The organism is Amycolatopsis sp. NPDC114503 (assembly GCF_055633655.1).
Map to the genome: position 1 here is coordinate 284,924 of NZ_JBVKDT010000009.1, position 57,413 is coordinate 342,336.

General features: G+C 70.6%; 53 protein-coding genes and 1 pseudogene (2 of these 54 running past the window's edge). 9 read left to right on the forward strand and 45 right to left on the reverse strand.

Going from position 1 to position 57,413, the window contains the following annotated elements:
- Window positions 1–1,372, reverse strand: the 5' portion of a protein-coding gene (locus tag ACZ7OI_RS34645) for a hypothetical protein (protein ID WP_470268374.1). Its footprint begins 92 nt before the window's first position; the window shows 1,372 of its 1,464 coding nt (coding positions 1–1,372); it begins with the start codon at window positions 1,370–1,372; its stop codon lies off the left edge, out of view.
- Window positions 1,373–1,449: 77 nt separating this feature from the next.
- On the opposite strand from ACZ7OI_RS34645, the gene ACZ7OI_RS34650 reads away from it, so the two are divergent.
- Both ACZ7OI_RS34650 and ACZ7OI_RS34655 read left to right on the forward strand, forming a co-directional pair.
- Window positions 1,450–1,890, forward strand: coding sequence for a PPOX class F420-dependent oxidoreductase (locus tag ACZ7OI_RS34650; protein WP_470268299.1), 441 nt, complete (start codon window positions 1,450–1,452; stop codon window positions 1,888–1,890).
- A 204-nt stretch (window positions 1,891–2,094) separates the two neighbouring features.
- Window positions 2,095–4,140: pseudogene (locus ACZ7OI_RS34655) on the forward strand (PQQ-dependent sugar dehydrogenase); the annotation flags it as partial.
- Between the two features lie 54 nt (window positions 4,141–4,194).
- Here ACZ7OI_RS34655 and ACZ7OI_RS34660 read toward each other — a convergent pair.
- From ACZ7OI_RS34660 to ACZ7OI_RS34685, 6 genes are all read right to left on the reverse strand, one after another.
- Complete coding sequence (locus ACZ7OI_RS34660) at window positions 4,195–5,172, reverse strand: LLM class flavin-dependent oxidoreductase (RefSeq protein ID WP_470268300.1); 978 nt, start codon at window positions 5,170–5,172, stop codon at window positions 4,195–4,197.
- 548 nt (window positions 5,173–5,720) lie between these two features.
- Entirely contained in the window at window positions 5,721–6,710 is a 990-nt protein-coding gene (gene whiA / locus ACZ7OI_RS34665; RefSeq protein ID WP_470268301.1) for a DNA-binding protein WhiA, read from the reverse strand.
- 36 nt (window positions 6,711–6,746) lie between these two features.
- Window positions 6,747–7,709, reverse strand: coding sequence for a gluconeogenesis factor YvcK family protein (locus ACZ7OI_RS34670; RefSeq protein WP_470234092.1), 963 nt, complete (start codon window positions 7,707–7,709; stop codon window positions 6,747–6,749).
- Window position 7,710: 1 nt separating this feature from the next.
- The gene (gene rapZ, locus ACZ7OI_RS34675) at window positions 7,711–8,568 is read right to left on the reverse strand and encodes an RNase adapter RapZ (protein WP_020658140.1); all 858 of its coding nucleotides are present in this window, start codon (window positions 8,566–8,568) and stop codon (window positions 7,711–7,713) included.
- Window positions 8,569–8,620: 52 nt separating this feature from the next.
- Complete coding sequence (uvrC, locus tag ACZ7OI_RS34680) at window positions 8,621–10,663, reverse strand: excinuclease ABC subunit UvrC (protein ID WP_470268303.1); 2,043 nt, start codon at window positions 10,661–10,663, stop codon at window positions 8,621–8,623.
- 81 nt (window positions 10,664–10,744) lie between these two features.
- Window positions 10,745–10,984, reverse strand: a complete 240-nt coding sequence (locus ACZ7OI_RS34685; RefSeq protein ID WP_470268304.1) for a DUF2283 domain-containing protein — start codon at window positions 10,982–10,984, stop codon at window positions 10,745–10,747.
- A gap of 83 nt (window positions 10,985–11,067) precedes the next feature.
- On the opposite strand from ACZ7OI_RS34685, the gene ACZ7OI_RS34690 reads away from it, so the two are divergent.
- On the forward strand, window positions 11,068–11,853 hold the full coding sequence (locus ACZ7OI_RS34690; RefSeq protein WP_470268305.1) for an exodeoxyribonuclease III: 786 nt from the start codon (window positions 11,068–11,070) through the stop codon (window positions 11,851–11,853).
- 4 nt (window positions 11,854–11,857) lie between these two features.
- On the opposite strand, the gene ACZ7OI_RS34695 is transcribed toward ACZ7OI_RS34690, so the two are convergent.
- The 5 genes from ACZ7OI_RS34695 to rpe form a co-directional block, all read right to left on the reverse strand.
- Window positions 11,858–12,304, reverse strand: coding sequence for a PH domain-containing protein (locus ACZ7OI_RS34695; protein ID WP_470268306.1), 447 nt, complete (start codon window positions 12,302–12,304; stop codon window positions 11,858–11,860).
- A 5-nt stretch (window positions 12,305–12,309) separates the two neighbouring features.
- The gene (gene ribH / locus ACZ7OI_RS34700) at window positions 12,310–12,816 is read right to left on the reverse strand and encodes a 6,7-dimethyl-8-ribityllumazine synthase (protein WP_067579223.1); all 507 of its coding nucleotides are present in this window, start codon (window positions 12,814–12,816) and stop codon (window positions 12,310–12,312) included.
- Entirely contained in the window at window positions 12,813–14,084 is a 1,272-nt protein-coding gene (locus ACZ7OI_RS34705; RefSeq protein ID WP_470268375.1) for a bifunctional 3,4-dihydroxy-2-butanone-4-phosphate synthase/GTP cyclohydrolase II, read from the reverse strand. Before ACZ7OI_RS34705 ends, ribH begins: the two co-directional genes overlap by 4 nt.
- A gap of 93 nt (window positions 14,085–14,177) precedes the next feature.
- Window positions 14,178–14,783 carry a riboflavin synthase gene (locus ACZ7OI_RS34710; protein ID WP_470268307.1) on the reverse strand — a complete coding sequence of 202 codons (606 nt, stop codon included), beginning with the start codon at window positions 14,781–14,783 and terminating at the stop codon, window positions 14,178–14,180.
- 84 nt (window positions 14,784–14,867) lie between these two features.
- Window positions 14,868–15,551: a ribulose-phosphate 3-epimerase gene (rpe, locus tag ACZ7OI_RS34715; protein WP_470268308.1), complete on the reverse strand. Its 684-nt coding sequence runs from the start codon at window positions 15,549–15,551 to the stop codon at window positions 14,868–14,870.
- A gap of 169 nt (window positions 15,552–15,720) precedes the next feature.
- Between rpe and phoA the strand changes: the two genes are divergently transcribed.
- Entirely contained in the window at window positions 15,721–17,124 is a 1,404-nt protein-coding gene (phoA, locus tag ACZ7OI_RS34720; RefSeq protein WP_470268309.1) for an alkaline phosphatase, read from the forward strand.
- Between the two features lie 28 nt (window positions 17,125–17,152).
- On the opposite strand, the gene ACZ7OI_RS34725 is transcribed toward phoA, so the two are convergent.
- From ACZ7OI_RS34725 to fmt, 4 genes are all read right to left on the reverse strand, one after another.
- A complete protein-coding gene (locus ACZ7OI_RS34725) occupies window positions 17,153–18,352 on the reverse strand; it encodes an IS30 family transposase (protein WP_470268310.1) in 1,200 nt (399 codons plus the stop codon).
- A gap of 96 nt (window positions 18,353–18,448) precedes the next feature.
- Window positions 18,449–18,955, reverse strand: a complete 507-nt coding sequence (locus ACZ7OI_RS34730; RefSeq protein ID WP_116205172.1) for a flavoprotein — start codon at window positions 18,953–18,955, stop codon at window positions 18,449–18,451.
- Window positions 18,952–20,376 (reverse strand): RsmB/NOP family class I SAM-dependent RNA methyltransferase, encoded by a 1,425-nt coding sequence (locus ACZ7OI_RS34735; protein ID WP_470268311.1) that lies wholly within the window; start codon window positions 20,374–20,376, stop codon window positions 18,952–18,954. Before ACZ7OI_RS34735 ends, ACZ7OI_RS34730 begins: the two co-directional genes overlap by 4 nt.
- Window positions 20,373–21,299 carry a methionyl-tRNA formyltransferase gene (gene fmt, locus ACZ7OI_RS34740; RefSeq protein WP_344267292.1) on the reverse strand — a complete coding sequence of 309 codons (927 nt, stop codon included), beginning with the start codon at window positions 21,297–21,299 and terminating at the stop codon, window positions 20,373–20,375. Before fmt ends, ACZ7OI_RS34735 begins: the two co-directional genes overlap by 4 nt.
- A 125-nt stretch (window positions 21,300–21,424) precedes the next feature.
- On the opposite strand from fmt, the gene ACZ7OI_RS34745 reads away from it, so the two are divergent.
- Window positions 21,425–21,883 (forward strand): GatB/YqeY domain-containing protein, encoded by a 459-nt coding sequence (locus ACZ7OI_RS34745; RefSeq protein ID WP_470268312.1) that lies wholly within the window; start codon window positions 21,425–21,427, stop codon window positions 21,881–21,883.
- 654 nt (window positions 21,884–22,537) lie between these two features.
- Here ACZ7OI_RS34745 and ggt read toward each other — a convergent pair.
- From ggt to ACZ7OI_RS34770, 5 genes are all read right to left on the reverse strand, one after another.
- Window positions 22,538–24,409 (reverse strand): gamma-glutamyltransferase, encoded by a 1,872-nt coding sequence (gene ggt, locus ACZ7OI_RS34750; protein ID WP_470268313.1) that lies wholly within the window; start codon window positions 24,407–24,409, stop codon window positions 22,538–22,540.
- Between the two features lie 39 nt (window positions 24,410–24,448).
- Complete coding sequence (locus tag ACZ7OI_RS34755; protein ID WP_470268314.1) at window positions 24,449–24,676, reverse strand: hypothetical protein; 228 nt, start codon at window positions 24,674–24,676, stop codon at window positions 24,449–24,451.
- Window positions 24,673–25,005: a hypothetical protein gene (locus ACZ7OI_RS34760; protein ID WP_470268316.1), complete on the reverse strand. Its 333-nt coding sequence runs from the start codon at window positions 25,003–25,005 to the stop codon at window positions 24,673–24,675. The genes ACZ7OI_RS34755 and ACZ7OI_RS34760 overlap by 4 nt, the downstream gene beginning before the upstream one ends.
- Before the next feature lie 71 nt (window positions 25,006–25,076).
- On the reverse strand, window positions 25,077–25,739 hold the full coding sequence (locus ACZ7OI_RS34765; protein ID WP_470268317.1) for a Crp/Fnr family transcriptional regulator: 663 nt from the start codon (window positions 25,737–25,739) through the stop codon (window positions 25,077–25,079).
- 34 nt (window positions 25,740–25,773) lie between these two features.
- Window positions 25,774–26,394, reverse strand: a complete 621-nt coding sequence (locus ACZ7OI_RS34770; RefSeq protein ID WP_470268318.1) for a hypothetical protein — start codon at window positions 26,392–26,394, stop codon at window positions 25,774–25,776.
- Between the two features lie 254 nt (window positions 26,395–26,648).
- On the opposite strand from ACZ7OI_RS34770, the gene ACZ7OI_RS34775 reads away from it, so the two are divergent.
- Together ACZ7OI_RS34775 and ACZ7OI_RS34780 are read left to right on the forward strand one after the other, a co-directional pair.
- Window positions 26,649–27,716, forward strand: a complete 1,068-nt coding sequence (locus tag ACZ7OI_RS34775; RefSeq protein WP_470268319.1) for a helix-turn-helix domain-containing protein — start codon at window positions 26,649–26,651, stop codon at window positions 27,714–27,716.
- A complete protein-coding gene (locus ACZ7OI_RS34780) occupies window positions 27,713–28,846 on the forward strand; it encodes a hypothetical protein (RefSeq protein ID WP_470268320.1) in 1,134 nt (377 codons plus the stop codon). Before ACZ7OI_RS34775 ends, ACZ7OI_RS34780 begins: the two co-directional genes overlap by 4 nt.
- 4 nt (window positions 28,847–28,850) lie before the next feature.
- Here ACZ7OI_RS34780 and ACZ7OI_RS34785 read toward each other — a convergent pair whose 3' ends face one another.
- The 14 genes from ACZ7OI_RS34785 to pyrR form a co-directional block, all read right to left on the reverse strand.
- Window positions 28,851–29,396: a GNAT family N-acetyltransferase gene (locus ACZ7OI_RS34785; RefSeq protein WP_470268321.1), complete on the reverse strand. Its 546-nt coding sequence runs from the start codon at window positions 29,394–29,396 to the stop codon at window positions 28,851–28,853.
- Window positions 29,397–30,336: 940 nt separating this feature from the next.
- The gene (locus ACZ7OI_RS34790) at window positions 30,337–32,439 is read right to left on the reverse strand and encodes a primosomal protein N' (protein ID WP_470268322.1); all 2,103 of its coding nucleotides are present in this window, start codon (window positions 32,437–32,439) and stop codon (window positions 30,337–30,339) included.
- Between the two features lie 171 nt (window positions 32,440–32,610).
- Window positions 32,611–33,813, reverse strand: coding sequence for a methionine adenosyltransferase (gene metK / locus ACZ7OI_RS34795; protein WP_451998196.1), 1,203 nt, complete (start codon window positions 33,811–33,813; stop codon window positions 32,611–32,613).
- A 90-nt stretch (window positions 33,814–33,903) separates the two neighbouring features.
- Window positions 33,904–35,136 carry a bifunctional phosphopantothenoylcysteine decarboxylase/phosphopantothenate--cysteine ligase CoaBC gene (gene coaBC / locus ACZ7OI_RS34800; protein ID WP_470268323.1) on the reverse strand — a complete coding sequence of 411 codons (1,233 nt, stop codon included), beginning with the start codon at window positions 35,134–35,136 and terminating at the stop codon, window positions 33,904–33,906.
- Window positions 35,129–35,398 carry a DNA-directed RNA polymerase subunit omega gene (rpoZ, locus tag ACZ7OI_RS34805; RefSeq protein WP_020658117.1) on the reverse strand — a complete coding sequence of 90 codons (270 nt, stop codon included), beginning with the start codon at window positions 35,396–35,398 and terminating at the stop codon, window positions 35,129–35,131. Before rpoZ ends, coaBC begins: the two co-directional genes overlap by 8 nt.
- Window positions 35,395–36,066, reverse strand: coding sequence for a guanylate kinase (gene gmk / locus ACZ7OI_RS34810; protein WP_470268324.1), 672 nt, complete (start codon window positions 36,064–36,066; stop codon window positions 35,395–35,397). Before gmk ends, rpoZ begins: the two co-directional genes overlap by 4 nt.
- Window positions 36,063–36,380, reverse strand: a complete 318-nt coding sequence (gene mihF, locus ACZ7OI_RS34815) for an integration host factor, actinobacterial type (RefSeq protein WP_003096398.1) — start codon at window positions 36,378–36,380, stop codon at window positions 36,063–36,065. The genes gmk and mihF overlap by 4 nt, the downstream gene beginning before the upstream one ends.
- A 107-nt stretch (window positions 36,381–36,487) precedes the next feature.
- On the reverse strand, window positions 36,488–37,330 hold the full coding sequence (pyrF, locus tag ACZ7OI_RS34820; RefSeq protein ID WP_470268325.1) for an orotidine-5'-phosphate decarboxylase: 843 nt from the start codon (window positions 37,328–37,330) through the stop codon (window positions 36,488–36,490).
- Entirely contained in the window at window positions 37,327–40,644 is a 3,318-nt protein-coding gene (carB, locus tag ACZ7OI_RS34825; protein WP_470268326.1) for a carbamoyl-phosphate synthase large subunit, read from the reverse strand. Before carB ends, pyrF begins: the two co-directional genes overlap by 4 nt.
- A complete protein-coding gene (gene carA, locus ACZ7OI_RS34830; RefSeq protein WP_470268327.1) occupies window positions 40,644–41,771 on the reverse strand; it encodes a glutamine-hydrolyzing carbamoyl-phosphate synthase small subunit in 1,128 nt (375 codons plus the stop codon). The genes carB and carA overlap by 1 nt, the downstream gene beginning before the upstream one ends.
- Window positions 41,768–42,271, reverse strand: coding sequence for a PH-like domain-containing protein (locus ACZ7OI_RS34835; RefSeq protein WP_470268328.1), 504 nt, complete (start codon window positions 42,269–42,271; stop codon window positions 41,768–41,770). Before ACZ7OI_RS34835 ends, carA begins: the two co-directional genes overlap by 4 nt.
- Complete coding sequence (locus ACZ7OI_RS34840; protein WP_470268329.1) at window positions 42,271–43,557, reverse strand: dihydroorotase; 1,287 nt, start codon at window positions 43,555–43,557, stop codon at window positions 42,271–42,273. The genes ACZ7OI_RS34835 and ACZ7OI_RS34840 overlap by 1 nt, the downstream gene beginning before the upstream one ends.
- Window positions 43,554–44,486: an aspartate carbamoyltransferase catalytic subunit gene (locus ACZ7OI_RS34845; RefSeq protein WP_470268330.1), complete on the reverse strand. Its 933-nt coding sequence runs from the start codon at window positions 44,484–44,486 to the stop codon at window positions 43,554–43,556. The genes ACZ7OI_RS34840 and ACZ7OI_RS34845 overlap by 4 nt, the downstream gene beginning before the upstream one ends.
- Complete coding sequence (gene pyrR, locus ACZ7OI_RS34850; RefSeq protein ID WP_470268331.1) at window positions 44,483–45,079, reverse strand: bifunctional pyr operon transcriptional regulator/uracil phosphoribosyltransferase PyrR; 597 nt, start codon at window positions 45,077–45,079, stop codon at window positions 44,483–44,485. Before pyrR ends, ACZ7OI_RS34845 begins: the two co-directional genes overlap by 4 nt.
- A gap of 260 nt (window positions 45,080–45,339) precedes the next feature.
- Between pyrR and bldD the strand changes: the two genes are divergently transcribed.
- Window positions 45,340–45,828, forward strand: a complete 489-nt coding sequence (bldD, locus tag ACZ7OI_RS34855) for a transcriptional regulator BldD (protein ID WP_003096372.1) — start codon at window positions 45,340–45,342, stop codon at window positions 45,826–45,828.
- Between the two features lie 1,116 nt (window positions 45,829–46,944).
- On the opposite strand, the gene nusB is transcribed toward bldD, so the two are convergent.
- The 3 genes from nusB to ACZ7OI_RS34870 are packed head-to-tail and all read right to left on the reverse strand — an operon-like array spanning window position 46,945 to window position 49,107.
- Window positions 46,945–47,403 carry a transcription antitermination factor NusB gene (gene nusB / locus ACZ7OI_RS34860; protein WP_470268332.1) on the reverse strand — a complete coding sequence of 153 codons (459 nt, stop codon included), beginning with the start codon at window positions 47,401–47,403 and terminating at the stop codon, window positions 46,945–46,947.
- Window positions 47,403–47,966 (reverse strand): elongation factor P, encoded by a 564-nt coding sequence (gene efp, locus ACZ7OI_RS34865; RefSeq protein WP_370938777.1) that lies wholly within the window; start codon window positions 47,964–47,966, stop codon window positions 47,403–47,405. The genes nusB and efp overlap by 1 nt, the downstream gene beginning before the upstream one ends.
- 43 nt (window positions 47,967–48,009) lie before the next feature.
- Window positions 48,010–49,107, reverse strand: coding sequence for a M24 family metallopeptidase (locus ACZ7OI_RS34870; protein WP_470268333.1), 1,098 nt, complete (start codon window positions 49,105–49,107; stop codon window positions 48,010–48,012).
- Between the two features lie 95 nt (window positions 49,108–49,202).
- On the opposite strand from ACZ7OI_RS34870, the gene ACZ7OI_RS34875 reads away from it, so the two are divergent.
- Window positions 49,203–49,808: a B-4DMT family transporter gene (locus tag ACZ7OI_RS34875; protein WP_470268334.1), complete on the forward strand. Its 606-nt coding sequence runs from the start codon at window positions 49,203–49,205 to the stop codon at window positions 49,806–49,808.
- On the opposite strand, the gene ACZ7OI_RS34880 is transcribed toward ACZ7OI_RS34875, so the two are convergent.
- From ACZ7OI_RS34880 to ACZ7OI_RS34910, 7 genes are all read right to left on the reverse strand, one after another.
- Window positions 49,732–51,222, reverse strand: coding sequence for a glycoside hydrolase family protein (locus ACZ7OI_RS34880; protein WP_470268376.1), 1,491 nt, complete (start codon window positions 51,220–51,222; stop codon window positions 49,732–49,734). The genes ACZ7OI_RS34875 and ACZ7OI_RS34880 overlap by 77 nt on opposite strands.
- Before the next feature lie 417 nt (window positions 51,223–51,639).
- Window positions 51,640–52,071 carry a type II 3-dehydroquinate dehydratase gene (gene aroQ / locus ACZ7OI_RS34885; protein ID WP_470268335.1) on the reverse strand — a complete coding sequence of 144 codons (432 nt, stop codon included), beginning with the start codon at window positions 52,069–52,071 and terminating at the stop codon, window positions 51,640–51,642.
- Complete coding sequence (gene aroB, locus ACZ7OI_RS34890; RefSeq protein ID WP_470268336.1) at window positions 52,068–53,183, reverse strand: 3-dehydroquinate synthase; 1,116 nt, start codon at window positions 53,181–53,183, stop codon at window positions 52,068–52,070. Before aroB ends, aroQ begins: the two co-directional genes overlap by 4 nt.
- A 74-nt stretch (window positions 53,184–53,257) precedes the next feature.
- Window positions 53,258–53,815 (reverse strand): shikimate kinase, encoded by a 558-nt coding sequence (locus tag ACZ7OI_RS34895; RefSeq protein ID WP_470268337.1) that lies wholly within the window; start codon window positions 53,813–53,815, stop codon window positions 53,258–53,260.
- Window positions 53,812–54,999, reverse strand: a complete 1,188-nt coding sequence (gene aroC / locus ACZ7OI_RS34900) for a chorismate synthase (protein ID WP_452079421.1) — start codon at window positions 54,997–54,999, stop codon at window positions 53,812–53,814. Before aroC ends, ACZ7OI_RS34895 begins: the two co-directional genes overlap by 4 nt.
- A 49-nt stretch (window positions 55,000–55,048) precedes the next feature.
- A complete protein-coding gene (locus ACZ7OI_RS34905) occupies window positions 55,049–56,332 on the reverse strand; it encodes a prepilin peptidase (RefSeq protein WP_470268338.1) in 1,284 nt (427 codons plus the stop codon).
- A 160-nt stretch (window positions 56,333–56,492) separates the two neighbouring features.
- A protein-coding gene (locus tag ACZ7OI_RS34910) for an AraC family transcriptional regulator (RefSeq protein WP_470268339.1) crosses the window boundary here: on the reverse strand, window positions 56,493–57,413 show its 3' portion. It continues 42 nt past the right edge of the window; the window shows 921 of its 963 coding nt (coding positions 43–963); the start codon falls outside the window, past its right edge; the stop codon is at window positions 56,493–56,495.

Genomic DNA, 57,413 nt, shown 5'->3' on the forward strand with positions numbered 1-57,413 from the left:
GGGTGCCGTCGTCGACGGCGAGCAGCACGTGGCGTTCCCCCTGCCGGCGCGCCGCGCCGACCTCGGGACTGTAAGCGTGCAGCGCACGCAGCGCGACCAGGGACGCCAGGTTCGGCTGCCCGGAGCGGCGCGCGTCGTCCAGCAGCCCGGACAGCCGGCGCGGCACGTCGGGCAGGTCCAGCAGTTCGTCGGCGAGGCGCCACACGTCGTCGCCGAACCGGTCGGTCACCTCGGCGGGCGCCAGCTCCGGTTCGGGCACCTCGCCGACGAGCTGATCGCGTTCCGGGGCGGGCCGCAGCAGCAGCGACACCAGCGAGGACAGCGACGGCACGACCGGCGTCGTGATGCCGGCGACGGCGTGGAAGAAGTGCTCGGCGGGCGCGGTGGCGTCGGCGAGCGGCAACCCGAGCGTCGGCATCAGCAGCTGGCCGAACAGGTCGATCGTGGCCCGCTGCGGCGGTCCGGAGAACTGCTGGCGGTCCTGTTCGGCGCGGAAGACCGCGCCGGCGTCGGCCAGCCGCGACTGGAGCCGGGTGTGCCGCCGGATGCAGTCGGCGACGATGTCGACCAGTTCGGCGGCGCGGCGCTTGTGGTCGGCGTCCTCGGATTCGTCCCGCGCGGTGGTGATGTTCTTCAGGATCGCGTTCTCCGCGCGGAAGCGGGACTCGATGTGCCCGAGCGCCGATTCGATCAGCTCCGGCACCTCGCTCTCCCAGTCGACCGCGCGCACGTCGCGGCGGGTGGCGTCGAGCTTCGCGCGCAGCGTCTCGCCGTACTGCACGGTGCGGTAGCGCGCCTGCTCGGCGGCGAGCTTCGCGTCGGCGAGCCGGCCGCGGTTGATCAAGTTCTCCAGCTTCACCTCGGCCGCGATCTGCGCCGACTCGACGTCCGTGTCCAGCGCGCCGACCAGCACGTTGATCGCTTCGTCGGTGGCGCGCAGGTACACCTCTCCGTCCGGCGCGGCCAGCTCGACCAGGAGCTTGAAGTCGAACTGGCGGCGCTGGTAGCCGCCGGGGCCGAGCGAGCCGTAGACGCGCCGGAAGCCGCGGTCGGTGGTGCCGACGTTGATCAGATTGTCCAGCACCCACTTCGCGACGCGCACGTGCTCGTCCGGCATCCGCGAGGGCGCCTGCAGCGAGATGAACGGCAGCAGCCGGTCGATGACCTGGTCGTGGCCGGCCCCGGTGTCGAAGTCCATCGCGATGGTGACCTGGTCGATCGTGTGCAGCGCGATCTCGGCCATCTGGTAGACGGTGGCGTCGGCCCAGTCGAGCTTCGCCTTGCGCGCGTCGAGGTCGTGCAACGGCGCGGTGCAGGCGAGCGCCTTCAGCCGACGGGTCAGCCCCTCGTCGGCGAGCCCAGCGGCGCCCATCTCGTCGTATCGCACAGCAGGTCAGGCTAGTCGGCCTGCCCGAGCGCCCGCACACGCGGACGGCTAGCGTGGCGGGTATGCGGGAGATGACCAGGGCGGAGTGGTGGAAGTTCGCGAGCGAGGGCACGCGGACCGGGATGCTGGGGATCGTGCGGGCCAACGGGGCTCCGGTCGTCACGCCGGTGTGGTTCCTGCTGAACGAGGGACCCAACGGCGACGAATTGATCTTCACCACCGGCACTGACACGCTGAAAGGCAAGGCCCTGCGCCGCGACGCGAGGCTCTCGCTGGCAGTGGACGACCAGCGGCCGCCGTACTCGTACGTGCAGTTCACCGCCGAGGCGGAGCTGCACCACGACCTGGACGAAATGCGGGAGTGGGCCACCCGGCTCGGCGCGCGGTACATGGGCGAGGAGAACGGCCCGGCCTACGGCGAGCGCAACGCCGTCCCGGAAGAATCCCTCGTCCGGGCGAGGATCACGAAGGTGATCGCGCGGGCGGACATCGCCGGGTTCTGACCCCGGCTTTTTCGGCAGCACGCTCCGCGGCACTCGCTGCGGAGCGTAATGCCGCGATCGCACTATTGACACCGCACCTGCCGAGGGTGTGTGATCTGTCCCGATAAATAGGAAACTTTCCTAACGAAGACGCATTTCCCCGCCGCCGCCCCGATCCCCCTCAAGCAGGAGGCCCCCGTGGCACGACGCTCGACGTTGAGCGCGCTGTTCGCCGGTACCGCGGCGACCGCGCTCGGCTGCGCACTGCTGACCCCCGTGACCGCGACCGCGGCGACCGGGGACTACGAGTCCGAGGACGCGACGCTCTCCCAGGCCAAGATCGCCACGAACCACTCCGGCTACTCCGGCAAGGGATTCGTGGACTTCGACAATCTCGTCGGCAGCTACGCCGACTACTCGGTCAACGCGGCGCAGGCCGGAACGCACACGCTGACTTTCCGCTACGCCAACGGAACCGCCGACGACCGGCCGATGAAGCTCGTGGTCGACGGCGGCGACAAGGGCACGGTTTCCTTCCCCGGCACGGGTTCCTGGACGACGTGGAAGACCGTCACTGCGACGGTGCAGCTCACCGCGGGCGTCAACCACGTCCGCACCGTTTCGGCGTCCGCGAACGGCGGGCCCAACATGGACAAGATCACCGACAGCTTCAGCGCACCGGCCGACACCGAGCCGCCGACGCCGCCGAAGAACTTCCAGGCGTCGAACATCCGGCCCACCGCGGCCGATTTCCGCTGGGACCCGGCGACGGACAACGTCGGCGTCACGCGGTACGAGATCAACCGCGGCGGCAACACGCTGAAGGTCGTGGACGGCAAAACCACCTCGGCGACGGTCGACCAGCTGACGCCGAACACGTCGTACGACATCTCGGTGATCGCCTACGACGCGGCGGGCAACCCGTCCCAGCCGAGCAACGTCGTCGGCGTGAAAACCCCGCCCAGCGACGACAAAACCCCGCCGAGCGTGCCCGGCTCGCTCAAGACCACCGGCAGCACCTCGGACAGCATTTCGTTGTCCTGGAAGGCTTCCACCGACGACAGCGGCTCTATCGCGGGCTACGACGTGTACCAGGGCGGCACCGTCGTCTCGACCACGACGCAGACTTCGGCCACGGTCACCGACCTCAAACCGAACACGTCCTACACGTTCACCGTGAAGGCGCGTGATCCCAACGGAAACGCCTCCGCGGCGAGCAACGCGGTCACCGCGAAGACCACCAGCAACACCGGTGCCGGCGGCAGAATCCCTTCGTACGACAAGGACATCGCGAAGGTCGACCTCGGCTGGGCAGTCGGTTTCCTGCCGAACGGCAACGCGCTGGTGACCGAACGGGACCGGTTCGAACTGCTGCAGATCACCCCGGACGGCAAGAAGACGACGCTCGGCAAGATCCCCGGCGTGGTCACCACGAACGGCGAGGGCGGCCTGCTCGGGCTGGCGATTTCGCCGCAGTGGAACACCGACCACGCGGTGTACCTTTACCACACGTCGTCCAGCGACAACCGGATCGTGAAGGTCACCTACGACGGCACGACGCTGTCGAAGACCACCACTCCGGTGCTGACCGGGATGTCCAAGAACCAGTACCACAACGGCGGCCGGATCGCGTTCGGCCCGGACGGCAAGCTGTACGCCACCGTCGGCGACGCGAAGGTCAAGGCCAACGCGCAGAACAAGAGCTCGCTCAACGGCAAGATCCTGCGGCTCAACCCCGACGGGTCCGCGCCGAGCGACAACCCGTTCTACGCCACCGGCGGCAACGCGCGGTACGTCTGGAGCTACGGGCACCGCAATCCGCAGGGCCTCGCCTGGGATTCGCACGGGCGGCTGTGGTCGTCGGAGTTCGGCGAGAACAGCCAGGACGAGCTGAACCTGATCCAGAAGGGCGGCAACTACGGCTGGTCGGGCTGCGAGGGCACGATCGGCGACTGCAGCGGGACGATCGCGCCGAAGAAGACGTGGCCGACCTCGCAGGCCGGGCCGTCCGGGATCGAGATCGTGAACGACTGGATCTACATCGCGGCGGTGACCGGCAAGCAGATGTTCGTGACGCAGATCAAGGGCGACAGCATCGGCGACGTGTCGGCGGTGTTCTCCGGCCGCTGGGGCCGGCTGCGCTCGGTGACCAAGACGCCGGACGGGCATCTGTGGGTGACCTCGACGAACAACGACAAGCTCGGCGGCACGCCGGACACCATCGACAACGTGGTGGTGCAGCTGAAGTTCCCCGGCGCGGCGTTCGCCGGATAAGCCGCGGCAGGGGGTGACCGGAGCGGCGCCGGTCACCCCCTGCCGCACCTTTTATTGCCCGGCGACCAGTTCGTAACAGCGGATGCGCGCCTTCGCGTCGAAGACCGGCACCGTGACCATGATTTCGTTCGCGCCGGTCTGCTTCGCCAGCTCCGCCAGCCGCGCTTTGACCTGCTCCGGCTCGCCATACGCCTGCGCGGCGCGGAAGTGCTCGAGCTGCGGAACCATCTCCGGCGCGAACTCGTACCCGGCGGCCTGCTCCGGCGTCAGCATCGGCTGGTCTCCCCCGCCGCCGGTGAGCAGGTGGGATTTGAGGACGTTCATCGGCCCGGACAGGTATTCGGCCTCGGCATCGGTGTCCGCGCAGATCGTCTCGACGCACAGCAGCACGTACGGCTCGGACCGCCACTTCGAGGGCCGGAACTTCTCCCGGTACCGCTCCAGCGAGGGCGCGGTGTTGTCCGGCCGGATGTGATGCGCGAACGCGATCGGGAGCCCGCGCTCGGCGGCGACCTCCGCGCCCGCCGGGCTGGAGCTGAGCAGCCACGGCTCCGGCACAGTCACTCCGCCCGGAAGCACCTTTTCGCTGCCGAGGTAGCCGAGAAGTTCGTCGACGTCAGCGTGATAGTCGGCTTCCCCCGCCGGTTCGGCTCCTCGGCGCAGCGCCCGGATGATGTCCGGATCGAGCGCGCCGGGCCCGCGCCCGACGCCGAGATCGACCCGGCCGCCGCTGAGCGCGGAAAGCGTGCCGAACTGCTCAGCCAGCGCGAACGGCGCGTGATTCGGCGCGAGGACGCCGCCGGACCCGACCCGCACCTGAGACGTCACCGCCGCCGCATACGACGCGAGCACCTGCGGGGACGCGCTGGCGATCGCCGGGGAGCCGTGGTGCTCGGCGAACCAGAGACGGTGGTAGCCGAGGTCGTCGAGCCGCCGAGCGACCGTGGAGAGCGGCCCGAGCGCCGCCGTGGCCGACTGCCCGGCTTCGACGAGCGCGAGTTCAAGTGCGGAAAGCGGCACATCGATCATGGCCCCTACGGTAGCGAACCCGGTGGTGTGGCGGGGGTGATTTGTCCACTGTGGACGGAATCTTGGCGGTGGGGCGGGGTGTTCGTGCGGGTGAGAACCGGCGCGAACACCCAGGAGACTTGCGCCCGCACTCGACCAGCGCTCACGCGAGCCCTCGCCCCAACGCCCTGCCCGTCTAGGCAGGCCGCCTTTCCAGGCAGACTGCCGCAAAAAGGGCTAGGCGAGTCGCCCGCCCGAGCCAGCGCAAGCGGGGTAGACAGGTCGCCTCTCCCTCGCCTAAGCCACCGCGAATGGGCCAGGCAGGTCGCCCCTCCCCCGCCCGAGCCAGGCGCGAATGGGGGCCAGGCAGGTCGCCTCTCCCCCGCCCAAGCCACCGCGAATGGGCCAGGCAGGTTGCCCCTCCCCCGCCCAAGCCACCACGAATGAGCCCAGACAGCTTGCCCAAGCCACCGCGGCGGCCTAGGCAAGCCCCGGGCAGAGCCCCGCCACGGCTCGGGAGCTTCGCGGCTTCAGCCGCCTCTCCTCCAGCCCGGCCCCGGCAGCCGCCGTCAGGCCTCTTCTTCGAGCATTTCCGGCGTCACCGCCGATTCGGTGTCCGGGATGCTCAGCTCCTTCGCCCGCTTGTCCGCCATCGCGAGCAGCCGCCGGATCCGCCCGGCCACCGCGTCTTTCGTCATCTGCGGGTCGGACAGCTGGCCCAGTTCCTCGAGCGACGCCTGCCGGTTCGACAGGCGCAGGCGGCCCGCGGCGAGGAGGTGGTCCGGGGCGGTGTCGCCCAGGATCTCCAGCGCACGTTCCACCCGGGCAGCCGCCGCGACCGCCGCGCGAGCCGAGCGGCGCAGGTTCGCGTCGTCGAAGTTGGCGAGGCGGTTGGCGGTCGCGCGGACCTCTCGGCGCATCCGGCGTTCTTCCCACTGCAGCACGCTCGTGTGCGCGCCAAGGCGGGTCAGCAGGGCTCCGATGGCGTCACCGTCGCGGACCACGACCCGGTCCGCGCCCCGTACCTCGCGGGACTTCGCCTGGATGCCCATCCGGCGGGCCGCGCCCACCAGAGCCAAGGCCGCTTCCGGGCCGGGGCAGGTCACTTCCAGGGACGACGAACGACCCGGTTCGGTCAGCGAGCCGTGTGCCAGGAAGGCGCCGCGCCAGGCTGCTTCGGCGTCGGCCACTCCGCCGGACACCACGGCGGCGGGCAGGCCGCGCACGGGGCGTCCGCGCTGGTCGATCAGGCCGGTCTGCCGGGCGAGGCCCTCGCCGTCCTTCACCACGCGCACGACGTACCGCGTCCCCTTGCGCAGACCGCCGCTCGCGGTGATCACGTGCACGTCCGAATGATGTCCGTACAGCTCGTGGATCTCCTTGCGCAGCCGCCGCGCGACCGAACCCGTGTCCAGCTCCGCCTCGACCACCACCCGGCCGGCCACGATGTGCAGCCCGCCCGCGAAGCGAAGCAGCGACGCGACCTCCGCCCGGCGCGGCCCGATCTTCGTGATCTCGAGCCGGCTCAGTTCGTCCTTCACCGTGGCGGTCATCGCCATGTACTGCCCCTCCTGCCTTTCGCTGCGCGCCCGCCGTCACCCACAGTGCTCCCCGCCGAGGCCTAGTGCCTCTCGCATGCACTGGGCGAGCGCACCAGGATCATGCCGTCCCGCCACGTTCGGGTCGGCCACCGCCCCCAGGCAGGCCCTTCCGCCGAGGCGTTCGGCCGCCCGGCGCAGGCTTGCCGGGTCAGGGACGGAATCACGGTCCGCGACGACAGCGTCGACCCGCAGCGCGGGCGCGTGCTCGAAGAGTACGTCCAGATGCCGCTCCGGAGAGAATCCGCCGGTTTCCCCCGGTTGGGGGACCAAGTTCAGCACCACGACCTTGGTGGCGCTCGTGCGCACGAGCGCGTCGTGCAGGTCCGGGACCAGAAGATGCGGCAGCACGCTGGTGAACCACGAGCCGGGGCCGAGGAACACGACGTCCGCCTCCAGCACCGCCTCGATCGCCTCCGCGCAGCCGCGCGGCGGGCGTTCCTGGCGGCCGGCCGGGTGCAGCGAGATCCGGTGCACCTGGCCGGGCGTGCTGGCGACCGCGACCTGGCCGCGGATCCGCCGGATCGCGTCCGGGTCCTCGCTGTCCAGGCCGCTGACCTCGCCCTCGATCTCCAGCGGCTCCGGCGACATCGGCAGCACCCGGCCGGAGATGCCCATCAGCCTGCTGGCCTCGTCGAGCGCGGCCACCGGGTCGCCCAGCACCTCGAACAGCCCGGCGAGCAGCAGGTTGCCCACCGCGTGCCCGGCGAGCGCGCCGTCGCCGCCGAAGCGGTGCTGGAACACCTCCGCCCACAGCCGCCCGCCGTCCTCCGCGGCGAAGGCGGCGAACGCCTGGCGCAGGTCGCCCGGCGGCAGCAGCCCCAATTCGCGCCGCAGCCTGCCGGACGACCCGCCGTCGTCGGCCACCGTCACCACCGCCGTGACGGCGCGGGTGATCCGCCGGAGCGCGGTCAGCGTCGCGTGCAGCCCGTGTCCTCCGCCCAGCGCCACCGCGCGCACGTCACTCCCGGCCAAGATCCCGGTGCACCACCTTTACTGCCATGCCGTCCTCATTGGACAGTCGCTGGGCGAGTTCCTCGGAGATCGCGACGCTGCGGTGCTTGCCGCCGGTGCAGCCGACCGCGAGCGTCAGGTACCGCTTGCCCTCGCGCTTGTAGCCCGCGCCGATGAGCCGCAGCAGCTGGTGGTAGCGGTCGAGGAATTCCTCGGCGCCTTCCTGCGACAGCACGTAATTGCGCACCTCGCCGTCGAGGCCGGTGTGCTCGCGCAGCTCCGGGATCCAGAACGGGTTCGGCAGGAACCGCACGTCCATCACCAGGTCGGCGTCCATCGGCAAACCGTACTTGTAGCCGAAGGACAGCACGGTGACGCGGGTCTGCGTGCTGGCCTCGGAACCGAACGCGTCCTCGATTTTCGCGCGCAGGTCGTGCACCGACAGCGCGGACGTGTCGAGCACCAGGTCGGCCTCCTCGCGCAGCGGCGAGAGCAGCTTGCGCTCGGCGGTGATGCCGTCGGCGAGCCTGCCGTCGCCCTGCATCGGGTGGCCGCGGCGGACCGATTCGAAGCGTCGCACCAGCACCGCGTCGGTGGCCTCGAGGAACAGCACGCGCGGCTTGTACCCGCGCGCGTCCAGGTCCTTGATCACCGAGGCCAGGTCGTCGGTGAACGCGCGCGACCGCACGTCCATCACCACCGCCACCTTCGTGATCGCCCCCCGCGCCTGCGCGCCGAGCTCGACCATGGTGGCGATCAGCTCCGGCGGCAGGTTGTCGACCACGAACCAGCCGAGGTCCTCCAGGCATTTGGCCGCCGTGGAGCGGCCCGCGCCGGACAGGCCGGACACGACCGCGACCTCCATCCCGCTGCCCCGTTTTTCCTCTTCCGCACTCACGTCTGTGCTTCCTTCCCGATCACGACCCCTGGTCCCCTCCCGGTACTGCCTGCGGTGCGGCGCCGGTCTCCCCGGCCAGTGCCGCCACCACGGCCTCGGCGGTGCGCCTGCCGAAACCGGGCACCGCTTCGATTTCCTCGACCCGGGCCTGCTTGAGCTTCTTCACCGAGCCGAAGTGCTTGATCAGCGCGGTGCGCCGAGCCTGCCCGAGTCCGGGCACACTGTCCAATTCGGACGCCTGCATGCGCTTGGCGCGCTTTTCGCGGTGGTAGCGAATGGCGAACCGGTGCGCCTCGTCGCGCAGCCGCTGCAGCAGAAACAGCGCGTCGGACGTGCGCGGCAGGATCATCGGATCCGGTTCTCCCGGCAGCCACACCTCTTCGAGCCGCTTCGCGAGCCCGACGACGGCGATATCGGTGATGCCCAGTTCGGCGAGCACGTCCGCGGCCGCGGTCGCCTGCGGGCCCGCGCCGTCGACGACCAGCAGGTTCGGCGGATAGGCGAACTTGCGCGGACGGCCGGTTTCCGGGTCGATCCCGGCGCGCACCGGCTGCACCGCCTCGTCCCCTGGTTCCCCGACGGTCTCGTCGGCGGTTTCCGCGCCGGTTTCCGTTGCCTCAGCCGCGTTTTCGGCGGTTTCCTTGAGATAGCGGTAGAACCGCCGCCGCACGACCTCGGCGATGGACGCGACGTCGCCCTCGGTCGCCGCCTCGCGCAGCGCGAACTTGCGGTACTCGGACTTGCGCGGCAGCCCGTCCTCGAACACCACCAGCGACGCCACGACGTCGCTGCCCTGGATGTGGCTGATGTCGACGCATTCGATCCGCAGCGGCGCACTGTCGAGCGCGAGGTAGTCCTGGAGTTCCTGCAGCGCCGCGGACCGCGCGGTGAGATCGCCCGCACGGCGCAGTTTGTGCTGGGTGAACGCTTCCTTCGCGTTGCGCTCCACCGTTTCCGCGAGCGCCTTCTTGTCGCCGCGCTGCGCAACCCGCAGCCGCACCCGCGAGCCGCGCAGGCCGGACAGCCACTCAGCGACCGCGTCGGCGTCCGCGGGCAGCTCCGGCACCAGCACCTCGCGCGGGACGACCGGACCGACCTCGACGTCGTCGCGGCCCACGCGGTCGGATTCCTCGCCGTAGAACTGGGTGAGGAAGTGGTCGACCAGGGCCGGAACGTCCATCTCCTCGGCCTTGTCGATCACCCAGCCGCGCTGTCCGCGCACGCGCCCGCCGCGCACGTGGAACACCTGGACGGCGGCCTCGAGTTCGTCGTGCGCGAAGGCGACGACGTCCGCGTCCGTGCCGTCGCCAAACACCACGGCTTGCTTTTCCATCGCGCGACGCAACGCGCCCAGGTCGTCCCGCAGCCGCGCGGCGCGCTCGAACTCCAGCTCCTCGGAAGCCGCGGCCATCTCGCGTTCGAGCCGCTTCACCATCGCGTCCGTGCGGCCGGCGAGGAAATCGCAGAAGTCCTCGACGATCGCCCGGTGCTCGTCCGCCGACACCCGGCCGACGCACGGCGCCGAGCACTTGTCGATGTAGCCGAGCAGGCACGGCCGCCCGATCTGCCCGTGGCGGCGGAAGACGCCGGTGGAACAGGTGCGAGCGGGGAAAACGCGCAGGAGAAGGTCGAGCGTCTCGCGGATCGCCCACGCGTGCGAGTACGGCCCGAAGTAGCGGACGCCCTTCTTGCGCGCGCCGCGGTAGACGTGCAGCCGGGGGAATTCCTCGTTCAGCGTGACGGCGAGGACCGGGTAGCTCTTGTCGTCGCGGTAGCGGACGTTGAACCGCGGGTCGAATTCCTTGATCCAGTTGTACTCCAGCTGGAGCGCCTCGACCTCGGTGCCGACGACGGTCCACTCGACGCTCGCCGCGGTGGTGACCATCTGCCGCGTGCGCGGATGAAGGCCGGACAGGTCGGCGAAGTACGAGTTGAGCCTGCTGCGGAGGCTCTTCGCTTTGCCGACGTAGATGACTCGCTTGGCGGCGTCGCGGAACTTGTACACGCCAGGCGAGTCCGGGATGCTCCCCGGCTGAGGTCGGTAGGTGGTCGGATCAGCCACGTGCCCCACTGTATGGCGAGGGTCCGACAGTTTCCGTGAGACCCCTTGTGCGAGGCGGGAGAAGACGGCTGCTTCCGGCTCTCAGGAGAGCTGCTCCGCCGAGTCCAGCAGGTACTGCGGCAGCTTGCTGCTCGCGGCCAGGACTTCGACGCCCAGCAGCTGCCCGCCCTCGCCGAAGTCGAGGTTGATCATCCCGTCGACCGCGACCGGGTCGCAGGGGTACATGTGCGCCACCCTCGTGGAATCGGAATCGCCCGGGGCCACGAAATAGATGTAAGCCGCATTGGCTACCCGGTCGTAGGTGACTCTGACTTCCGCCACTGCTTCCCCCCGCCTTCGCGGCGCGAAACCGCCGTGGGCGTACCGTAGCGTCGCCGATCCGCCGAACGATCAGGAGCGCAGCCATGACCGTCCGCGTCGCCACCTGGAACGTGAACTCCATCGTTCCCCGGCTGCCCCGCGTGCTCGACTGGCTCGACAACACCGCTCCGGACGTCCTGTGCCTTCAGGAACTCAAGAACACCACCGAAGCCTTCCCCGCCGACGAGATCACCGCGCGCGGGTACGAGGTCGCCGCGTACGGGCTGGGGCGGTGGAACGGCGTCGCGATCCTCTCGAAGATCGGCCTCGGCGACGTCGTCCGCGGGCTGCCGGGCGAACCGGGGTTCGACGGGCAGGCCGAGGCGCGCGCGATCGGCGCGACGTGCGGCGGGATCCGCATCTGGTCGGTGTACGTGCCGAACGGGCGCGAGCCGGAAAACCCGCACTACGCCTACAAACTCGAGTGGTTCGAGAGGCTCGGCGACCTCGTCGGCGAGGAACTGAACCACTCCCGCCCGTTCGCCGTGCTCGGCGATTTCAACGTCGCGCCCACGGACCAGGACGTCTGGGACATCTCGGTTTTCGCCGAATCCACGCACGTCACCGAGCCCGAGCGAGCCGCGCTCAAGAAGCTCCGCGACGCGGGACTGTCCGACGTTTTCCCGCGGCCGCTGAAGTACGACCACCCGTTCACGTACTGGGACTACCGCGGCGGGAACTTCCCCAACAACAAGGGAATGCGCATCGACCTCGTCTACGGCAACGAGGTTTTCGCCAAGGCGGTCACCGATTCCTACGTGGACCGCGAAGCCCGCAAGGGCAAGGGACCGTCCGACCACGCGCCGGTCGTCGTGGATCTGGACCTCTAGAAACTCAAGCCCCGGTGGCGGCCCGGTGCAGCTTCCGCAGCGCGCGCACCGCCGCCACCGCGCGATCGCGGTCCACCGCCTGCACGGCCATCACCGAGAAGTACTCGTCGTCCGGCAGTTCCAGCCGGGCCCACGACGCGCCGTCCGGGAAGCTGATCGACAGCACCTGGTCCCAGGTGAACACCCGCCGCGCCAGCACGTTGCGGACCTCGATGCCGGTGGCGTCCGCGCGGACGCGGGCATTGCCGAACAGCAGCGTGCCCGCCGACAGCGCGACGCCGATGCCGATCATCGCGATCTGGTCCGACGCCTCGAACACGACGCCGGTGTGCGAACTGCGCAGCAGGACCGCGACCACCACGAACGCCGCGAGCAGCGCCACCGCCAGCACGCTGCACATGACGAGCGCCCGGCGCGGCCGGATGACGAGGGTGGCCTGCTGCTCGGTCATCACGCTCACACGAATCCCCGCTCGGTCCACGGCTTGCCCAGGCCGCGCAGCACGTGCGCGGTGTCGAGCGCCGCCACGGCCGCTTCGTAGCCCTTGTCCTCCACCGAGCCGGGCATGCCGGAACGGTCGAGCGCCTGCTGCTCGGTGTCGCAGGTCAGGACGCCGTTGCCGACCGGGGTGCTCTCGTCGAGCGCGACCCGGGTGAGGCCTGCGGTGACCGCGTCGCACACGTACTCGAAGTGCGGGGTGCCGCCGCGGATCACGACGCCCAGCGCGACGACCGCGTCGTGATTGCGCGCCAGCGCCTGCGCCGCGACCGGAAGCTCCACCGCGCCCGCGACGCGGACGACCGTGGGCTCTTCCTCCAGTTCGGCGTCCTTCGCCGCGGCGAGCGCGCGTTCCAGCAGCACGTCGGTGATCTTCGCGTTCCACCGCGTCGCGACGACCGCCAGCCGCAGGGACTTGCAGTCGCGCAGGTCGAGCGCGGCTTCCGGCCGCCCCTCGCCGCTCATCGCGTGGTGTCCTCCTCGGTGCCCGGGTCGGTCGCGCCGACCTGGTCGTAGTGCTCGAGCTGGCTGAGGTCGTGCCCCATCCGGTCGCGCTTCGTGCGCAGGTACCGCAAGTTTTCCGGGTTCGGCGAGATCGGCAGCGCCTCGCGGCCGGTGACGCGCAGGCCGTAGCCCTCGAGACCGACCCGCTTCGCCGGGTTGTTCGTGAGCAGCCGCATCGACCGGACGCCGAGGTCGCACAGGATCTGCGCGCCGGTGCCGTAGTCGCGCGCGTCCGCGGGCACGCCCAGAGCCAGGTTCGCGTCGACGGTGTCCGCGCCCGCGTCCTGCAGCTGGTACGCCTGCAGTTTGTGCAGCAGGCCGATGCCGCGGCCCTCGTGCCCGCGGATGTAGAGCACGACCCCGCGGCCCTCGTCGGCCACCTTCTGCAGCGCGGCGTCCAGCTGCGGGCCGCAGTCGCAGCGCAGCGAGCCGAAAACGTCGCCGGTGAGGCATTCGGAGTGCACCCGGACCAGGATGTCCTCGCCGTCGCCGACCTCGCCGTAGACGAAGGCGACGTGCTCGATCCCGTCGAGCAGGCTGTCGTACCCGACCGCGCGGAACGTGCCCGCGGCCAGCGGGATCCGTGCTTCGGCGACGCGCTCGACCTGCTTCTCGGTGCGCCGCCGGTAGGCGATCAGGTCCGCGATCGAGATGATCTTCAGGTCGTGGTCGGCGGCGAACACTTCCAGCTCGTCGCGCCGGGCCATGTCGCCCTCGTCCTTCTGCGACACGATCTCGCAGAGCGCGCCGGCCGGGTGCAGGCCCGCCAGCCGGGCCAGGTCCACCGCCGCCTCGGTGTGCCCGGGACGGCGCAGCACACCGCCTTCCTTGGCGCGCAGCGGAACCACGTGCCCGGGACGGCGGAAGTCCTTCGCGGTGGCTTCGGGGTCGGCCAGCAGCCGGGTGGTGTGCGCGCGGTCGGTGCCGGAGATGCCGGTGCTGATGCCCTCCGCCGCGTCGACCGTGACGCTGTACGCGGTCCCGCGCTGGTCCTGGTTCGTGTGGTACATCGGCGGCAGGTCGAGCCGGTCCGCCTCGGACTCGGTCAGCGCGACGCACACGTAGCCCGAGGTGTAGCGCACCATGAACGCGAGCAGCTCCGGCGTCGCCTTCTCGGCGGCGAAGATGAGGTCGCCCTCGTTCTCGCGGTCCTCGTCGTCGACGACGACCACCGCACGCCCGGCGGCGATGTCCGCGATCGCGGCCTCGATGGCGTCGACGTCGACCACCGCGCCTGCTCCGCACGGGGTCCAACCGGTCTGCGGCTCGGCCGCCTTCGTCTCGCTCACGGGTGCTCCTTCGCTGCCGCCGCCGGGTGGATGTCACACATTGTGCGCGTTCGCCGCCACGTGTGGCGCAGTGAGCTTCTCCACGTACTTCGCGACGACGTCCACTTCGAGGTTCACGTGGTCGCCTTCTTGCCGCCTGCCGAGCGTCGTCACTTCGAGCGTGGTGGGGATCAAAGCGACCGAAAACCGGTCCTCGGACACGCTCGCGACGGTGAGCGAAACGCCGTCCACGGCGATCGAGCCCTTCTCCACGACGTACCGCGACAAGGCCGGGGGCAGGGAGAACGTCGTCACGCCGCGCTCGTCGCGGGAGACGAAGACGCCGGTGCCGTCCACGTGGCCCTGCATGATGTGCCCGCCGAGCCGTCCGCCCGCCGGGGTCGCGCGCTCGAGGTTCACCGCGTCGCCGACGGCCACCTTCGCGAGGCTCGAACGCTGGAGTGTCTCGTTCACCACATCGACGGTGAACTCGCCGCCGGAGACCGTGACGACGGTCAGGCAGACGCCGCTGACCGCGATCGAATCGCCGTGGCCCGCGTCCGAGGTGACCAGCGGGCCGCGCACGGTGAGCCGAGCCGCGTCGGTGAGCTGCTCGACCGCGGTGACCTCGCCGACCTCTTCGACAATTCCCGTGAACACTGCTGCCTCCTCGCCCGGCCACCGCCCTCGGTGGCCCCTCCATCCAACACCCGTCCGGCCCCGGGAGCTTCCCGGGCCGGGAGGTCAGCTGACGCGGAGGCGGGCGGCCTGCTCGCGCAGCGCGGCGACCGCGCGGCCCGGGTCCTCGGCCCCGTAGACGGCCGAGCCCGCGACGAAGCAGTCGACGCCCGCTTCGGCGGCCTGTTCGATGGTGTCGGAGTTGATCCCGCCGTCGATCTCGACGATCAGCTTGAGGTGCCCGGTGTCGACCAGGCGGCGCGCGGTGCGCACCTTCTCCAGCACGTCGGCGATGAACGACTGCCCGCCGAAGCCCGGTTCGACCGACATGACGAGCAGCGTGTCGTAGTGCTTGAGGGTTTCGAGGTGCGGTTCGAGCGGCGTGCCCGGCTTGATCGACAGACCGGCCTTCGCGCCCGCGGCGCGCAGGTTCTTCGCCAGCATGACCGGGTCCGCGGCGGCTTCCACGTGCACCGTGACGTTGTACGCGCCGGCCTCGGCGTAGCCGATCGCCCAGCGGTCCGGGTCGTCGATCATCAGGTGGCAGTCGATGGGGACGTCGGTCGACTTGAGGATCGACTGGACCACCGGGAGGCCGAGGGTCAGGTTGGGCACGAAGTGCGCGTCCATGACGTCCACGTGCACCCAGTCGGCCCGGGTTTCCCCGGGGTGCGCGACGGCCGCGATCTCCTCGCCGAGCTTGGCGAAGTCGGCGGACAGGATGCTGGGTGCGATGAGAGGTGAAGCCACGACCCGAGTGTAAGAGGACCCGGTTCCGGCCTGTTCACCGGCCGTGACCGCACCGGAGTTCGCTTTACGGACATCCGGCGCTCATCCGGATTCTCCGCATCGAACACATCGTCGAGCACTAATGGGTCACGTCCGGAAGTTCCGGACGGGAAGCACTTCGAGGAGAACCATGAGAACGGTCTTGGCAGGCCGCCGCAAGTGGCTGGCCGCGGGCGCGCTGGGCGTCGCGATGGTCGCCGCGGCCCCGGTCGCGATCGCCGCGCAGGGCAACCAGGACGACCAAGGCGCGCGCGCCGCTTCGGCCGGCGCGGGCGACCGCACGCAGGAGGTCCGCCAGGCGATCCAGGGCGGGCACGCGCGCAACGTCATCCTGTTCATCGGCGACGGCATGGGCCAGTCCGAGATCACCTCGGCGCGCAACTACGAGCGCGGCGCGGCAGGCCGGCTCGCGATGGACGAGTTCCCGCTGACCGGCGACTACACCACGTACGCGGTCGAGAAGGGCAACCCGGCGAAGCCGGACTACGTCACCGACTCCGCGGCGTCCGGCACCGGCTGGGCGACCGGCACGAAGACCTACAACGGCGCGATTTCCGTGGACGCCTACGGCAACCCGGTCCCGACGCTGCTCGAACTCGCCAAGCGCGGCGGCCTGCGCACCGGCGACGTGACCACCGCCGAGGTCCAGGACGCGACCCCGGCCGTGCTCGGCGCGCACGTCGTCGACCGCGACTGCAAGGGTCCGGACGAGACGACCAAGAAGTGCGCGCAGAACGCCAAGGAGAACGGCGGCGCGGGCTCGATCTCCGAGCAGCTCGTGCAGACCCGCCCGGACGTGCTCCTCGGCGGCGGCGCGAAGTACTTCGACCAGAAGGCCACCGCCGGGCAGTTCAAGGGCAAGCCGGTTCTGGAGCAGGCCAAGGCTGCCGGGTACAACGTGGTCAACACCGCTGACGACCTGGCCAAGGCCCGTCCCGGCAAGCCGGTGCTCGGGCTGTTCGCACCGGGCAACATGCCGGTGAACTGGACCGGGCCGAAGGCCGTTCAGGGCGGCACCGCGCCGACCCGCTGCACCCCGAACGCGGCGCTGCCGAAGACGCAGCCGAAGCTCGTGGCGCAGACGCAGAAGGCGTTGCAGCTGCTTGAAGACCGGCGCAGCAACAAGGGTTTCTTCCTGCAGGTCGAGGGTGCTTCGATCGACAAGCAGGACCACGCGGCCGACCCGTGCGGCCAGATCGGCGAGACGATCGACTTCGATGCCGCCGTTGCGGCCGGGCTCGCTTACGCGCGCAGCCACACTGACACGCTCGTCGTCGTGACTGCGGACCACGGCCACACCAGCCAGATCGTGTCGAACGACGCGAAGACGCCTGGCCAGACCGCGACGTTGATCACCAACGAGGGTGCGAACATGACCCTCAACTACGGCACCGCGCTGCCCGGTTCCTCGATGGAGCACACCGGCACGCAGGTCCGGATCGCGGCTTACGGGCCGCAGGCGGCGAACGTCGTCGGGCTGACCAACCAGACCGACCTGTTCGGCACGGTGAAGCGGGCACTTCGCCTGCGCTGAGCCTCAAGTCCGTGAAGGGCTGGCGGATTCAGGTGGTGGTTGCAACACCTGGTGTCTGGTGGTGTGAGAGTAGTGCGTCGAGGGTTTCGGCGGGTGTGTGCCAGTCGAGGGTGTGGCGTGGTCGTCCGTTGAGTTCGGCGGCGACGCGGGCGAGGTCGGCTGTGCTGTGGCGGGAGAGGTCGGTGCCTTTGGGGAAGTACTGGCGCAGCAGGCCGTTGGTGTTCTCGTTGCTGCCGCGCTGCCAGGGGCTGTGGGGGTCGCAGAAGTAGATCTCCATCCCGGTGGCGAGGGCGATCTGCTTGTGGCGGGCCATTTCGGTGCCCTGGTCCCAGGTCAGCGACCGGACCAGCAGCGGCGGCAGGGCCTGGATCGCTTCGGTCATCGCGGTCGCGACCGCGGCGGCGTCGCGGCCGCCGTGCAGGGGCACCAGCACCGCGAACCGGGTCGAGCGTTCCACCAGGGTCGCGATCGCGGACTTGTTGTCCTTGCCCAGGATCAGGTCGCCTTCCCAGTGCCCGGGGACGGCGCGGTCATCAGCCTCGGCGGGCCGCTCGCTGATGCTGACCATGTCCGCGATCCGGGCCCCGGGCCGGGCCCGGCGGGCCTGGGCCCGGGCGCGCGGGACCCGCAGCGCCCGCCCGGTCCGCAGCGCCGCGGCCAGCTCCCGGCGCAGCGCTCCCCGGCCCTGCACGTACAGGGCTTGGTAGATCGTCTCGTGCGACACCCGCATCTCCGGCCGGTCGGGAAACTCCAGCACCAGTCTCGCCGAGATCTGCCGCGGCGACCACTTCCGCCCCAGCCCCGCCGCCACCGCCTCCCGCAGCACCGGATCCGCCGCCAGCTTCGCGATCTTGGGTCGTTTCGCGCGCCGCTCCGCGGCGTGCTGGGCACTGACGGCCCGATAACGTCCCGCGGACCCGGTGTTGCGGGCCAGCTCCCGCGACACCGTCGACCCGGGCCGCCCGATCGCCCGCCCGATCGCGCGAACCCCCTGACCCGCCGCCCGCAGACAGGCGATCTCCTCCCGCTCGGCCAGGCTCAACCGCACCGGCCCCGGCCGAGCGGGCGCATTCCCGATCACCCCGCCAGCCTGCCGGAACAACCGGGCCCCCGTCGGCCCGGCGATCCCCACCGACCACGCCGCCGGCTTCACCGCCGCCCCCGCCCGAATCCGCTCCCAAAACTCCACCTGCACCCACCGCGGCAACCACCGAAACACCCGCGCCACAACCCCACCCCTTCAACAAAGCGGTGTTGCAACAACCCCATGACCCCAAGGCTCCTTGAGGGAACTAGATTCCCTCAAGGAGCCCTTCACGGCTTTCTACGCAGGCGAGGGCAGCAGGTCGAGAGGTTCCGACCAGGGGCGGCGCGGGTCGAGCCGATGCAGCCGTACGCCAGCCTCGGCCAAGGTGTCGAGGTGCCGTTGCCAGGCTGGGTGGTGTGCCCTGGTCGGCTGAATCTGGTAGGCCACGACGATGGTGATCCCTGGTGCGCCAAGGACATCGCCGAGCAGTGTGAGCGCCTGATTGTCCGCGATCCCCAGCGCCAGCTTCGCCACCGAATTCGCGGACGCGGGCGCGAACAGGAACACCTTCGGATCCGGGTGCGGACGCGGTTCGCCGGGAAGGCGGGACGTGCTGCGCACCGGAAGGTCCGTCGTGGCTTCGAGTTCGCCCAGCCCGCCGGTCGCTTTCAGCCAGCCCCAGGCGGTCGGGGTGAGCGTGATGGCCAGCCGCCAGCCTCGGGCGACCGCCGGTTTCGCCAGCTCGTCGGTGAACCGGGTGTCCAGTCCGCCGCACGAGCTGGCGACCAAACCCAGCTCTGTCACGGTTTGCGCAGCACCGCGCAGAACATCGCGTCGGTGCCGTGTCGGTGGGGCCACAGCTGGACGTACGGGCCGTCGCCGAGCTGCGGGACGTCGGGGAAGAACTCCCGGGCGTCCACGATCTCGGACTTGGTGCGGCGGGCGGTTTCGCCTACCACGCCTTCGGTTTCGGCCAGATGCGGCGAGCAGACGACGTACGTGACGATGCCGCCCGGGCGCACCAGGTCCAGCGCCGCCATCAGCAGTTCGCCCTGCAGCTTGGTGAGGTCCGCGACGTCCGACGGCTTGCGGCGCCACCGGGCCTCGGGGCGCCGGCGCAGCGCGCCCAGGCCGCTGCACGGAGCGTCGACGAGGATCCGGTCGTAGCCCGGTTCCAGGCCGGATTCACGACCGTCGGCGACATGCACGGCGACCGGCAGGCCCTGGGTGGCGTTCTCGATCAGCCGAGCCCGATGCGGAGCCTTCTCCACAGCGTCCACGTGCGCGCCGCTGCTCTTGGCCAGCGCGCCGAGCAGCGCCGCTTTTCCGCCGGGTCCCGCGCACAGGTCTAGCCAGCGCTCGTCGGAGCCCTCCAGCGGGACCTTGGTGACGGCGATGGCGCACAGCTGACTGCCTTCGTCCTGCACAGCGGCAAGGCGTTCGCGCACCGGCTCCACGTCGGCCGGGTCTCCGGCGCCTGCGGGCAGGTGGACGCCGTAGGGCGAGTACGGCGCGGGGTCGCCGCCGGTGATCGCGGCCAGTTCGTCGGCGCTGATTTCGCCGGGGCGCGCGACCAGGTGCACCTCGGGGCGGGCGTCGTCCGCTTCGAGGGCGGCCTTCAGCTCAGCGCCCTTGTCCCCCAACGCTTCCGCGAACGACCGGGCGACCCAGCGCGGGTGCGCGGTGCGGAGCGCGTACGCGCCGATCGGGTCGGTGGCCTCGTTCGGCGTCAGTTCGTCGAGCCACTGCGCTTCGTCCTTTGTGGACACCGCGCGCAGGATGGCGTTCGTGAACCCCGTTGCCCACGAACCGGCTTCGGCGCGCACCAGGTCCACAGTGGACCCGACAGCGGCGTGCTCCGGGATCCGGGTGCGCAGCAGCTGGTAGACGCCGAGCCGCAGCGCGTCGAGCACCACCGGGTCGGTCTTCTCGATCGGCCGGTCGGCGCACGCGGCGATCACCGCGTCGAGCAGGCCCTGCGCACGGGCAGACCCGTAAGTCAGTTCGGTGGCCAACGCGGCGTCGCGACCGCTCACGCGGCGTTCCCGCAGCAGCTGCGGGAGGACGAGGTTGGCGTACGCGTCCTTCTCGCGCACGGCGCGCAGCACGTCGAACGCCACCTGGCGGGCCGGATCGATCTCCGGCGGACGCCGCGGTCCCTGTTTGCGCGGAGCCGGACGGCCCCGCTGCGGCCGTGACGGCCGCCGTTCTCCACGCTCGTTCACCGCAGGCGCTCTCCTTCGTCGATCCTCGTGCCGCGCGCCCAGTCGGTGGCAGCCATTCGTTTCTTCCCGGCCGCCTGGACCTCGCCCAGCCGCACCGGTTTCGTCGCCGTGCCCACGAGCACGCGCTTGCGCTCGACCACCAGCTCGCCCGGCCGCGGACCGGGTTCGTCGAGCACGGTGACCGGTCCCAGCTTGAACCGCTCGCCGCGGAACTCCGCCCACGCGCCGGGATCCGGCGTCACCGAGCGGATATGCCGGTCGACCGCCGAAGCCGGGTCCGCGAACGACACCCGCGCGTCCTCGACGGTCACCTTCGGCGCGTAACTCATGCCCTCGCCCGGCTGCTCGACCGCGCGGAGCGTGCCGTCCTCGATGCCGTCCACGGTGGACACCAGCAGATGCGCCCCGGACTCGGCGAGCCTGCCGAGCAGCGCGCCGGACGTGTCAGCCGGGCCGATCGTCTCGGTCACCACGCCGAACACCGGACCCGCGTCGAGTTCCTTCACGATCCGGAAGGTCGACGCGCCGGTCATCTCGTCCCCGGCCCGGATCGCCGCCTGCACCGGAGCCGCGCCGCGCCACGCGGGCAGCAGCGAGAAGTGCAGGTTGACCCAGCCGTGCGCGGGGATGTCGAGCGCGGACTGCGGCAGCAACGCCCCGTACGCGACCACCGGGCAGACGTCCGGCTCCAGCTCGCGCAACCGGGCGAGAAACGCCGGGTCACCGGCGCGGGCGGGCGTGAGCACCTCGATGCCGTGCTCGTCGGCAAGGGCCCCGACCGGGGACCGCAGCACCTTGCGCCCGCGCCCGGCCTGGGCGTCCGGCCGCGTGACGACCGCGACGACCTCGTGCCGCCCGGACTCGATCAGCGCGCGCAACGACGGCACGGCAGGCTCCGGGGTGCCGGCGAAAACGAGACGCATCACCGCACCTCCGGAAGGGAAAAGGGGATTTCAGGCTGGTCGGACATCGGAAGCGAGTCTAGAAGACCCCGTCCCCGGCGGCGCGGCGCGGGCAGCCAGCCGGGGCGGGCGCCAGGATCGGGTATATGACCACGCTGAAGGCGACCCTGCACGACGACCTCACGACCGCGATCAAGGCGAGGGACCAGCTGCGCTCCGCAACGCTGCGCCTGACCCTCTCGGCGATCGGCTACGAAGAAACCGCAGGCGACAGCGCACGCGAACTCTCCGACGACGAGATACTGAAGATCATCACCCGAGAGGTGAAGAAACGCCGCGACGCCGCCGAGGCCTTCGAGAAGGCAGGCCGCGCGGAATCGGCCGAGCGCGAACGAGCCGAGGCGGAGGTCCTCACCGGCTACCTGCCCGCCCAGCTCTCGGACGACGAGCTGCGCGGCTTGGTCACCGAGGCCGTGACGGAAACGAGCGCCTCCGGGATGGCCGGGATGGGTGCCGTGATGAAGGCGGTGCAGCCGAAGATCGCCGGACGCGCGGAAGGCTCCCGGGTCGCCGCCGAGGTGAAACGCCAACTCTCCGCCGGCTGACCTCGCCGATCTTGCTGGCCTCGCTGGCCTTGCACCCTGCTTTTGCTGCGATGCCCCCGCGCTTCGCCCGACGTCCGTGAGGGGAACCCTCACAGACCCTGATTCCCCCAGGGTTCCCCTCACGACCCGCCGAAGTCCGTGAGGGGCCCCTTCACGGACCCGGATTCCCTCAAGGGGACCTTCACGGACCGGGTCGGACTATCCGCGCGCCGCCGCGACGCACTCAACGCCGCATTGGGCTTTTCTCCCGTTGGCACCGGTCAGCGCGATCGACAGCGGTGCAAGTGGATGCCGCGCAACGAGGAGCAAGACCGGCGGCAAGGCGCAAATCACGTCCGGGCACCCAAACCGAGCACACCCGCAAGCCCACTCGCCACAGCACCCAGGCCGGACACACCCGCCAAACCGCACCCGCGCAAACCCACTCACTGAGCCACCCAGCCCCGGCACACCCACCACCCCCGCACCCGCGAACCCCACTCACCAAAACACCCAAGCCACGCGCCCCCACCCCCCAAGGCGACCCCCCGCACCCACCTAACCCAGCGCACCCACACTCCCCCGCACCCCGATACGAAGCCACAAATGCGGGCGACGGGTGCTTGTCAAGGCATCTTTCCCGCCTTGACAAGCACCCGTCGCCCGTCATCACAATCAGCTTCGGGGTGCCCCCACGACCCCGGGCGCAATGTCGCCGCCAGGCGACGAGCCCGCCCTACCTCCCCCCCCAGGCCACCCCCAAGGCAACACCACCTGAGCAGCCCCCTGCCCCCGCCTCACCGGCTCAGCAGCAGCAACCCACCGTCCACCCCCCAAACTCTCCACCCCGGTAGCCGCCCCGATCTCCGCAGGCGACCCCGAAAACACCTGCCCCCGCCCCTGCAAATCCGCAACCTCCGGCTGAGCCAAAAACCCCGCCTCCACATCAGCCTTGGCAGAATTCCGCTGAGAAGCCCGAGGAGCAGCAATCGCATCCTCCAACGACAACCCCCGATCAATCCTCCCCAGCACAACCTGCAACACCGTAGTAATAATCGACGCCCCTCCAGGCGATCCCGTGGCGAAGAACGGCTTCCCGTCCCGCAAAACCACAGTAGGAGCCATAGAAGACCGAGGCCGCTTCCCAGACCCAGGAAGATTAGGATCCGGCACCCCGGGCGTAACCGGAACAAACGAGAAGTCAGTCAACTCGTTGTTCAGCAAGAACCCCCGCCCAGGCACCACAATCCCGCTACCACCCTCCTGCTCGATAGTCAGGGTGTAAGCGACAACATTCCCCCACTTGTCCGCCACAGTAAGGTGAGTAGTGTTCTCCCCTTCATAAGGCGTAGGCGCCCCGACAGAACCAGCACCACAAGGCTGAGGATTCCGCGGATCAGCAGGCGCAACCGGACTGACCCCGGCCCGATCCCGAGAGATCAAGCAAGCCCGGCTGTCCGCGAACCCCTGACTGAGCAATTCCTTCGCCGGCACATCGACCACCGCGGGATCGCCGATCCACCGATTCCGGTCAGCGAACGCATACCGCGAAGCCTCCAGGAAATACTGCAGATAATCAGCCTTGCTGGCCCCTCGGAGATCAAAATTCTCCAGGATGTTCAAAGCCTCGCCCACGGTAAGCCCGCCAGACGAAGGCGCAGGCATCCCATACACGTCCAGCCCGCGGTACTCCGCATGCGTCGGCTCCCGCTCAATGGCCCGATAATCAGCGAGATCAGCAACAGAGAGCTTCCCCGGCCGAACATTCAGCGAAGAAGCCGGATCAACCGGCGGCCGCTGGACAGTCCGGGCGATATCCGCCCCGATCTCGCCCCGGTACAACGCATCCGTCCCCCGCCGAGCCAGTTGCCCATACGTAGCGGCCAAATCAGGATTCCGGAACACCGTCCCCGGCGCGGGCGGCTGCCCGCCCGGCAGATACAACGACCGGGTAGAAGGAAACGCAGCGAACCGACCGGCATTGTGCGCGACCTGATCATGGAACGTCTGGTCGACCACGAACCCCTTGCGTGCCAACCGCTCCGCCGGAGCGATCGACTGCGCGAGCGAGCGCGTCCCCCACTTGCGCAACGCGTCACGCCAAGTAGCCGGAGTGCCCGGCACCCCGACGCTCAGCCCGCTCGTCACGGCATCCGCGAACGGCAGCGGCTTGCCGTTCTCCACGAACAGGTTCTCGTCCGCGGTCTTGGGCGCGGTTTCCCGCCCGTCGAGCGTATGGACCTTGCCGGTCTTCGCGTCGTAGTACACAAAGAACCCGCCCCCGCCGATGCTGGCCGAGAACGGGTCCGTGACGCCGAGTGCGGCCGCGACCGCGACCGCCGCGTCGACGGCGTTGCCGCCGCCGCGCAGCACCTGCGTGCCGATGGCCGTGGCGTCGGCGTCGATGCTCGACACCGCGCCGAGATAGCCGGTCGCGACAGGCGATTTAGGAGTGGGAACGGCGGCCGAGGCGGTGGCCGCCCCGGCCGTGGACACCAGGGCGGCCACGGAGAGCACCGCGAGGATTCGCTTTCCGGTCGTGGGCATGCGGGCGAGTCTGCCCCGCGGCAGAACCGGTGTCCACACTCATTTCGAGGCCGCCATCGCCACCGCGGTCAGAGTCGCCAGGCCGCCGACCCCGAACACTCCGACCACCAGCCCGGACACCGCGGCGACCGACCCGGCCAGCTTCACCGCCAGCCCGGCGATCCAGCGCAGCACCCGGATCACCGCGACCAGCACCACCAGCGCGAGCACGAGCACCCCGGCCGGCACGCCTTGCCCGCTTTGCGCGGCGGCCAGCGCGGTGGTCATATCCCCACCCGTATCCGCGGTTCGCGAAGGTCCTCGCGCCCGAATTCGCGCATGTTCTCGTACGCCCGCCGGCGCAGTTCCTCGCGAGCCTGAACGCGCTTGCGCTCCGAACCCAGCTGCCACACCCAGCGCCAGCCCGCGGCCGTCGCGATCAGGGAGCCGATGAGGATCACCAGGAACGCTTGCGCGACAAGCCCGTGGAACGATTCGAAGCTCAGCAACACCAGCAGCGCCCACACCTGAGCGACGGTGAACGGGACGACCAGAGCTGCCGCGTACACCCCCCGACGCCAGCGAACCGGCTGAGGAGCGGGAAGAAACGGTTCCATGACTGCCTCCCTCGGTGGTGTGTTTCCAGAAAACCCCGGCGAAGCCGGGAAATCTGTGTCAGCTGACACGTTCAGCGGGCGAGTCTCCGCAATTCCGGGAGCCGGTGAATGGTCACCTTGCCGCGCCCGGTGCTGATCACCCCCTGGCGGCGGAGTTCCCGCGTCACCCGTGCCCACGATTCGCGCGAAATCGCGGCTGTCATCGCGAGTTCCGCTTGCGTGCCGGGCACCGTGACTTCGATGTCCGCGCCGCGCCGCACGCCGTGCTGCACCGCCAGCTGCATCAGCTGCGCGGCCACGCGGCGGGCGCTCGTCCCGCCGCCGATGTCGAGCCACTGCCTTCCGACGTCGCGCATCCGGTCGGCCAGGACTTGCAGCAGCGCCCAGGAAATCGCCGCCTCGCGCCGGCACAGCGCGACGAACCGCGCGGCGGGCACGACCAGGACGTCGAGTTCGTCGAGTGCCTGCACTGTCGCCGACCTCCGTCCGCCGTCGATCACGGCCAGTTCGCCGATCACGTCGCCCGCGCCGCGGACGCCGATCACGACCTCGCGCCCGTCCGGCGTCGCGTTGGTGATCCGGACGTGCCCGGCCAGCAGGAGAAGCACCACCGAGGCCCGCTCGCCTTCGCGGCAGAGGACGTCTCCGCGCCGATAGGCCTTGCGGACGGACAGCTCTTCGAACTTCGCGCGGTCCGCGGCGCCCAGCGCCGGCCAGAACCCGGTCGTCTCCACAACGGTCCACCCTCCTCGTCGCCGGCGGGACCGCTCAGGCGATCAGTCCCGCTCCCGGCCGGACGGCGTCGGTGGTGCGGACCCAGCCCCGCGTCCGCTGTCCGCCGACCCGCACGGTGAAGGCGTGGGCGAAGGAGCTGCGGTCGATCCCGGCGTAGCCGTGCCGGACGACCGAGCGGTGGATGGCGTTCGAGACGACGAGAGCGAGCGGGCCGGAGGAGCTGCGCAGCCTGCGTCTCAGGTCAGGCGCGTCGAGAAGCCGGCAGGCGATGTCGATGTCCTCGCCGTACGGGCCGTGGGCGTCGTAGTGCACCTCGCCGGCGTGCACCGAAACGCGCAGCCGGAAGGCCAGTTCGGGGTCCTGGTCGCCGTGCCGGGCGAGCAGTTCGGCCAGCGCGGGCACCACGCGGGCGAGCAGAACCGTCTTCGGCGCCTCGTCGACCGGCCGGACGAGGCACAGCGCGCCGTCGCCCCGGTCGACGAACGGGTCCCGGAACTGCTCGGTGATGCCCCCGGCCAGGAACGCCTCGTCGAGCAGGTCGAACAGGACCGAACGGAGCCCGGCCCGAGCCGGGTTCGTGCGGGTGGTCGACCCTTCGATGTCGACCACCACGATGGCTCGGTGTACTGGTGCCTGTACTGCTGAGGTGTCCATGACCGCCCCCCTATTTCAGGAAGCTACTGAAATCTAGTAGACTTTCACAAGAGCTACTATAAGGGCGGGCCCGGACTGAAACAATGGTGTCGCGCACACGACATCTTCCGTTCAAGCACGGGTCCGGTCCGCGATTGACCACCCCTGAACACTCGCCGACACCCCACCCCCGGCCCGTCCGGCAACTCCGGCCTCCCGGGTGTAGAATCCCCGCCATTCACGCCTGGCTGAACTTCACTGAAGGGTCTGAAGTCGTGTCTCAGCCCAACCCCGCGCTCGCCGCTCGCCTGCGTACTCTGCGCAAGGAGAGCTGGTCCGACGTGGTGCTCACCCAGAAACAGCTCGCCGAGGCCTTCGGCGTCAGCACCGGGCTGCTGTCGGCGTGGGAGAACGTGACGAAGCCGGTGACGCCCCCGCCGCCGCGGCTCGAGGCATACGCGACCTTCTTCGCCACCCGCCGTTCGGTGCAGGGCCCCCGCCTTCACCTCCTGAAAGTCGAAGACCTGACCGACGACGAGCACACCGTCCGCAAGGAGCTGCTCGCGGAGCTGCAGACGCTGCGCGGCGACCTCGAAGACCCGCCGGCCCAGCCGGTCTTCGCCCCCGAGAGCCTGTGGCACTTCCCGCCGAAGCAGGACATCGTGATCGTCTGCGCGCAGCTGCCGGAGAAGTACCGCATCGCCTACACCGACCCCTCCAGCCCGGACTACGTGAACCTCTACACCTACGCCGACCCGGACGCGCTGATCGAGCTCTACGGCCACATCCGCGCGTGCAACCCGGCGAGCGACGTCACCTTCCGCACCACCGACCAGAACACGACGCTGTCGGCGGACGAGTACACCGCGCACCTGGTGCTGCTCGGCGGCGTCGACTGGAACCCGCAGACCCGCGCGCTGCTCGACCGGGTCGACGTGCCGGTCCGCCAGATCAGCCGCAAGGGCGACGAAGAGCAGCTGGACAGCGGGTTCGAGGTGACCTGCGCGGACGGGACGACCCGGATGTTCAGCGCCAAACTGCGCGACGGCGTTCTGATCGAGGACGTCGCGCACTTCTACCACGGCGTCAGCCCGCTCAACCGCAAGCGCACTGTGACCGTGTGCAACGGGATGTACGGCCGCGGCACCCTCGGGGCCGTACGAGCGCTGACCGACCGCCGCTTCCGCGATCGCAACCAGGCCTACCTTGACCAGCGCTTCGCGGGCGCGGATTCCTTCAGCATCATCAGCCGGGTCCCGGTCTTCGACAACCAGGGGCTCACCCCAGACTGGACCCTGCGAGAGAACCGGCTGCACGAGTGGCCAGAATCGAGCCTCCCATGACCGCGACCGTCGCAGCGCCCGCGCAGCACACGACGCACCAGCGGCTGCTGCATCACGTCGCCGCGAAGGACGCTCCGCAAGCCCAGCTTGACGCGATCGTCGTGCCCAACGGCCGCCCCGCCGCCTACCTCAAGGACGCTTTCCGCGCGGCCCGCGAGGTCGACGCCACGCTGTTGCTGCTGTGCAGCAAGAGCGCCCGGGCGACCGACGCGGTGCTGGCCGCGAAGCGCGACGGGGTGCGCGTCCTCGCGATCGACACGGACGAAGCCGCCGGCCTCGGCGCCGTTCCGCCCTTCGCGACGAGCAAGCTGCTGCAGGCGAAACGCCAGTTGCGCCGCACTGACACGAGCTTCAAGCGCAACCTCGGCGTGCTCGTCGCCGACCTCGCCGGATGGCGGCGCATCCTCTTCCTCGACGACGACATTCACCTTTCGCGGCCGGACGATCTGCGCGCCGCCGCGGGCCTGCTCGACGAATACGCGGCGGTCGGCCTCGCCAACACCGGCATGCGGGACAACTCCGTGGTGTGCCACGCCTACCACCAGTCCGGAGGCGAGCAGGACACGTTCGTCGGCGGCGGCGCGCTGGCGGTCGGGCGCGACGCGTTCTCGTCGTTTTTCCCGGACATCTACAACGAGGACTGGTTCTTTCTCCTCAGCGGCACCGGGTTGCGCGCCACCGCGGTCACTGGCTCCGCGTACCAGGACGACTACGACCCCTTTCGCGACACCATGCGTGCCAGGTCGGAGGAACTGGGCGACACGCTCGCCGAGGGCGTCTACTGCCTCCTGGACAACGGCATGAGCATCGCCGACGCGACCACTGAGCACTGGGCGAGGTTCCTGGAAAGCCGTCGGGCGTTCATCAACACCACGATTCGGCAGGTCCAGGAAGCGCCGCAGCTGACCGGTGCGTACGAGGCCCGGATGATCGCCGCGCTGAAGGCTGCCTACGGCCGCAGCCGGCTGATCGAGCCCGACCTGTGCGCCCGGTATCTGCGTGCTTGGCAGCGGGACCGGGACACCTGGCAGACGCATCTGCTGTCGCTGCGTGCGCGGCACGGGGCGCCGGGCGATCCGGACGCCGCCTTCGACACGCTGGGGATCTCGGAGATCGTGCACAAGTCCTGAAGGTTCAGCGCTCGCCGCAAGTGCGGCTCGCCAGAGGTGCGGGGCTGTCGTCCGGCAGCCCTTTCACCAGGACATGGCACCGTTCGGCCTCGGAAATCGTGCGCCCGTCGGGCGAAACTCGCTCCGCGTAGCAAACGACGGTGCCGTGGCCCCAGTCCCGGTAACCGAGGCGGCTGTACAGCCGGGCGGCGCGGGTGTTGTCGGTGCGGACCGCGAGCGCGCCGAGGGCATGGCCGTGGCCGACCAGGTAGTCCTCGGCCGCATGCACGAGAGCCGCGCCGATGCCGCGGTTGCGCGCGTCCGGGGCGACTTCCAGGTGAGTCAGCAGCGGAACGCCCGGCAGATGGCCGCGGATCGGCGGTTCCTCGGCGTCTTCCAGCCACAGGTAGACGTCGCCGACCGGCCGCGCGGAGCACCACGCGGCGAACAGCACGCCCAGCCCCTTCGCCTGCCGGGTGAACCGGTCCTCGAAGAACCCCTCGTCGCCGAAGACCTCCGCCAGCGTCGCGAGGTCCGCCTGCTCGGCCGGCCGGATCGAGACGTCGCCCATCAACGCCGACTCCTGTCCGCAGGACCGGGCACGCGGCACGCGAGCGGGAGGCCGGCCCGGAACCGGCCCGGGCCGCGGTCCTGATCATGGCCGCCCGGCCTCAAGAGTAAGTGTGCTCTCGGTAGGCGCGAAGACTGCAGATGCCGCAGCCCGGTCCTGCGAACGGAGCAACCGGCTACCCTGCGCGACCACGCCCCTCCCCCGGTTTCCACCTCCCCAATACACCCCGGGACGAACCGGTTCAAACGGAACTCGTGCAGCAGCACGGAAAACGGCTTCCGGGGCCGGGTTCGAGGAGGGAATTAGCGGCTGACTAGATCGGAGTCCGCGGATCCAGTTGCCTGCGCAGGGGGTGGGGGCGGATTGCGGGCCTGTCACTCCGCGCGTTGGCAGGGCTGCTGGCGACCTTGAGCGACTGCTTGGGGTCGGCGGCGTCTCGCGTCCGCGTGCGACTGCGGCTCATGCGGGTGAACGAATGCCGTGGTGCTCGCGGAGGTTCCTGTCGTCAGGCAATGAGCGGAGGGATCCAATGGGACTCGCATCGGGTCGAGTGCCTTTCGCAGCTTTCGCGCGCTACCGGGCTACGCGCCGGAACCGACCGCACCGCAACCGCTTAAATCAGGTCCAACGGGTCCACCCGCACCGGCCCGAGCGCCTGCCGCACCTCCTCGCCACGCGCCCAACCACCTGAACCAAGTCCAACGGAACCAGCCGCACCCACACCGGCCCGACTGCATCCCCGCACCGCGCCCCAACACACCGCGCCAATCACCTAAATCAGATCCGGCGGATCCAACCGCTCCCACACCGGCCCTACCGTCTCCCCGCGCCCCAACAGACCGCGCGCAACCGCCTAAATCAAGTCCAGCGGATCCAACCGCACCGCACCGGCCCGACCGCGTCCCCGCACCACGCGCCCCAACCGACGGCACCCAACCGCCTAAATCAAGTCCAGCGGATCCAACTGCACCCGCACCGGCTCGACCGCCTTCCGGGCGTCCCGGCGGGCCACCGCGTCTCGCACCACCGTCGCCAGGGCGCGGCCGTCCGGGCGGGCCACCCGCACCAGCGCTCGCTCGCGTTCGGCGTTGCCTTCGTCGTCGAAATCGCCCAGCGGGACCGGGCCGAGGACCTCGCCGGTGTCCGGCAGCGGGAGGTCGTCCAGCACGCTCGCCACCGCGGCCGGGCTCCCCTCGACGCTCGCCATCCGCATCGCGGGCGGGAAGCCCAGTTCCCGGCGTTGCTCCAGTTCCTGGCTCGCGTGCCATCCCGGATCCCAGCGCACCAACGCTTGCACCACCGGCAGCCCGGCCTCCGCGCCGACGACCACCCGGCCGCCGCTCGACGCCGGGCGGACCAGCGCGCCTGCGGCCATCCAGCGGCGGAGGGTTTCTTCCGCCGCACGCAGATCCTGACGGCCGAGCAGCGCCCAGCCGTCCAGCAGCAGCGCCGCTCCGTAACCGCCTTCGGCGACTGGCTCCGCACCTGGCGTGCAGACCACCAGAGCCGGGCGGCCGGGGACGGTCGCCAGGACTTCGGCGGCCCCGGAGGTCCGGACCGGCACCCCGGGGAAAGCCCGGCCCAGTTCTTCGGCCGTGCGTTTCGCGCCGACGACGACCGCCCGCAAGCGAACGGAACCGCAAGCGGGGCAACGGAAAGCGGTCTCCGGGACGCCGCACCACCGGCAGGCGGGCGGGCGCGGGGCACCGTCCACCGAACCGCCGGGCAACGCGAGCGGACCGGCGCAGCGGCGGCAGTGGGCAGGCGTTCGGCATTGGCCGCAGGACAATCCGGGGACATAGCCGCGGCGCGGGACTTGGACCAGAGCGGGCAATCCGGCGGCGAAGGCTTGGCGTGCCGCCTCGAAAGCGACTGCGGGCAGGCGGGCTACGCGGGCGGCTTCGTCGCGCGCTACGTCGAAGTCCTCGCCGACGGGAGTCACGCGCGGTGCGGCGGCGCGGAGTTCGGTGCGATCGGCCTGGATTTGCTGCGCCCAGCCGGATTCCACCAAGAGCTGAGCCTCGGCGGTCCGGGCGAATCCGCCGACCAGGAATGCTGATTTCGTTGCGTGGGCCCGATCCATCAGCACATCCCGTACGTGGGGGTACGGGGCATGCGGGTCCAGGTGCAGGTCGTCTCCGTCGTCCCAGACGACGAACAGGCCCGGATCGGCGACGGGGGCGAACATCGCCGCGCGAGTGCCGACTACTACGCGAACTGCGCCGCGCAGCACGGAAAGCCAGCGACGGTACCGCTCTGCCGGCCCCAGACCGGCGATCAGCGCGGCGACGCCCTGTTCTCCGACCAGTTCGATGCATGCCTCGTGCACTCGGGCGAGGTCGCGGTGGTCGGGGACTACCAGGACGGCGCCGCGGCCCTGGGAAGCCGCGGTGGCGGCTGCTTCGGCTAGGCGGCGGGGCCAGTCTTCGCCGGGGAGGGCTTGCCAGACTGCGTTCGCTGGGCGGGCTTCGGTGACGGCTTCCAGGAAGGCTTCGCCGCGTTGGTAGCGGGACCACGCGGAGATGTCCGGCGCGGTCGGCGCCGGGGCCGGTTCCGCGGGCGGTTCGGCTTCCACCTTGGCGTGTCGCGGGGGCAGGGCCAGGCGCAGGACGTCGGAGAGGGTTCCGGCGTAGCGGTCGGCTGCCGAGCGGCAGACGGCGTGCAAAGAAGGCGGGAGGACGGGTTCGCTGGAGGTGACTCGTTCCAGGTAGGCGAGTTTTCGTTCGTATTCCGTCGTGTCGGTGCGTTCGATGAGGTAGCCGTCGACCAGTTGGCCGGCGAAGCGCACTCGGACCCGGCAGCCGGGGACCGCCGATTCGTGGAGTTTTTCCGGGACCTGGTAGTCGAAGGTGCGGTCCAGGTGGGCCAGGGGGATGTCGACGGCGATCTTGGCGACGGGGAGTTCCGGGGCAGGGGTTTGCTGGCCTTTGCGGGAGCGGGTCTTGGCCGGTGTCTTCTTCTTCGCCGGGGTGGCCTTCGGCTCCGGGGCGGAGCGCGGAGGCTCCGGGAGGTCCCACAGCGGGGCGGGTTCGGAGCTGGTCACCAGAAGATCTCTACCAGACAGGGCCGACAGTCCTGTCGCCGAGGGAAGGTGCGGCGGGGTGCCGCCGAAGCCTGATTGTGCTGACGGTTCGAGGGTCTGTCCCGAAAGCCGTGAAGGGCTCCTTGAGGGAATCAGATTCCCTCAAGGAGCCCTTCACGGACCAGAAGCGGGTCAGGCGCCGGCCAGGGAGCGCAAGGCGTCGGCGCGGGCGGTGCTTTCCCAGGGGAGGTTCAGGTCCGGGCGGCCGAAGTGGCCGTACGCGGCGGTGGGGGCGTAGATCGGGCGCAGCAGGTCCAGGTCGCGGATGATCGCGGCGGGGCGCAGGTCGAAGACCTCGCTGATGGCCGACTGGATCTTGCTCGGGTCGACCGTCTCGGTGCCGAAGGTCTCGACGAACAGGCCGACCGGAGCGGCCTTGCCGATCGCGTACGCCACCTGCACCTCGACCCGTCCGGCCAGGCCCGCGGCGACCACGTTCTTGGCCACCCAGCGCATCGCGTACGCGGCCGAACGGTCCACCTTGGACGGGTCCTTGCCGGAGAACGCGCCGCCGCCGTGGCGGGCCATGCCGCCGTAGGTGTCGACGATGATCTTGCGGCCGGTGAGCCCGGCGTCGCCCATCGGGCCGCCGATCACGAAGCGGCCGGTGGGGTTCACCAGGAGGCGGGTGCTGTCGGTGTCGAGGCCCAGTTCGGCCAGCTCCGGCTCCACCACGTGCTTGCGCACGTCGACCCCGAGCATCTGCTCCAGGTCGATCCCGTCCGCGTGCTGGGTGGACACCACGACGGTGTCGAGCCGGACCGGCTGCTCGCCCGCGTACTCGATGGTCACCTGGGTCTTGCCGTCCGGGCGCAGGTACGGCAGCACGCCGTCCTTGCGGACCGCGGTCAGCCGCCGCGACAGGCGGTGCGCGAGCGCGATCGGCAGCGGCATCAGCTCGGGCGTGTCCGAGCAGGCGTAGCCGAACATCAGGCCCTGGTCGCCCGCGCCCTGGCGGTTGATCTCGTCCTCGTCCGATTCCACGCGCGACTCGTACGCCGTGTCGACGCCCTGCGCGATGTCGGGAGACTGCGACCCGATCGCCACGTTCACGCCGCAGGAGTTGCCGTCGAAGCCCTTGGCCGACGAGTCGTAGCCGATGCGCAGGATGACGTCCCGCACGATGGTGGGGATGTCCGCGTACGCCTCGGTCGTCACCTCGCCCGCGACGTGCACCTGGCCCGTCGTGATCAGGGTCTCGACGGCGACCCGGCTGCGCGGGTCCTTGGTCAGCAGGCCGTCCAGGATCGAGTCGCTGATGGCGTCACAGATCTTGTCGGGGTGGCCCTCAGTCACGGATTCCGACGTGAACAGCCTTTTCGTGGACGCAGACACGACCTCGTCACTTCCCTCGGTCAAGCGATGGCGCCCCACCGGTATTTCAGGCGCTCCTGGCACAGCCCACCCTACCCAGCGGGCCTGTAGCTAGAGTCGACGTTCGATCAACGCCGTTACGGCATCCCACAATGTGGCCGCCAGCCGAGCCTTGGCGCCCTGCGGGATGACCTGCTCCGTGCCGTCCGCGGCGAGCAGCCAGCCCGAATTGTCCTCGGTGCCGAACGCTTTGCCGTCGCCGACCGCGTTGACCACGAGCAGATCCGCGCCCTTGCGGCGAAGTTTCGCGCGGGCGTGGTCGAGCACGCTGCCGTTCTCGTCGCCGGTTTCCGCGGCGAAACCCACGACGATCTGCCCGTCCCGCTTGCCGCGCACCAGCTCGGCGAGGATGTCGGCGTTGCGGTCGAGCGCGATGACCGGGTCCGGGCTGTCGTCGGACTTCTTGATCTTGTGATCGGCCAGCGTCGCGGGGCGGAAATCCGCGACCGCGGCGGCCATCACGACGACATCCGCGTCCGCCGCGGCGGAATGCACCGCTTTGCGCATTTCTTCCGCCGTGGACACGCGCTGCAGCGTCGCGCCCGCCGGGGAGGGCAGCTCGTCGGTGTGCCCGGCGACCAGCGTGACCTCGGCGCCGCGCTGCGCGGCGACCCGGGCGAGGGCGAAGCCCTGTTTGCCGGACGAGCGGTTGCCGAGGAAGCGGACCGGGTCGAGCGGTTCCCGGGTGCCGCCCGCGGAGATCACCACGCGGAGGCCTTCGAGGTCTCGCGGCAGCGCGCGCGGTTCGGCGAGCAGCAGCCGGGCCAGATCGACGATCTCGGCCGGGTCGGCGAGCCGTCCCTTGCCGGTGTCGACACCGGTCAACCGGCCTGCCGCGGGTTCGGTGACGACCAGGCCGCGCGAGCGCAGCAGCGCCACGTTGTCGCGGGTGGCCGGGTGCTCCCACATCTCGGTGTGCATCGCCGGGAAGAAGGCGACCGGGCACCGGGCGGTGAGCAGGGTGTTCGTCAGGAGGTCGTCGGCGAGCCCGTGCGCGGCCTTGGCCAGCAGGTTCGCGGTCGCCGGGACGACCAGCACGAGGTCGGCCTCTTTGCCGACCCGCACGTGCTGCACCTCGGGCACCTCGGTGAAGACCCCGGTGTGCACCGGGTTGCCGGACAGTGCCTCGAAGGTCGCCGCGCCGACGAAGTTCAGCGCGGCCTCGGTGGGCACGACGCGGACGTCGTGCCCGGATTCGGTGAGGCCCCGCAGGACCTCGCACGCCTTGTAGGCGGCGATGCCGCCGCCCACGCCCAGGACGACCCTGGGCTTGGCGTCACTCACCCTCGGTGTGCTCGAGCAGCCCGCCGTGGATCTCGCGCAGCGCGATCGACAGCGGCTTCTCGCGGGGGCCCGGCTCGACCAGCGGGCCGACGTACTCCAGCAGGCCCTCGCCCAGCTGCGCGTAATAGTCGTTGATCTGCCGGGCCCGCTTGGCCGAGTAGATCACCAGCGCGTACTTCGAGGAGACCTTCTCGAGCAGGTCGTCGATCGGCGGGTTGGTGATGCCTTCGAGCTCTTCCAGCGTCGCCTGTTGCACAGTCACTCGTGGTGCTCCGTATCGTCACATCGATCGGCGGCAGAATCGCCACCGCCGGTAATCAAGTCTAGCAACCGCCGCGCGGCGACCTCGACGTCGGCGTTCACGACCCGTTCGTCGAACTCCCCGGCCGCGGCCAGTTCGCGTTCCGCCTCGGCCAGCCGGGCGGCCACCGCGGCCTCGGTCTCGGTGCCCCGGCCGGTGAGCCTGCCGACCAGTTCTTCCCAGGACGGCGGCATCAGCATGACCAGCCGCGCCTCCGGCATCGCGGCCCGGACCTGCCGGGCGCCCTGCAGTTCGATCTCCAGGACCGCCGGACGGCCGTCCGCCAGCGCGTTCTCCACCGGCTCGCGGGGCGTGCCGTACCGGTTGCCCGCGAACTCGGCCCATTCCAGCAGCCGGTTCCCGGCCACCATCCGGTCGAATTCGGCGGAATCCACGAAGTGGTAATGGTTTCCGTCGACCTCGCCCGGCCGCGGCGCCCGCGTCGTCACCGAAACGCTGAAGTACAGGTTCGGCTCGAGCAGGCGCAGCTGTCCCACCACACTCGACTTCCCGACGCCGGAAGGGCCGGAGACGACGGTGAGCCGGGGGCGGGAGATGTCTCCTGCCACCGGCTCACTGCCGCGGTCGGCGCCCCGGGTCACCGGGTAGTCCTGACCGACGCCGCTCACTCGCCGCTGAACTCGGCCAGCAGCGCCTTGCGCTGCCGGTCGCCGAGCCCGCGGAGCCTGCGGCTGGGGGCGATCTCCAGTCGTTCCATCGTCTGCTGGGCGCGCACCTTGCCGACGCCGGGGAGCGCCTCGAGCAAGGCCGAAACCTTCATCTTGCCGAGGACTTCGTTCTCCTCGGCCTGCTTCAGCACGTCGACCAGAGTGGTACCGCCCCGCTTCAGCCGCTCCTTCAGCTCAGCACGGATGCGGCGGGCGGCGGCGGCCTTCTCCAGCGCCGCAGCACGCTGTTCCTCTGTCAGCTGGGGAAGTGCCACGTTTTCCTCCGGTAGTTCTCACATCTGGGTGGGTGACGCGACGGTACCCACCCCTGAGCAGGGGCCACAATGCGGGGGTGGCTGGTGGAGCGCGATTCCGGGGCCTGCTATTGGCCTTTTCCGCGCAGTCCCGCCAACCGGCCGTTCACCTCTTGGGCCGCACGGCGTAACGCGCTGGTGTCCGGGCCGCGGCGCAGCAGGTCTCGCGAGGACGCCGGAAGCAGGCCCGGCAGGCCTTCCCCGAAGACTGCCCGCAAATCCGCCTCAGTTGCCCCCTGCGCCCCGAAACCGGGCGCGAGCACCGGTCCGTTGAGCCGGCTCAGGTCGACTTCCCCAGGAGCCACAGTGGCCCCTACGACCACGCCGACGTCTCCGTACGGCTCAGCACCTGCGTTGTGGTCCGTAGCAGCGTCTACGACGCTCTGAGCGACCGTACGGCCGTCTTCGAGCCGCGCGCGCTGCAACGCGTTCGCTTCCGGGTTCGACGTGCGCGCAAGCACGAAGAGCCCGTTGCCCGCTTCGCGCGCCGCCGCAACAGCCGCGTCGAGCGCGCCGAAGCCGAGGTACGGCGACACCGTGGCCGCGTCGGCGGTGAAAGCCGCCTTCTCGGCCACGTACGCCGCCGTATAGGCCGCCATGGTCGAGCCGATGTCGCCGCGCTTCACGTCCAGCAGGACAAGCGCTCCGGCGTCGTGGGCGACGTCCACGACGCGTTCGAGCACCGCCACTCCGGCGGACCCGAACGCCTCGAAGAACGCCGACTGCGGCTTCACGATCGCCGCCACCTCGCCCAGCGCCTCCGCGGCGCTGAGCGCGAAGCGTTCGAGCCCGCTCGCGTCGAGCGGCAGGCCCCACGCCTCGATCAGGCCCGGATGCGGGTCGATCCCGGCGCACAGCGGCCCGCGCGCGGCCACCGCTTCGGCCAGCCGGGCCCCGAACCGCGCGGTCACGACGTCGCCTTCAAAGCCGCCTGGAGGTCCTGCAGGCTGCGCACGCCGATGTCGCCGCGGATAAGCGCTTCGATGCCGTGCACGGCCGCCGCGGCACCCTGAACCGTGGTGACGCACGGAATATCGCGCGACACCGCGGCAGTACGGATTTCGTAACCGTCCACGCGCGGCCCGCTGTTTCCGTACGGAGTGTTGATCACCATGTTGACCTCGCCGGCGAGGATCACGTCGACGATGTTCGGCTCGCCGGTGCCCGGGTCCGGCTCGGAGTGCTTGCGCACGACCGAACAGGCAACCCCGTTGCGCCGCAACACTTCCGCGGTGCCGGAGGTGGCGAGGATCTCGAAGCCGAGATCGGCCAGCCGCTTCACCGGGAAGACGAGCGAACGCTTGTCGCGGTTGGCGACGGACACGAAAACCCGGCCCGAAGTGGGAAGGGATCCGTAGGCGCCGCTCTGCGATTTCGCGAATGCTTTCCCGAAGGAGGTGTCGACGCCCATGACCTCGCCGGTGGATTTCATTTCCGGGCCGAGCAGGGAGTCGACGCCGTGTCCTTCCGGCGTGCGGAACCGGTGGAAGGGCAGCACGGCTTCCTTGACCGCGACCGGCGAATCGGCGGGCATCCGGCCGCCGTCGCCCTCGGCGGGCAGGACGCCGCTGGCGCGCAGGTCCTTGATCGTCGAACCGGTCATCACCAGCGCCGCGGCCTTGGCCAGCGGGACGGCGGTGGCCTTGGAGACGAACGGGACGGTGCGCGAGGCCCGCGGGTTGGCTTCCAGGACGTAGAGCACGTCGTCCTTGAGCGCGTACTGCACGTTCAGCAGGCCGCGGACGCCGACGCCGCGCGCGATCGCCTCGGTGGAGCGGCGGACCGCGTCGAGGTCCTGCGCGCCGAGGGTGATCGGCGGCAGGGCGCAGGAGGAGTCGCCGGAGTGGATCCCGGCCTCCTCGATGTGCTCCATGACGCCGCCGAGGTAGAGGTCCTCGCCGTCGAACAGCGCGTCGACGTCGATCTCGATGGCGTCGTCCAGGAACCGGTCCACCAGCACCGGGTGCTCAGGCGTGACCTCGGTGGCGCGGCGGATGTAGCCGGCGAGGGATTCCTCGTCGTAGACGATCTCCATGCCGCGCCCGCCGAGCACGTAGGACGGGCGGACCAGCACCGGGTAGCCGATCTCGTCGGCGATCCGCTTCGCGCCCTCGAACGAGGTCGCCGTGCCGTACTTCGGCGCGGGCAGCCCGGCCTCGGTCAGCACGTCGCCGAACGCGCCGCGGTCCTCGGCCAGGTCGATCGCCTCCGGCGGCGTCCCGACGACCGGCACCCCGGCGTCGGCCAGCCGCTGCGCGAGCCCGAGCGGGGTCTGCCCGCCCAGCTGCACGATCACCCCGGCGACGGTGCCGGACTGCTGCTCGGCGTGCACGACCTCGAGCACGTCCTCGAACGACAGCGGCTCGAAGTACAGCCGGTCGCTCGTGTCGTAGTCAGTGGACACGGTTTCCGGGTTGCAGTTGACCATCACGGCCTCGAACCCGGCCTCGCGCAACGCGATCGCCGCGTGCACGCAGGAGTAGTCGAATTCGATGCCCTGCCCGATCCGGTTCGGGCCGGAGCCGAGGATCAGCACCTTCGGCTTGTCGCCCTGTGCCGCGACCTCGGAAACCGCCGCGGGGTCGGTCTCGTAGGCCGAGTAGTGGTACGGGGTCTTCGCCGCGAACTCCGCCGCGCAGGTGTCGACCGTCTTGAACACCGGCCGCACCCCCAGCCGGTGCCGCAGCGCCCGCACGCCGTCCTCGCCCGCCAATTCGGGGCGCAGCGCGGCGATCTGCCGGTCCGACAGGCCGGTGCGCTTCGCCCGCCGCAGCAGGTCTCCGTCGAGCACCGGGGCGTCGCGGACCTCGGCGCCGACCTCGCCGATCAGCGCGATCTGGTCGATGAACCACGGGTCGATCCCGGACGCCTCGTGCACCTGTTCGACCGTCGCGCCGAGCCGCAGCGCCAGTTCCACCTCGTAGAGGCGGCCTTCGTGCGGCGTGCGCAGCGAGTCCAAAGTGGACTCGACAGTCGCGCCCTCGGGGTCGGGCAAGGTCCAGAACCCGGTCGCCTTCGTCTCGATCGACCGCATCGCCTTCCCGAGAGCTTCGGGGAAACTGCGGCCGAACGACATCGCTTCGCCGACGGATTTCATCGTCGTGGTCAGCGTCGGGTCCGCGCCGGGGAACTTCTCGAACGCGAACCGCGGCATCTTCACCACCACGTAGTCCAGCGTCGGCTCGAACGCCGCCGGGGTCTCGCCGGTGATGTCGTTGCGGATCTCGTCGAGGGTGTAGCCGATGGCCAGCTTCGCCGCGATCTTCGCGATCGGGAAACCCGTCGCCTTCGACGCCAAGGCACTGCTTCGCGACACCCGCGGGTTCATCTCGATCACGACCATCCGGCCGTCCTCGGGGTTGAACGCGAACTGGATGTTGCAGCCGCCGGTGTCCACGCCGACCTCGCGCAGCACCGCGATGCCGACGTCGCGCATCACCTGGAACTCGCGGTCGGTCAGCGTCATCGTCGGAGCCACGGTGACGGAGTCGCCGGTGTGCACGCCCATCGCGTCCACGTTCTCGATCGAGCACACGACCACGACGTTGTCGTGCTTGTCGCGCATCAGCTCGAGCTCGTACTCCTTCCAGCCGAGCACGCTCTCCTCGATGAGCACCTCGGTGACCGGAGACTCGGTGAGCCCGGTCGAGGCGAGCCGCTCCAGGTCCTCGGGCGTGTGCGCCATGCCGGAACCCAAGCCGCCCATGGTGAACGACGGCCGGATGACCACCGGCAGGCCGAGTTCCTCGACCGTGGAACGAACCTCGTCCATGTCGTGGCACACCCGGCTGCGCGGCACGTCCGCGCCGACCGTGCGCACGATGTCCTTGAACTTCTGCCGGTCCTCGCCGCGCTGGATGGCGTCGATGTCCGCGCCGATCAGCTCCACGCCGTACTTCTCCAGCACGCCGCGCTCGTGCAGCGCCACCGCGCAGTTCAGCGCGGTCTGCCCGCCCAGCGTCGCCAGGATCGCGTCCGGGCGCTCGGCGGCGATGACCTTCTCCACGAAGTCCGGCGTCACCGGCTCGATGTAGGTCGCGTCCGCGAACTCCGGGTCCGTCATGATCGTCGCCGGGTTCGAGTTCACCAGGGACACGCGCAGACCCTCGCTGCGCAGCACCCGGCAGGCCTGCGTGCCCGAGTAGTCGAACTCGGCCGCCTGCCCGATCACGATCGGCCCGGAGCCGATCACCAGCACGTGCTGGATGTCCGTCCTCTTCGGCATCAGGCCTTCTTCTCCATCAAGTCAACGAATTCGTCGAACAGCGGCGCGGCGTCGTGCGGACCCGCCGCCGCTTCGGGGTGGTACTGCACGGAAAACGCGGGCACGTCGAAAGCGCGCACGCCCTCGACCGTGTCGTCGTTCGGGCAGTAGTGGCTGATTTGCGCGGCCCCGTAAGGCGAATCGAAACGCTGGCCCGGTTCGCCTTCGAGGGCGAAGCCGTGGTTCTGCGCGGTGATCGCGACCCGGCCGGTCGCCACGTCGATCACCGGGATGTTGATCCCCCGGTGCCCGTAGCGCATCTTGTACGTGTCCAAACCCAGGGCGCGGCCGAGGATCTGGTTGCCGAAACAAATCCCGAACAGCGGAATCCGCTGCTCCAGAACGGTTTTCGTCAATGCCGTCGCGTGCGCGGTCGTCGCCGGGTCGCCGGGACCGTTGGACAGGAACACCCCGTCCGGCCCCAGCGCCAGCAACTCCTCCGCGCTCGTGCTCGACGGCAGCACATGCACCTCGATGCCCCGCTGCGTCATCAGCCGCGGCGTGTTCGACTTGATCCCCAAGTCCAGCGCCGCGACCCGGAACCGCCGTTCTCCTTGCGCCTCAACGACATACGGCTTGTCCGTGGAGACTTCGCCCGCGAGATCCGCGCCCTTCATCGGCGGGCTCGCCAGCACCTCCGCGACCATTTGCTCGTCGCTGCCCAGCGCGTCGCCGGAGAACACGCCCGCGCGCATCGCGCCCTGCTCGCGCAGATGCCGCGTCAAAGTCCGGGTGTCCACTTCGGAAATCCCGACCACGCCCTGGCGCACCAGCTCGTCGTCCAGCGTGCGCTTCGCCCGCCAACTCGACGGCGTGCGCGCCGGATCCCGCACCACGTAACCGGAAACCCAGATCCGGGCCGATTCGTCGTCCTCGTCGTTCCAGCCCGTGTTGCCGATCTGCGGCGCGGTCTGCACCACGATCTGCCGGTGGTACGACGGATCCGTCAGCGTTTCCTGGTACCCCGTCATGCCGGTGCAGAACACCGCCTCGCCGAGCGTCCGCCCGCGCGCGCCGTAGGCCGCGCCGCGGAACACCCGGCCGTCTTCGAGAACCAGGGCGGCGGGGCCGCGAGTGCCGGTGCTCACTGGGCACCTCCCTTGATGTCGTGATCGGTAAGTTCGTTGATCCACAGTGGATAGTCGTCGAGATCGTCGCCGCGGAACCCGGTGTCCAGCGCGACGTCGCCGAGCTGCCAGGTGATCACCAGCAGCACGTCGGTGCCGGTGACCTTCCCGGCGAGCCGCGAGTCCCGGCGGATCCCGGTGATCGAGGCGCGCGGGATCCAGAAGTCCGGCAGCCCGCCGCGTTCCACGGCCACCCCGTCCGGGTGCAGCCGCCAGACCGCGCCGGACCTCGGGCCCGCGCCCCGCGTGACGACGCGGTCCTGCCAGTTGCCCGCGGTCGTGGTGCCCACGTACACGCCGGCAGATTCCAGCTGGAACTCGCCGGGGTCGGCCGGGATCTCCGGGAACGGCGCGATCCGCGCGCTTTGCGAACGCGCCTTGCGCCGCCAGCCCGTCCACATGCCCCACAGGCACAGCAGGAAGAACGCGACGATCCCCAGCGTCAGCAGCAGCCGCTCCATCAGCAGATCTTCCCCTCGCGCGCGGTGATCCGCCCGCGCAGCAGGGTCGCCGTCACCACGCCGGGCAACCGCATTCCCTCGTACGGGGTGTTGGCGGCGATGCTGGCCAGTTCGGCCCCGCGCACGGTCCATTCGGCGTCCGGGTCGACGAGCGTCAGGTTCGCCGGTTCGCCCGCTTCGATCGGACGGCCGTGCCCGGCCAGGTTCCCGACCTCCGCGGGCCGCTCGCTCATCACGCGGGCGACGCCGCGCCAGTCGAGCAGACCGGTCTTGACCATCGTCTCGACGACCACCGACAGCGCGGTCTGCAGGCCGAGCATGCCCGGCCGGGCCGCGGCCCATTCGCTGTCCTTGTCCTGCGGGGCGTGCGGCGCGTGGTCGGTCGCGACGCAGTCCACGACGCCCTCGGCCAGCGCGGCGCGCAGCTTCTCCGCGTCGCCGCCGGTGCGCAGCGGCGGGTTGACCTTGTTGACCGGGTCGTAGGTCTCGAGCCGGTCGTCGGTGAGCAGCAGGTGGTGCGGCGTGACCTCGGCCGACACCTTGGTGCCGCGTTCCTTCGCCCAGCGCAGGACGTCGACCGTGCCCGCGGTGGAGACGTGGCAGACGTGCAGCCGCGCGTTCGCGTGCAGCGCCAGCAGGCAGTCGCGCGCGACGATCGACTCCTCCGCCGACGCCGGCCAGCCCGGGTAGCCCAGGCGCGACGCCTGCTCGCCCTCGTGCGCCTGCGCGCCGACGGTGAGCCGCGGCTCCTCGGCATGCTGGGCGATCACCGCGTCGAGCGCGGTCGAGTACTCCAGCGCGCGGCGCATCAGCAGCGGGTCCGCGACGCAGACGCCGTCGTCGGAGAAGACCCGCACCGCCGCGGTGCCCTTGGCCATCGTGCCCAGTTCGGCGAGCTTCTCGCCCTTGAGCCCGACGGTGACCGCGCCGACCGGGTGGACGTCGACCAGGCCGACTTCCTGCCCGCGCCGCCACACGTGGTCGGTGACGAGCGAGTTGTCGGCGACCGGATCGGTGTTGGCCATGGCGAACACGGCGGTGTAGCCGCCCAGCGCGGCGGCGGCGGAACCGCTGTCGATGGTCTCGGTGTCTTCGCGGCCCGGCTCGCGCAGGTGGGTGTGCAGGTCGACGAACCCGGGCAGCAGGATCTGACCCTTGGCGTCGAGCACCTCGGCGCCTTCGGGAACGTTCACCTCGCCGATGGCGGCGATGACGCCGTCCTCGATCAGGACGTCCACCGGCTCGCCCTCGCCGTACGGGCGGGCACCCTTGATCACGATGCTCACGCGGCAGCTCCTTCACTGGCCAGCAGGTGGTAGAGGACCGCCATGCGCACGTGGACGCCGTTGCGGACCTGTTCGGTAATGGCTGAGGAGGGGGAATCCGCGACTGCGGAGGAGATCTCCATGCCGCGCAGCATCGGGCCGGGGTGCAGCACGACGGCGTGCTCGGGCAGCAGCGCCTGGCGACGCTCCGAAAGCCCGTAGGAGATCGAATATTCGCGCGCCGACGGGAAGAACCCGCCGTGCATGCGCTCTGCTTGGACGCGCAGCATCATCACCGCATCGACCGCGGGCAGCTCGGCGTCAAGATCGTGCGACACCGTGACCGGCAGCTTCTCGACACCGACCGGCAGCAGCGTCGGCGGCGCGACGAGCACCACCTCCGCGCCGAGGGTGCTGAGCAGGTGGATGTTCGACCGCGCGACCCGGCTGTGCAGGACGTCGCCGACGATCGCGATCCGCCGGTCCTTCAACGAACCGAGGCGTTCGCGCAAGGTCGCCGCGTCGAGCAGCGCCTGGGTCGGGTGCTCGTGCGTGCCGTCGCCCGCGTTGACCACCGCGGTGCCCGGCCCGGCGAGCCAGCCCGACAGCCGGTGCGCGGCGCCCGAGGCGGGGTGCCGGATGATCACGCAGTCGGCGCCCGCTGCGGCCAGCGTGAGCGCGGTGTCCCGCAGCGATTCGCCCTTGTTCACCGAGGAGCTGGACGCCGAGACGTTGATCACGTCCGCGCTCATCCACTTCCCGGCGATCTCGAACGACACCCGGGTGCGCGTGGAGTTTTCGTAGAAGAGCGTGATGACGGTGCGACCGCGCAGCGTCGGCAGCTTCTTCACCTCGCGGCCGAGCAGCGTGTGCTTCAGCTCGTCGGCGGTGTCGAGCACGGCGGTCGCGGTGTCCGCGTCGAGACCGTCGGTGGCGAGCAGGTGCTTCACCGGGTTTCTCCTTCCGGCGCGCGCAGCAGCACCGCGTCCCGGCCGTCGGTTTCGGACAACAGCACGGAGACGCCCTCGGCGCGCGCGGTGGGCACGTTCTTGCCGACGTAGTCGGCGCGGATCGGCAGCTCGCGGTGGCCGCGGTCGACGAGCACAGCGAGCTGGACGGCACGCGGGCGGCCGTGGTCGCGCAAGGCGTCGAGGGCGGCGCGGATGGTGCGGCCGGAGAACAGGACGTCGTCGACGAGGATGACGACCCGGTTGTCGATCCCGCCCGGCGGCAGCTGCGTCTGCTCGAGAGCACGCGGCGGGCGGCGGCGGAGATCGTCGCGGTAGAGGGTGACGTCGAGGGCGCCGTGCGGCGGCGCGACCCCGGCGAACTCGCCGATCTTCTCGGCGAGGCGCGCGGCCAGCGGAGTGCCGCGCGTGGGGATGCCGAGCAGCACCGGGTACTGCTCCGGCGGACCGGCTCCGAGAGCGGTCTTCTCGATGACCTGGTGGGCCATCCTCGCGATCGTGCGCGCGACATCACCGGCGGACAGCAGCTCGCGCTCCCCCGCCGGCTCCGCCGCGCCACGCGGACGTGACGACAAGGCGGACCTCCTTCCCCGCCTCTCTGGACGGGTCCTTAAAGGACGTCGGCAACCGGCTGCTGCCGGAAACCGCACCGACAGTAGCAGGACCGGTCAATCAGTCTTCCGGGTGGTACGCGCACGGCCGCCACCTGCACGGACCGACCTTCTGCTTGACCTGGTGACAACTATGCGTAACCATTACTCTGAGTATTCGACTCGAGGAGTCCCCGGCCCGGTCCTCCCGGCCGGCGCGGGGTGAGGAAACGGAGAACCACCAGATGGGCGATTACGCCAAGGCGCTCGGGGCCAAGCTCCGCGGGATCCGCCAGCAGCAAGGCCTGTCCCTGCACGGGGTCGAGCAGAAGTCCGGCGGCCGCTGGAAGGCCGTCGTGGTCGGCTCGTACGAGCGCGGCGACCGGGCGGTCACCGTCCAGAAGCTGGCCGAACTGGCGGACTTCTACGGCGTCCCGGTGGTCGAACTGCTGCCGGAGGGCCGCGTCCCGTCCGGGGCCGAGCCCGCCACGAAGATCGTGATCAACCTGGAGCGGCTCCAGCAGCTGCCCGCGGAGAAGGTCGGCCCGCTCGCCCGGTACGCGGCCACCATCCAGAGCCAGCGCGGCGACTACAACGGCAAGGTGCTCTCCATCCGCACCGAGGACCTGCGCTCGCTCGCCATCATCTACGACATGACCCCCGGCGAGCTCACCGAGCAGCTCATCGACTGGGGCGTCCTCCCGCCGGAAGCCCGGCCGTCCAAAGAGGACTGAGGACAGATGGCGGCAACGGCCGTGCACGACGCGGCGGGCTTCCCGCGCCCGGGGAACCGGGAACGCCCGCCGCGCTTCGGGTGAGGCTCCAGCCGCCGAGGTGCTGGTTTTTTTCCGCCGCAGCGCAGGCGCCGGGTCGATCTCGCCCGCGGTCGCGCTGACGTGCTCTTTTGCCGTGCGGCGAAGCTCCGGTGAACCGGCCTGAATTTCCCGCGTTTCCCGCCGGGAATCGGCTTCAGCCGGATTTTCGCGCATTTCCCGCTCCGAGCCGCGGTGCCGCCGGGGACCGTTTCCTCTCCCCGGCCGCTCCCCGCTCCGGAGTTCTGCGGGCGGGTGTATTCGCTGACCTGGCTTGAGGATTCGCTCGGGCGTTTCCGGATGTCAGCCCGCAAGCAGCTTGCCCTGCCCGGGTTGAAGGCACGCGCCGAACGCATCCCGCTTCCGGACGCCAACCCCGAACCCCCAGCGTCAAAGCAGTTCGCCCTGCCAGCTTGAAGGCACGCGCCGAACGTTTCCGGATGCCAGCCCGAAACTTCCAGCGGTGAGCTGCCCGGCTTGCAGATACGCGCCGAACGCTCCCCGCCAGCCCGAAACTTCCGGCACCAGGCACTTCCCCAGCCCGGCCGCGGTCCTCCGCACCGAGCGTTTCCCCGCTCCCAGCCGGTTTTCCGCGCCGGGCAAGCTCCTCAACGCCAGGCCGCGTCCGTTCTCAGCGCTTTCCGCCCAGAACATTCTCCGGCCCGGCCTCAACTTCGCTTTCGCCGCTCAGCCGCGGAAAAAGCATTGCCGCGCCGCGGTTTCCCCAGATTCGCCACGACCGCCGCCCCGCCGTTCCGGCTCTCACTGCGCCGAGGTTCCGCTCCGCCGGACTGCTCACTCACCGCAGCGAGCCCGGAAGACCCTCGCCCGGAATTCACCGGATCGCCGCCGAACCGAGCGGGCCAGCGCGCCGCGAATGGCGCCCGCCGACCGGTTCTGATTCCGCTCGGTGATCAATTTTCTCCCGAGCGCCCCCCGCGCCGGCCGACGAGGCCCGGCCGTGACCCGATCAGGCAGCGGCCATTCAGGTGGCGCTTTCCCCCAGCCGGGTTACCTCTGACTACCGGACCGCCGGGACTACAGAATCGCGCGCAGGCGGTCGGCGATCGTGCCGATGCGGCCGAGCACGCCGTTGATGAACCGCGGCGAATCGTCCGTCGAAAGTTCCTTCGCGAGGCCGACCGCTTCGTCGATCGCGACCGCGTCGGGGACGTCCGCCGACCACAGCATCTCGTACACGCCGACGCGCAGGACGGCCAAGTCGACCGGCGGCATCCGCTCGAGAGTCCAGCCCTGCGAGTGCTCCGCCAGCAGTTCGTCGATCCGCTCGCGGTTCGCCGTGACGCCCTCCACGACGGTGATCGTGTAGTCCGCGACCGGGTCGACCTCGACCGCGCCGACCCGGTCGGCCAGCAGCGTGACCGGGTCGGCGGACCGCTGGGCGGCCTCGTACATCATCTCGACCGCGCGCCTGCGGGCCTGGCGCCTGCTGATCGCGCCGCCGCGGTTCGGGTGCGGGGGAAGCTTGTCCGCCATCAGCTGGAGACGCGGCCGAGGTAACGGCCGTCGCGGGTGTCGACCTTGATCTTCTCGCCGGTCGAGAGGAACAGCGGGACCTGGATCTCCGCGCCGGTCTCGAGCGTCGCCGGCTTGGTGCCGCCGGTGGAGCGGTCGCCCTGCAGGCCGGGGTCGGTGTGCTGGATGACGATCTCGACGGAGGTCGGCAGCTCGACGTACAGCGGCTCGTTCTCGTGCACCGCGACCTGGACCTCGGTGTTCTCGAGCATGTAGTTCGCGTTGTCGCCGACGGTCTCGGCGGGCACGGTGATCTGGTCGTAGGTGTCGCCGTCCATGAAGACGAAGTCCGCGCCGTCCTTGTACAGGTACGTCATGTTCCGGCGGTCCACCGTGGCCGTCTCGACCTTCGTGCCCGCGTTGAAGGTCTTGTCGACGACCTTGCCGGTCAGCACGTGCTTGAGGGTGGTGCGCACGAACGCGCCGCCCTTGCCCGGCTTGACGTGCTGGAACGCGGTGACGCTCCACAGCTGGCCGTCCAGGTTGAGGACGAGTCCGTTCTTCAGGTCGTTGGTGGTGGCCACGAGTCTTCAGGTCTCCTGTGTTCGATCTCTTCGGCCGCGGCCGTCAGACGGCCACGAGGTCCTTGGTGCTCAGGGTGAGGAGTTCGGGTCCGGAGTCCCGCACGACGAGCGTGTCCTCGATGCGCACGCCACCGCGCCCCGCGAGGTACACGCCGGGCTCGACGGTGACCGCCATACCGGCGGACAGTGTACCGACGCCCGCCGCGGCGAGACTCGGTGCCTCATGCACTTCCAGCCCGACGCCGTGGCCGAGACCGTGCGCGAACTGCTCGCCGTACCCGGCACCGGCGATCACCGACCGGGCCGCGGCGTCCACTTCGGACACCACAGCGCCGGGGAGGACCGCCTCGCAGCCCGCCGCCTGCGCCCGGTGCACCAGGTCGTAGATCTCGCGCTGCCAGTCCGCGGGCTCGCCGATGACGACCATGCGGGTCATGTCCGAGTGGTAGCCGTCGACCGTGGCGCCGAAGTCGAACTTGACGAAGTCGCCGCGGCTCAGCTCGGCCCCGGTCGGGCGGTGGTGCGGGATCGCCGAATTCGGCCCGGCGGCGACGATGGATTCGAACGAGATCCCGGACGAACCGTGCTCCAGCATTCGGTTCTCCAGGTCGCGGGCCACTTCCAGCTCGGTCCGGCCCGGCCGGACTCCCCCGGCCTCGATCAGGTCGGCCAGCGCGCGGTCGGCGGCGGCGCACGCGGCGCGCAGGGCGGCGATCTCGACCTCGTCCTTGACCGCCCGCAGCTGCTCGGTCAGCCCTGGCGTGCGGATCAGCTCGACGCGGTCGAAGGGCACCTTGAGGTTCTCGTGCTCCTCGACGCTCACGTGCTGGCTCTCGAACCCGGTCCGGCCGTAGTCCGAGAGGCGGCTCCCCGCGTGGGCCGCGAGCGCGCGGGCGCTGGCGCGGTCGAGCACGCGTTCCAGGTCGGGCACCTCCGACGCCGACTGGGTCGTGTAGCGCCCGTCGGTGCAGAACAGGGTCTTCGCGTCGCCGCCGGCGTGCAGCAGCAGCGCGGCGTTCGACCCGGTGAACCCGGTCAGGTAGCGGATGTTGAGCAGATCGGTGACCAGCAGCGCGTCGACCCCGTTCTCGTGGAGCAGGGCGGCGAGCGAGGCACGGCGGTGAGCGTGGATTTCCGGCACCCGGCCAGCTTAACCAGCGGCTTCCGGGCTTCGCTTCGGCCGCGGTTCGAGGACGGCCTACTGGCGGTTAACTTCGGCGCGCCTACACTCCGTCCATGCTGGGTGCCTGGTTGACGCGCGGGCTGGTCATGGCGGTCGTGCACGCCGCCGCGATGACGCTGCTCGCCAAGTGGTCCGTGTTCCACCCGACCGGCCAGACGCTGTTCACGTCGCTCACCATCGCCGTACTGGTCGGCCTGGCGGCGCTGTGGAGCGCGATCGACGGCTGGCGCGGCCTGCGCGACAGAGGGCGCGCGTGGTTCATCGCCGCCCTGGTCGCGGGCGTGGTCTCGGGCATCCTGTACGTGATCGGGCGGGCGATTTTCGTCGACCAGACCGGGGTTTCCGAGCTGGGAGCCGCGCTCACCGGCGGGGCGGCGTTCTCCGCGCTGCTCGTGCTGGTGCCCGCCGGGCTGGGATTGTTCGTCGGCGGCCGGATCCGGCGTCCGGCGTCTTCCGACGAAGATGACTCGTCCGGATCCGTCCCGGAGCCGGACGACGAGGACGAAGACGGCACCGGCAGCCGCTCCGGCGAACTCGAACTCCCGCCGAGCCCGACCCCGCGCGCCCCGAAGCCTTCGCCGGTCAGCCGCCCAGCGGCAAACCGCGCGCGGCGCCGTCCCACTGTTGCGGGTCGATCTCCTGCACCCCGGAACCGTTGAGCGACACGATCGTCGTGTCCGGCAGGCCGTAAAGCTGGCCGTCGAGCACCATGCCGTAGCCGCGGCCGTACGAGTGCACGACGGTCGCCCCGGAGCGCAGACGGGTCTTCACCGGCACTTCCGGCACCTGCGGGAGCGGCCGGTCGACCAGCTCCCCGGCGAGCACCGAGGCGACTGAACGACGGTCGATGCGGATGCGTTCGCCGCGCCGGTAGAGGTCGATCATGCGGTCCGGCGACGGCATCGCGACGCCGTCGAAGGTCGCGGTGCTGCGCGACGAGGTCGAACAGCCGCCCGCGCCCTTCACGTCGAGCCCGAAATGCTTCAGCCCGGTCGGCGCGCCCGCTGGCCCGATCTCCGTGGCTCGCACGACATCCAGCGAGACCAGATCGCACGGATCGCTGACCGACGTCGGCGCGTGCCCGTCGGGACGGCGGACGAGGCCGGGGCCTTCCTTCCACGCGCCCGGGATCACGACCGGTTTGTACGGCTGCATCGTGAAATCGCGGTCCCAGAAAGTGATCGTGGTTCCGTCGGCGGTCTCGTGCGCGATGGCGAAGGCGTCGAGCGCGCCGACCCACTCCAGGTCCACGCTGAACGCGTCGACCACCGAACGGGTCCGCGGCGCGGCAGTCGTCGCGGTGGGCTCGAATCCCTTCTCCCCCAACGCTTCCACGCCTTCGCGGAACGCCGGGTCGTGCGCCCGGATCACGAACTGGCCCGCCCCGTTCCAGCCCGCCGCGCGGCCGGTGGTGTCGGTGAACATCAGGTAGTACCAGCCGTCGAGGAAGACCACCGAGGGCTGGCCGGCGCCGTAGACGTTGGCGCGGTGGACGTCGTGGGACGCCCCGAGGATCGGTTTGCCGCCGTTCGAACGGGTCCAGTGGATGCCGTCCGGGCTCGTGGCCATGCCGATCGCGTTGCCGAGCGCGTGATCGCCGGCGGCGCCGGTGTAGTACAGGAAGTACGTGCCGCCGACGCGCAGCACCGACGGGTCGCAGGTGTGCATGCCGTCGAAGTTGCCGGGCGCGCCGGACAGGACCGCGGGCGGCGGGGTCCCACCCGGTCCGGTGAAGGGTCCGTCGGCCGAGGGACCCTCGGCGTAGAGGATGTCGTCGCCCGGCGGCGGAGCGCTGCTGTACTGGCTGCACCACCAGATCCGGGTGCGGCCGTTCTCGACCATCACGGTGGGGCCGTAGTTGTAGGACGCGTCCACGGCCCCGGCGGCGACCACGCCCCCGCTCGCGCGACTGGCTCCCGCGGTGAGCGCAACGTCCGCCGCACGAGGCGGATCCTTGGGGGCTTGCGGTGCGCCGCCCGCGATGCCGCCGTGGTCGGTGCCCTCGGCTTGCGGCTGGGCCATCGTCTGGCTGCACCCGGAAACAAGAGATCCGGCGATCAGCAGCGAGAGCAGCTGACGCACGGGTCGCCGACCCCCACGACGAAACGGGTGCATGATCGCCGAGTGTAGCGACAGCGGCACCGGATGGGTGAACCACGTCGAGCATCGGCCGGTCAGGCGGCGGGTTTACCGGGGGCTTGCTTCGCGGTGCCTGCGGTGGTTCGGCCGTCCGCCCTCGCGACTGGCGATCGCACCGGTCGGGAGGGCGGAAAGCGCGCTGTGGTGCCGAAAACGCCCGTCCACGGCCTGGCAAGCGCGAGTCTTGCTGTTTCGGTGCCAGGTCAGGCCGGGTGCGCGGCGATCCGACGCAGCGCGAGCGGGTAACTGCCCGTCCTGAGACCGGCGAACACACCAGTCGACGATGTCGGAAAGCGCGCCGTGCCGCCGAAATCGCCCGGCTGGCGGCGAGCTTGCCTTCCGAGCACCAGGTCAGGACGGATGCGCGGCAACCCAGCGCAACGCGAGCGCGTAACCGTCCACCCCGAGACCGACGATCACCCCGGTCGCGACGTCCGAAAGCACGCTGTGGTGCCGGAATTCCTCGCGCTTGTGCACGTTGCTGATGTGCAGCTCGATCAGCGGAGCGGTGAGCTGGGCGGCGGCGTCGCGGACGGCGATCGAGTAGTGCGTCCACGCTCCGGCGTTCAGCACGACCGGCGCGCCCGCGTCGGCGGCCTCGTGCAGCCAGCCGACCATCTCGCCCTCGTGGTCGGTCTGCCGCACCTCGACGTCGAGGCCCAGTTCCCGGCCGGTCGCGACGCACAGTTGCGCGAGGTCGTCGTGCGTAGTCGAGCCGTAGACGGCCGGTTCGCGTTTGCCAAGGCGGCCGAGGTTGGGGCCGTTGAACACGAACGTTTTCACAGCAGCACGCTCCCGCCGTTTTCCGGGGCCTCGGCCGCGATCGCCGAGTACGCGGCGGCGAGCAGGGACGGGTCCGGGCCTTCCAGCCTGCCGGGTTTGCCCAGCCCGTCGAGGACGACGAAGCGCAGTACGCCGGAGCGGGTTTTCTTGTCGCCCTTCATGCTTTCCATCAGCTGCCCGAGCGCGTCCGCGTCGTACTTGGTGGGCAGGCCGATCAGTTCGAGGACGGAGGCGTGCCGGTCGGCGGTGGCGTCGTCGAGGCGGCCGGCGAGACGGGCCAACTCCGCGGCGAACACCAGGCCGACGCTGACCGCCGCGCCGTGGCGCCAGCGGTAGCGCTCGCGGCGTTCGATGGCGTGGCCGAGGGTGTGGCCGTAGTTGAGGATCTCGCGCAGGTCCGACTCGCGCAGGTCGGCCGCGACGACGTCGGCCTTCACCTGGATCGAGCGGCGGACCAGCTCGGCGAGCACGTCGCCCGCCGGGTCGAGCGCTTGTGCCGGATCGGCCTCGATCAGCTCGAGGATCCGGGGGTCGGCGATGAAGCCGGTCTTGACGATCTCGGCCATTCCGGCGACGAGTTCGTTGCGCGGCAAGGATTCCAGCGTCGCGAGGTCGACCAGGACGGCGGAGGGCTCGTGGAAGACGCCGACGAGGTTCTTGCCCGCTTCGGTGTTGATCCCGGTCTTCCCGCCGACCGCCGCGTCGACCATGCCGAGCAGCGTCGTCGGCACGTTCACCAGCCGGACGCCGCGCATCCAGGTGCCCGCGACGAACCCGGCGAGGTCGGTGACCGCCCCGCCGCCGAGCGCGACGACCACGCCGCGCCGGTCCAGGCCGATCCGGCCGAGGACTTCCCAGCAGAAACTGGCGACGGAGAACGCTTTGCCGTCCTCCGCGTCGGGAATCTCGACGCGGTGCGCGTCGAGCCCGGCCGCGGCCAGCTCGTCGCGGACGGCCTCGGCGGTGGCGGTGAGCGTCGGCGGGTGGATCAGCGCGACCTTCGACGCGTCGGCGAGCTGCTCGGTGAGTTCGCCGAGCAGGCCGCGGCCCACGAGCACGTCGTACGGCTGCGCGGTGGCGACCCGGATCCGGACGGGCTGGGTGGCGGACACGGTTCTCCTCACTGCTCCCGGACCCGGCGGTCCTGGAGCGGGGTTTGCGGTCCGTGAGGGGAACCCTCAGGGACTCAGAGTTCCTGAGGGTTCCCCTCACGGACTTGAGCGGGCGCGGGCGGCCGGTCGGGTTCGAGGGCGGCGACAGCGGCCGCGACGACCTCTTCGGGCGTCCGCTTGTCGGTCTCGATCTCGACGGTCGCCACCTCGCGGTACACCGGCAGCCGCTGGTCGAGCAGGGCTTTGAAGGTCGCGCGCGGGTTGATGCCCGCGAGCAGCGGGCGGGCGCTGGACATCCCGGTGCGCTGGACGCCGGCGGCGAGCCCGACGTTCAGGAAGATCACCGTGTGGTCCTGAAGCCGCTCCCGGGTGCCCGGGGTGAGCGGGGCGCCGCCGCCGAGGGAGAGCACGCCGTCGTGTTCGGCGAGTGCCGTGGCGACCGCTTCCGCCTCGATCGCACGGAACGCGGGTTCGCCGTCGTCGGCGAAGATGTCCGAGATGGCGCGTCCGGCGCGGGCGACGATGTCGTCGTCGGTGTCGCGGAAGGTCACGCCGAGCGCGGCGGCCAGCAGCGGGCCGACCGTGCTCTTGCCGGAGCCCGGCGGTCCGACGACGACCGCGCGCGGGCTCACCAGCGCTCCTCGAGCGCCTTCAGGTACGCCTGCGCGTTGCGCCGGGTCTCGGCCAGCGAGTCGCCGCCGAACTTCTCCAGCGCCGCGTCCGCGACGACCAGCGCCACGACCGACTCCAGCACCACGCCGGCGCGCGGCACCGCGCACACGTCGGAGCGCTGGTGGATCGCCACGGCCGGCTCGCCGGTCCGGACGTCCACTGTGGACAGTGCCTTGGGCACGGTCGAGATCGGCTTCATCGCGACGCGCACCCGCAGCGGTTCGCCGTTGGTGATGCCGCCTTCGAGCCCGCCCGCGCGGTTCGACCGGCGCGTGACGCCGACCGGCCCGGTGCCGCGGTCGATCTCGTCGTGCGCCTGGCTGCCCCAGCGGCGGGCGGTGGTGAAGCCGTCGCCGACCTCGACGCCCTTCATCGCCTGGACGCCCATCAGCGCGCCGGCGAGCCGCGCGTCGAGACGCCGGTCCCAGTGCACGTGCGAGCCGAGGCCCGGCGGCAGGCCGTAGACGATCACCTCGATCACGCCGCCGACGGTGTCGCCGGCCTTCCGCACCGCGTCGACCTCGGCGACCATCGCCTCGGTCCCCTCGGCCGAGAACGCCCGCACCGGGCTCTCGTCGATCGCCGCGAGGTCGCCCGGCTGCGGAAGCGGGCCGTCGGGCGCGTCGGCGCCGCCGATCGAGACGACATGGCTCAGCACCTCGGCCCCGAGCAGCTGCCGCAGGAAGTTCCGCGCGACGGTGCCGAGCGCGGTCCGCGAAGCCGTCTCGCGGGCGCTGGCGCGCTCCAGAACGGGACGGGCCTCGTCGAAGCCGTACTTCTGCATGCCGGGCAGGTCGGCGTGCCCCGGGCGGGGACGGGTCAGCGGCTCGTTGCGGGCGAGCCCGGCGAGCTCGGCCTCGTCGACCGGATCGGCCGCCATGACCTTCTCCCACTTGGGCCACTCGGCGTTCTCGATCTGGACGGCGATCGGGCCGCCCTGGCTGACCCCGTGGCGGACCCCGCCGAGGAACTGGACCTGGTCGGTCTCGAAGCCCATCCGCGGGCTGCGGCCGAACCCGAGCCGGCGCCGCGCGAGCTGCGCGGAGAGGTCCGAGGTCGTCACCTCCACCCCGGCAGGCAGCCCCTCGAGCACAGCGGCGAGGGCGGGTCCGTGCGATTCTCCAGCGGTGATCCAGCGCAGCACCGGACAATCCTGTCACGGCCGGTCCGAAGGCCCGGCAGAGCCCCTGGCCTCAGGTGATGCCCGTTCCAGCGGCTGGGAAGACCGCGCACGCCCAGGTGGCCAGAACCAGGCCGGGACCGTAGGGGACGCGGAGGGGGCCGGCTCGGATTCGGGAGCGGGCGGGGGCTGACGGCGGTGAGGGGGCTTCGGCTGTCGGGGCGGGAGTCGGGTCTGTTGGCGAGGCGGGAGCGGGTGGGTTGGGGGCGGTGGCCGTCGGCTCGGGAGTCGGGACGCTTGGCAGGAGGGTGACGTCGGGTGGTGAAGGTTCGGGGGCTGCCGGGGCGGTTGGCGTAGGAGCAGCGGCCTTTGGCACACGAGCCGGGACGGTTGGCGTGGGAGCGGTGGCCATCGGCACAGGAGCCGGACCCATCGGCGGTGCCGGGACGGCTCGTGTGGAGGCGGCGGCCATCGGCACAGGAGCCGGGCCTGTCGGCGGCCCTGGGACAGTTGGCGTGGGTGCAGCAGCCCTTGGCAGACGAGCCGGAGCGGTTGGCGGTGCCGGGACGGTTGGCGTGGGGACAGTGACCGTCGGCGCGGGAGCCCGGACGGTCGGCAGGAGCGTGACGTCGGCGGGCGCGGAGGCAGCGGCTGTCGGCGCGGATGGCTGGGCAGAAGCAATCGGCTGAGGCGTGGAGCCGGGTTGGTCCGGAGTGGGCTGGCGGAGTTCTCCAAGGGATCGGACGGCGACGCGGGCGGGTGAAACCTGGCCGGGTTGAGGGGACGGCCACCGGGCAGAAGCCCGGGACTCGCGGATTCGCCGCATCAACCACATCGGCACCACGCCCGCCAAGCTCACCATCGCCGCGAGGACGGCCGCCACGGCCGGGGCCAGTCCGCCGATCGCGCCCAGCACAGCACCGAAAGATCCGGCCAGTTTGACGTCTCCGGGACCGAGACCGCCTGCCGACAATCGGTGCACGATCAGGTGCGTGCCGCCGAACAGGAGGAAGCCCAGAACGGCTCCGGCGGCCAGTCGCCATCCTCCGCCGCTGAGGGCGGCGAGCGTGAGTGTCAGGGCGACAGCGGGATAAGCGGGCAGAGTGAGGATGTCCGGCAGGCGGCGGTATCGGGCATCGGCCAGCGCGAGGGGTACGCCGAGCACCGAAACCAGCCACGCCACCGGCAACCACCAAGCCGGGAGCGCGCCTGCCTCGGCACGCGCGGCTGCCACTGCGGCTGCCGCGACAGCAACCGTCAGGCCGAGCACGGCCGACACCGGAGCGTCGGCTTTCTTCATCATCGCCAGCAGCACGGGGACCACCGCCCCGGCTGCGAGCACTGCTGTCAGGACCATGCGAACCAGCCTGCCGCCAGGGCTTCGACCAGGGCAAACAGATCGGGGCGCGAGGGGACCCCTCGTGCGCGACACGCCGGAAGATTCACTCGACGGAGGCAGAAACGGCGCAGTACCCGGATCGTCGCCAACGCTTCGGCCCCAGCAACGGAGGCGGAATTCAGCGGCGGGAAGAAGCCAGAACCCCGTCCTCAGCGAGATCCTCAGCAAGAAAAGCCCGGCGGTGCTCAGTCGGATTGACCCCGCGCACCCGCTTGAAAGCCGAGCTGAACCCGAACGCGTCCGAGTACCCCGCCGCCCGGGCCACCTCCGCGATCGGCATCGACGGCTGTTCCGCCAGGAGATCCGCGGCCAGAGTCATCCGCCAGCGGGTCAGGTACGCCATCGGCGGCTCCCCCACCAGATCCGCGAAGCGCTTGGCCAAGGTGGACCGCGAAACCCCGGTCCGGGCGGCCAGCGTGACGACCGTCCACGGGGCTGCCGGATCCGCGTGCAGCAACCGCAGAGCCGCGCCCACCACCGGGTCCCGTTGGGCCGCCCACCACCGCGGGGGCGAGCCGCCCGGACGGTCGAACCAGTCGCGCAGGATGCAGACCAGCATCCAGTCCAGCAGACGGTCCAGGACGACCTGCTGTCCCGGCGCGTCGACGGCCAGTTCGGCCGCCAGATGGTGCAGCACGGGATCTTCCTCGGCCGAGGAAGGCGGCCGGACGACGACCGGCAGCGCATCCAGCAAAGCGGACATCCGGCTGCGGCTCCGGACCGGATACGCGCCGACGATCAGGTTGGTTTCGCCGTGGAACGGGTCGTTCCAGCCCAGGTGGTGCTGGGTGCCGCCCTGATCGGGAGTGGCGCAGAACTCGCCGCATTCGACCGGGACGGCGGAGGTGTCCAGGCGGTCCACGAAGGAGAACGGGCCGCGGACCAGGATGGTCTCGCGGGCACGCAACAGCTCCGGCGGATGGTCTTCCGGCACGACCCAGCCTTCGCCGCTCAGCAGCGTGCACAGGGTCAGCGGGGGACCCTCCACGAACCGCAGCGACCACGGCGCGGACAGGGCCGAGCAGCCGAACAGCGAGCC

Bases quoted from the DNA above. Each gene is read 5' to 3' on its own strand.
- ACZ7OI_RS34650 (WP_470268299.1), top strand. From the start codon at position 1,450: ATGCGGGAGATGACCAGGGCGGAGTGGTGGAAGTTCGCGAGCGAGGGC.
- ACZ7OI_RS34660 (WP_470268300.1), bottom strand. From the start codon at position 5,172: ATGATCGATGTGCCGCTTTCCGCACTTGAACTCGCGCTCGTCGAAGCC.
- whiA (WP_470268301.1), bottom strand. From the start codon at position 6,710: ATGGCGATGACCGCCACGGTGAAGGACGAACTGAGCCGGCTCGAGATC.
- rapZ (WP_020658140.1), bottom strand. From the start codon at position 8,568: ATGGAGGTCGCGGTCGTGTCCGGCCTGTCCGGCGCGGGCCGCTCCACG.
- ACZ7OI_RS34690 (WP_470268305.1), top strand. From the start codon at position 11,068: ATGACCGTCCGCGTCGCCACCTGGAACGTGAACTCCATCGTTCCCCGG.
- ACZ7OI_RS34695 (WP_470268306.1), bottom strand. From the start codon at position 12,304: ATGACCGAGCAGCAGGCCACCCTCGTCATCCGGCCGCGCCGGGCGCTC.
- ribH (WP_067579223.1), bottom strand. From the start codon at position 12,816: ATGAGCGGCGAGGGGCGGCCGGAAGCCGCGCTCGACCTGCGCGACTGC.
- phoA (WP_470268309.1), top strand. From the start codon at position 15,721: ATGAGAACGGTCTTGGCAGGCCGCCGCAAGTGGCTGGCCGCGGGCGCG.
- fmt (WP_344267292.1), bottom strand. From the start codon at position 21,299: ATGCGTCTCGTTTTCGCCGGCACCCCGGAGCCTGCCGTGCCGTCGTTG.
- ACZ7OI_RS34745 (WP_470268312.1), top strand. From the start codon at position 21,425: ATGACCACGCTGAAGGCGACCCTGCACGACGACCTCACGACCGCGATC.
- ggt (WP_470268313.1), bottom strand. From the start codon at position 24,409: ATGCCCACGACCGGAAAGCGAATCCTCGCGGTGCTCTCCGTGGCCGCC.
- ACZ7OI_RS34755 (WP_470268314.1), bottom strand. From the start codon at position 24,676: ATGACCACCGCGCTGGCCGCCGCGCAAAGCGGGCAAGGCGTGCCGGCC.
- ACZ7OI_RS34760 (WP_470268316.1), bottom strand. From the start codon at position 25,005: ATGGAACCGTTTCTTCCCGCTCCTCAGCCGGTTCGCTGGCGTCGGGGG.
- ACZ7OI_RS34770 (WP_470268318.1), bottom strand. From the start codon at position 26,394: ATGGACACCTCAGCAGTACAGGCACCAGTACACCGAGCCATCGTGGTG.
- ACZ7OI_RS34780 (WP_470268320.1), top strand. From the start codon at position 27,713: ATGACCGCGACCGTCGCAGCGCCCGCGCAGCACACGACGCACCAGCGG.
- ACZ7OI_RS34785 (WP_470268321.1), bottom strand. From the start codon at position 29,396: ATGGGCGACGTCTCGATCCGGCCGGCCGAGCAGGCGGACCTCGCGACG.
- carB (WP_470268326.1), bottom strand. From the start codon at position 40,644: ATGCCGAAGAGGACGGACATCCAGCACGTGCTGGTGATCGGCTCCGGG.
- ACZ7OI_RS34835 (WP_470268328.1), bottom strand. From the start codon at position 42,271: ATGGAGCGGCTGCTGCTGACGCTGGGGATCGTCGCGTTCTTCCTGCTG.
- bldD (WP_003096372.1), top strand. From the start codon at position 45,340: ATGGGCGATTACGCCAAGGCGCTCGGGGCCAAGCTCCGCGGGATCCGC.
- nusB (WP_470268332.1), bottom strand. From the start codon at position 47,403: ATGGCGGACAAGCTTCCCCCGCACCCGAACCGCGGCGGCGCGATCAGC.
- ACZ7OI_RS34875 (WP_470268334.1), top strand. From the start codon at position 49,203: ATGCTGGGTGCCTGGTTGACGCGCGGGCTGGTCATGGCGGTCGTGCAC.
- ACZ7OI_RS34905 (WP_470268338.1), bottom strand. From the start codon at position 56,332: ATGGTCCTGACAGCAGTGCTCGCAGCCGGGGCGGTGGTCCCCGTGCTG.